35 protein-coding genes and 2 pseudogenes are annotated in these 48,676 nt (G+C 40.9%); 6 read left to right on the top strand and 31 right to left on the bottom strand.

The genetic code is table 11. The features are described from left to right. From K1I61_RS08335 to rpoB, 3 genes are all read right to left on the bottom strand, one after another. Positions 1–6,308, bottom strand: a 6,308-nt coding sequence (locus K1I61_RS08335; RefSeq protein ID WP_223335817.1) for a CshA/CshB family fibrillar adhesin-related protein, incomplete at its 3' end; no start/stop codon positions are given. A gap of 262 nt (positions 6,309–6,570) precedes the next feature. Beyond that, positions 6,571–10,221, bottom strand: coding sequence for a DNA-directed RNA polymerase subunit beta' (gene rpoC / locus K1I61_RS08340; RefSeq protein WP_223334795.1), 3,651 nt, complete (start codon positions 10,219–10,221; stop codon positions 6,571–6,573). 32 nt (positions 10,222–10,253) lie between these two features. Then, positions 10,254–13,856, bottom strand: coding sequence for a DNA-directed RNA polymerase subunit beta (gene rpoB, locus K1I61_RS08345; RefSeq protein ID WP_223334793.1), 3,603 nt, complete (start codon positions 13,854–13,856; stop codon positions 10,254–10,256). Positions 13,857–14,406: 550 nt separating this feature from the next. Here rpoB and K1I61_RS08350 point away from each other — a divergent pair. The 3 genes and pseudogenes from K1I61_RS08350 (at position 14,407) to K1I61_RS08360 (ending at position 15,875) form a co-directional block, all read left to right on the top strand. After that, positions 14,407–14,712: a rhodanese-like domain-containing protein gene (locus K1I61_RS08350; protein WP_223334791.1), complete on the top strand. Its 306-nt coding sequence runs from the start codon at positions 14,407–14,409 to the stop codon at positions 14,710–14,712. Positions 14,713–14,801: 89 nt separating this feature from the next. Next, positions 14,802–15,589, top strand: a pseudogene (locus K1I61_RS08355) (rhodanese-like domain-containing protein); the annotation flags it as partial. Beyond that, positions 15,579–15,875 carry a rhodanese-like domain-containing protein gene (locus tag K1I61_RS08360; protein ID WP_223334789.1) on the top strand — a complete coding sequence of 99 codons (297 nt, stop codon included), beginning with the start codon at positions 15,579–15,581 and terminating at the stop codon, positions 15,873–15,875. The pseudogene K1I61_RS08355 and the gene K1I61_RS08360, both read left to right, overlap by 11 nt. Before the next feature lie 91 nt (positions 15,876–15,966). Here the strand turns inward: K1I61_RS08360 and K1I61_RS08365 are convergent, their stop codons facing one another. The 17 genes from K1I61_RS08365 to K1I61_RS08445 all read right to left on the bottom strand — a co-directional run bounded on the left by K1I61_RS08365 (position 15,967) and on the right by K1I61_RS08445 (position 35,688). Beyond that, positions 15,967–16,224 carry a metal-sensitive transcriptional regulator gene (locus K1I61_RS08365; protein WP_223334787.1) on the bottom strand — a complete coding sequence of 86 codons (258 nt, stop codon included), beginning with the start codon at positions 16,222–16,224 and terminating at the stop codon, positions 15,967–15,969. Between the two features lie 203 nt (positions 16,225–16,427). Next, positions 16,428–17,930 carry a zinc ABC transporter substrate-binding protein AdcA gene (locus K1I61_RS08370; protein WP_223334785.1) on the bottom strand — a complete coding sequence of 501 codons (1,503 nt, stop codon included), beginning with the start codon at positions 17,928–17,930 and terminating at the stop codon, positions 16,428–16,430. A gap of 9 nt (positions 17,931–17,939) precedes the next feature. Next, positions 17,940–18,746, bottom strand: a complete 807-nt coding sequence (locus K1I61_RS08375) for a metal ABC transporter permease (RefSeq protein ID WP_006152441.1) — start codon at positions 18,744–18,746, stop codon at positions 17,940–17,942. Next, the gene (locus K1I61_RS08380) at positions 18,739–19,443 is read right to left on the bottom strand and encodes a metal ABC transporter ATP-binding protein (protein WP_006147770.1); all 705 of its coding nucleotides are present in this window, start codon (positions 19,441–19,443) and stop codon (positions 18,739–18,741) included. The genes K1I61_RS08375 and K1I61_RS08380 overlap by 8 nt, the downstream gene beginning before the upstream one ends. Further along, positions 19,443–19,883 carry a zinc-dependent transcriptional regulator AdcR gene (gene adcR, locus K1I61_RS08385; protein ID WP_024053589.1) on the bottom strand — a complete coding sequence of 147 codons (441 nt, stop codon included), beginning with the start codon at positions 19,881–19,883 and terminating at the stop codon, positions 19,443–19,445. The genes K1I61_RS08380 and adcR overlap by 1 nt, the downstream gene beginning before the upstream one ends. A 138-nt stretch (positions 19,884–20,021) precedes the next feature. Next, positions 20,022–22,094, bottom strand: coding sequence for a cell surface ecto-5'-nucleotidase Nt5e (nt5e, locus tag K1I61_RS08390; protein WP_223334783.1), 2,073 nt, complete (start codon positions 22,092–22,094; stop codon positions 20,022–20,024). Between the two features lie 142 nt (positions 22,095–22,236). Beyond that, positions 22,237–23,505, bottom strand: coding sequence for a D-alanyl-lipoteichoic acid biosynthesis protein DltD (dltD, locus tag K1I61_RS08395; RefSeq protein WP_223334781.1), 1,269 nt, complete (start codon positions 23,503–23,505; stop codon positions 22,237–22,239). Next, on the bottom strand, positions 23,498–23,737 hold the full coding sequence (gene dltC, locus K1I61_RS08400) for a D-alanine--poly(phosphoribitol) ligase subunit DltC (protein ID WP_036757952.1): 240 nt from the start codon (positions 23,735–23,737) through the stop codon (positions 23,498–23,500). Before dltC ends, dltD (K1I61_RS08395) begins: the two co-directional genes overlap by 8 nt. A gap of 31 nt (positions 23,738–23,768) precedes the next feature. Beyond that, entirely contained in the window at positions 23,769–25,013 is a 1,245-nt protein-coding gene (dltB, locus tag K1I61_RS08405) for a D-alanyl-lipoteichoic acid biosynthesis protein DltB (RefSeq protein WP_223334779.1), read from the bottom strand. Next, positions 25,010–26,560: a D-alanine--poly(phosphoribitol) ligase subunit DltA gene (gene dltA / locus K1I61_RS08410; protein ID WP_223334777.1), complete on the bottom strand. Its 1,551-nt coding sequence runs from the start codon at positions 26,558–26,560 to the stop codon at positions 25,010–25,012. Before dltA ends, dltB (K1I61_RS08405) begins: the two co-directional genes overlap by 4 nt. A gap of 20 nt (positions 26,561–26,580) precedes the next feature. Then, positions 26,581–26,712, bottom strand: a complete 132-nt coding sequence (locus tag K1I61_RS08415) for a teichoic acid D-Ala incorporation-associated protein DltX (protein WP_004254020.1) — start codon at positions 26,710–26,712, stop codon at positions 26,581–26,583. A 451-nt stretch (positions 26,713–27,163) separates the two neighbouring features. Then, positions 27,164–28,336 carry a D-alanyl-lipoteichoic acid biosynthesis protein DltD gene (dltD, locus tag K1I61_RS08420; RefSeq protein ID WP_223334775.1) on the bottom strand — a complete coding sequence of 391 codons (1,173 nt, stop codon included), beginning with the start codon at positions 28,334–28,336 and terminating at the stop codon, positions 27,164–27,166. Between the two features lie 37 nt (positions 28,337–28,373). Continuing rightward, positions 28,374–29,528 carry a D-alanyl-lipoteichoic acid biosynthesis protein DltB gene (dltB, locus tag K1I61_RS08425; RefSeq protein ID WP_223334773.1) on the bottom strand — a complete coding sequence of 385 codons (1,155 nt, stop codon included), beginning with the start codon at positions 29,526–29,528 and terminating at the stop codon, positions 28,374–28,376. Between the two features lie 402 nt (positions 29,529–29,930). Further along, positions 29,931–30,635 (bottom strand): MIP/aquaporin family protein, encoded by a 705-nt coding sequence (locus K1I61_RS08430; protein WP_223334771.1) that lies wholly within the window; start codon positions 30,633–30,635, stop codon positions 29,931–29,933. Between the two features lie 70 nt (positions 30,636–30,705). After that, positions 30,706–32,532 carry a type 1 glycerol-3-phosphate oxidase gene (gene glpO, locus K1I61_RS08435; protein ID WP_223334769.1) on the bottom strand — a complete coding sequence of 609 codons (1,827 nt, stop codon included), beginning with the start codon at positions 32,530–32,532 and terminating at the stop codon, positions 30,706–30,708. A 63-nt stretch (positions 32,533–32,595) separates the two neighbouring features. Continuing rightward, a complete protein-coding gene (gene glpK / locus K1I61_RS08440) occupies positions 32,596–34,104 on the bottom strand; it encodes a glycerol kinase GlpK (RefSeq protein WP_223334767.1) in 1,509 nt (502 codons plus the stop codon). A 156-nt stretch (positions 34,105–34,260) separates the two neighbouring features. Next, complete coding sequence (locus K1I61_RS08445) at positions 34,261–35,688, bottom strand: AcpB/EbpR/MafR family transcriptional regulator (RefSeq protein ID WP_223334765.1); 1,428 nt, start codon at positions 35,686–35,688, stop codon at positions 34,261–34,263. 164 nt (positions 35,689–35,852) lie between these two features. On the opposite strand from K1I61_RS08445, the gene hslO reads away from it, so the two are divergent. After that, positions 35,853–36,725 (top strand): Hsp33 family molecular chaperone HslO, encoded by an 873-nt coding sequence (gene hslO, locus K1I61_RS08450; protein WP_223334763.1) that lies wholly within the window; start codon positions 35,853–35,855, stop codon positions 36,723–36,725. Then, positions 36,712–37,692: a tRNA dihydrouridine synthase DusB gene (dusB, locus tag K1I61_RS08455; RefSeq protein WP_223334761.1), complete on the top strand. Its 981-nt coding sequence runs from the start codon at positions 36,712–36,714 to the stop codon at positions 37,690–37,692. Before hslO ends, dusB begins: the two co-directional genes overlap by 14 nt. A gap of 79 nt (positions 37,693–37,771) precedes the next feature. Here the strand turns inward: dusB and K1I61_RS08460 are convergent, their stop codons facing one another. After that, a complete protein-coding gene (locus K1I61_RS08460) occupies positions 37,772–38,467 on the bottom strand; it encodes a hypothetical protein (RefSeq protein WP_223334760.1) in 696 nt (231 codons plus the stop codon). 276 nt (positions 38,468–38,743) lie between these two features. On the opposite strand from K1I61_RS08460, the gene K1I61_RS08465 reads away from it, so the two are divergent. Next, entirely contained in the window at positions 38,744–38,974 is a 231-nt protein-coding gene (locus K1I61_RS08465) for a hypothetical protein (protein ID WP_223334758.1), read from the top strand. A gap of 199 nt (positions 38,975–39,173) precedes the next feature. Here K1I61_RS08465 and K1I61_RS08470 read toward each other — a convergent pair whose 3' ends face one another. The 10 genes and pseudogenes from K1I61_RS08470 to K1I61_RS08515 form a co-directional block, all read right to left on the bottom strand. Continuing rightward, a complete protein-coding gene (locus K1I61_RS08470; protein WP_223334756.1) occupies positions 39,174–39,947 on the bottom strand; it encodes an NUDIX domain-containing protein in 774 nt (257 codons plus the stop codon). Position 39,948: 1 nt separating this feature from the next. Then, the gene (gene pnuC, locus K1I61_RS08475; RefSeq protein ID WP_223334755.1) at positions 39,949–40,725 is read right to left on the bottom strand and encodes a nicotinamide riboside transporter PnuC; all 777 of its coding nucleotides are present in this window, start codon (positions 40,723–40,725) and stop codon (positions 39,949–39,951) included. Between the two features lie 9 nt (positions 40,726–40,734). Continuing rightward, positions 40,735–41,793, bottom strand: a complete 1,059-nt coding sequence (locus tag K1I61_RS08480; RefSeq protein WP_223334753.1) for an AAA family ATPase — start codon at positions 41,791–41,793, stop codon at positions 40,735–40,737. 249 nt (positions 41,794–42,042) lie between these two features. Then, entirely contained in the window at positions 42,043–44,475 is a 2,433-nt protein-coding gene (locus tag K1I61_RS08485) for an ATP-dependent Clp protease ATP-binding subunit (RefSeq protein WP_223334751.1), read from the bottom strand. Between the two features lie 6 nt (positions 44,476–44,481). Next, a complete protein-coding gene (locus tag K1I61_RS08490; RefSeq protein WP_006147752.1) occupies positions 44,482–44,940 on the bottom strand; it encodes a CtsR family transcriptional regulator in 459 nt (152 codons plus the stop codon). 672 nt (positions 44,941–45,612) lie between these two features. Continuing rightward, complete coding sequence (locus K1I61_RS08495) at positions 45,613–46,341, bottom strand: hypothetical protein (protein WP_223334749.1); 729 nt, start codon at positions 46,339–46,341, stop codon at positions 45,613–45,615. A gap of 105 nt (positions 46,342–46,446) precedes the next feature. After that, positions 46,447–47,592, bottom strand: coding sequence for a phage major capsid protein (locus K1I61_RS08500; RefSeq protein ID WP_223334747.1), 1,146 nt, complete (start codon positions 47,590–47,592; stop codon positions 46,447–46,449). Positions 47,593–47,691: 99 nt separating this feature from the next. Beyond that, the gene (locus K1I61_RS08505; RefSeq protein WP_001003898.1) at positions 47,692–47,838 is read right to left on the bottom strand and encodes a DUF2292 domain-containing protein; all 147 of its coding nucleotides are present in this window, start codon (positions 47,836–47,838) and stop codon (positions 47,692–47,694) included. Between the two features lie 76 nt (positions 47,839–47,914). Next, the gene (locus K1I61_RS08510) at positions 47,915–48,379 is read right to left on the bottom strand and encodes a hypothetical protein (RefSeq protein WP_223334745.1); all 465 of its coding nucleotides are present in this window, start codon (positions 48,377–48,379) and stop codon (positions 47,915–47,917) included. Beyond that, positions 48,380–48,676 (bottom strand): annotated as a pseudogene (locus K1I61_RS08515) (ATP-binding protein); the annotation flags it as partial.

Below are 48,676 nucleotides of genomic sequence, written 5' to 3' on the forward strand. Positions count from 1 at the left end.
GTCTTCACTTTTTCGTAGACATGTTCTGTGTCGCCGTTTGGAAGTTTCTTAGTCTCTACGAAGCGGTATCCTGGAATGTCTTTCTTAGGATTTTCGCCGTCTTCTGTTGGATATCCTGGAATTGCTTTACCATCTTTGTCTACAAACGTAGTAACTGGTGTTACTGTTGGTGTGTATGTTGCAGAAGCTTTTGTTCCGTTCATATCTTCACGAACAACTGTAACTGATGGAGCTGTTCCTGTAAATTCAGGTTCTGGTTTGAAGGTTACTGTTCCGTCTGGTGCTACTGTGTATGTACCAACACCCGGAATAGTCTTAGTTGTTGAACCATCGTCAAATGTAGCTGGAACATCATTATTCATTGGAACACGGCTATCACCTTCCTTGAATGTTGGTTTACCAGACTGTTCTTTACCTTTTGGTCCAATAGTTGTAGCTGGTTCACCTGTTGGTGTTACTGGTGTAACAGTTGGTGTGTACTTAGCTGTTACTGGTGTACCATTCTTATCTACACGTTTAACAGTCACGCCTGTTCCTGTTCCTGTAAATGATTTTTCTGGTACGAATGTAACTGTTCCGTCTGGTGCTACTGTGTATGTTCCTTCACCTGGGATTACCTTAGTTGTTGAACCATCTTCAAATGTTGCTGGAACATCATCATCCATTGGTACACTTGGATCACCTTCTGTAAACTTAGGTTTGCCTGTTTGTGTTTGACCTTGAATATCTTTAGATGTTACTGGTTCTGCTGTTGGTGTGATAGGTGTAACAGTTGGTGTGTACTTAGCTGTTACTGGTGTACCGTTCTTATCTACACGTTTAACAGTCACGCCTGTTCCTGTTCCTGTGAATGATTTTTCTGGTACGAAGGTTACAGTTCCATCTGGTGCTACTGTGTATGTTCCTTCACCTGGGATAGTCTTAGTTGTTGAACCATCTTCGAATGTTGCTGGAACATCGTCGTCCATTGGTACACTTGGATTACCTTCTGTAAACTTAGGTTTACCTGTTTGTGTTTGACCTTGTTTGTCAGTTGAAGTAACATCTTCAGCTGTTGGAACTACTGGAGTAATCTTAGGTGTGTAAGTTGTTTCTACAGCAGTACCGTTAGCATCTTTAGCTTGAACCTTAACTGGAACAACATCACCTGAGTATGACTTGTCAGTTGGTGTGAATGTTACAACACCTGTTTCTTTATCAACTGTGAAAGTACCGATTTCTTTACCTTCTGGTGACTTAGCAACTACTGATGGAGCTGGTTTACCATTTTCGTCAAGAAGAGTAATGGTATCCTTGTCGATTGGTGCAACTGGGTCACCTTCTGTGAATGTAACAGTACCAGTTTGAACAATACCTTGAGGTGCAACTGATTCAGCTGGAGTTGCAGTTGGTGTTACTGGTGTTACTGTTGGTGTGTACTTAGCTGTTACTGGTGTACCGTTCTTATCTACACGTTTAACAGTCACGCCTGTTCCTGTTCCTGTGAATGATTTTTCTGGTACGAATGTTACAGTGCCATCTGGTGCTACTGTGTATGTTCCTTCACCTGGGATAGTCTTAGTTGTTGAACCATCTTCAAATGTTGCTGGAACAGCATCATCCATTGGTACGTTTGAGTTACCTGGTGTGAATGTTGGTTTACCAGATTGTGTTTGACCTTGCTTATCAGTTGAAGTAGCATCTTCAGCTGTTGGTGTTACTGGTGTTACTGTTGGTGTGTATGTTGAAGAAGCTTTCGTTCCGTTCATATCTTCACGAACAACTGTAACTGATGGAGCTTTACCAACAAATGATTTTTCAGGAACAAATGTTACTGTTCCGTCTGGTGCTACTGTGTAAGTACCAACACCTTCAACTGTCTTAGTTGTTGAACCATCGTCAAATGTCGCTGGAACAGCATCATTCATTGGCACACGGCTGTCACCTGCAGTGAATTCAGGTTTACCTGTTTGAGTCGCACCTTGAATGTCTGTTGTTTCTACTGGTGTTGCTGTTGGTTTAACAGGTGTTACTGTTGGTGTGTATGTTGCAGAAGCTTTTGTTCCGTTCTTATCTTCACGCACAACTGTTACCGCTGGCGCAGTTCCAACAAATGATTTTTCTGGTACGAATGTTACTGTTCCATCTGGAGCTACTGTGTAAGTACCAACACCTTCAACTGTCTTAGTTGTTGAACCATCTTCAAATGTCGCTGGAACAGCATCATTCATTGGCACACGGCTGTCACCTGCAGTGAATTCAGGTTTACCTGTTTGAGTCGCACCTTGAATGTCTGTTGTTTCTACTGGTGTTGCTGTTGGTTTAACAGGTGTTACTGTTGGTGTGTATGTTGCAGAAGCTTTTGTTCCGTTCTTATCTTCACGCACAACTGTAACTGATGGAGCTTTACCAACAAATGATTTTTCAGGAACAAATGTTACTGTTCCGTCTGGTGCTACTGTGTAAGTACCAACACCTTCAACTGTCTTAGTTGTTGAACCATCGTCAAATGTTGCTGGAACATCTTCGTTGATTGGAACAGTTTTTTCTACTCCATCAACTGTAACAGTTCCACCCTTGAATTCAGGTTTACCTTTTTGAGTTGCACCTTGGATGTCTGTTGTTTCAGCTGGTGTTGCAGTTGGTGTTACCGGAACAATCTCAGGTGTGTAAGTTGTATCAACTTTAATACCATTTGAGCTTTCAGCTTGAACCTTAACAGGAGTTACTTTACCTGTGTAAGATTTATCAGTTGGTGTGAATGTTACAGTACCAGTTGCTGGGTCGATTGTGAATGTACCGATTGGTGTTGTTCCATCTTCAGCATAAGCCGTTGTAGTTGTAACTTCATTACCATCTTTATCCAAAAGTGTGTAGCTGTTATCTTTAATAGTGATTTCTTTATCTTCACCGTTAACAGAAACAGTTGTACCTGCAAATTTTGGTGTACCTGTTTGAGTCGCACCTTGGATATCTTTAGATGTAGCTGGTTTAGCTGTTGGAGCAGCTGATTTTACAGTTGGCGTGTAGCTTGCTTCAGCAGTGATTGTTGAAGTTTCACCTTTTCCGTTTGTAATAGTTGCAGTTGCTTGAACCTTAACGCCTTTAGCTGGTCCGACAAAGTCTTTTTCAGGAGTAAATGTAACAGCTCCTGTAGAAGGATCGATTGTGTAAGTTCCTTCGCCAGGCACGGTGACAGTTTTTTCATCAGTAGGTTGACCTGTTGCTGGGTCTACCAATTTCTTACTTGTGATTTTCGCAGTCTTGTCATTGCTCAACTCAAATGTAGGAGTTTGAGTTTGTGGAACGTTTTGGATGTCCTCAGAAACTTTGTCTGTTGGTGTGATTGTAATTGGAGTTACAGTTGGTGTGTACTTAGCCGTAGCAGTCTTAATGTACTCTTCTTGAATCTTACCATCTTTATTGCGTCCAACTGGCGCTGACAATGTAACTTCCACACCTTTGGCTGTACCAGTAAAGCTTGGTTCTGGAGTGAAGGTTACTTCACCAGTTGTAGGATTGATAGTGTAAGTTCCTTCTCCTGCTACTGTTACAGATGTCGCATCAATAGTACGACCAGTTGCTGGGTCTACCAACTTAGCAGGATATTCTGCACTTGGGGTGATGGAAATCTTGTCACCTTTTGCGTTAGACGCAGTTGTATTAAAGGTAGGTGTTTCTTTTTGAGTCGCTCCTTGCACATCAGTCGATGTCTTGTCAACCCCTTCGATTTCAATCGGAGTAACTGTTGGGATATAAAGACCATCCATGGTATTCAACTGACCATCAATGTTTGGTTCTTTGTCTGGGAATTTTGTTGACCAACCCGTATCGTAACCATTGTTATCTACACGACGGATAGAGATACCATCTGCAGTTCCTAGGAAGTTATCTTCTGGGATAAACTCAACGTCTACGTCTTTACCGTTGGCAGTGATCTTGTATTTACCTTGACCTGGAACTACGTAGTAACCTTCTGCATCAAGAGTTGCACGGTTACCATCTTTATCAACGATGTATGGTTCTACAGTTTCGTCGATAACTGCCTTAGAATCACGTTCATACTTGTGTTCACCACGAGCTGTAAAGGTTACTGTTGCTGTTTGTTTCGTACCTTGAGGGCCAGTTGTTTCCTTGAATTCCCCTTTTGGCGGGTGGGTGATTTGAGTCTTGAAGTCTTCTACTTCCCCTGAGAAGGCCATGCCAGTTGGGCTTTCGATCTCGTTCGCTTTCTTAGCGATACGAACACGAGCACCTAACTCTTTAACGCTTGGGTCGACGTAAGTCTTGCTGTTTGCAAAGGTCAACTCAACAGTGCCATCTTGTGTGATTGTAGCGAGATTTGAGCGTTCATCTTCATCGAATTTACCATTTTGGTTAAAGTCTACCCAACCATAGATATGTGCTTCTGAAGCTCCATCCGTATGAGCTTGAACTGACATCTTGTAGTTGCCTGGTTTGGTACGGTCCATTTTGATCATCTCATTAGTTGTACCTTTGAGTTCATCTGGAAGCAATTGGTTAATTCCTTCATCGGCCGTAGTTGTCTTATCATCACCGAACCAGTCTTGAGTAGTGTTTTCATCCATATCTGGGCTAACGCTACCAAGATACGGTTGATTTACTTTAGCTCCAGTAACACCGTCAACAGTTGCAATGGTATGGACTGCCTTACCATATGACTCAGGAGCATCCCCTTCATCAAGTGGGAAGAATCCTAGCATTGCTGACTGTTTACCACCTGAAGCGATATAAAGCCCCACTTCAGATGCTCCACGTGTCATCACGAGTGGAACTGTGTTATTACCTGCAGAAATATTTGGTCCAAAGATACCAGTTCCTAGACCACCTGTAACTTGGTCAGGATTTCCAAAGTACTTCCATGCTACTGGTTTCTTTTCTGGTCCAACTTCAGTAGAATCACGAAGTTGTCTTAGGTTAATGTTATTATATTTAGGTGTAGGTCCCAAAAGGTTTTCTGCATCTTGTGGTTGATAAGGTACAGAGGTGGCTGGTCTGTTAAACTTCTTCCATTCCCCAATGTGCTGCCAACCTTGTCCGTTGGTAGTGAACATAACAAATTCACCAGGGTTAGCAGACTCTCCATCAGCCATAACAACAGCTGGCTTAACTTTCTTACCACGGAAGGTTGCAGAGATTTCAAATTGAACCCCAATATTCCCACCATTATATGCAGAACCCATGGTCGTCTTCTTGTTTTTGGTATCAACCTTTTCTAGTTTGATTTCACTCCAACTAGTTTGGGCATCAGCGATAACGTCGGCTTCTTTTCCTTCATTATAATATTGCTTAGCAATTGGTGAAGTAACTTTACTTACATAGCCATTTTTAGCATTTGGGTCATAAGTTGCTTTTTCGGCTTCTGTAGCCCCTTGCTCTTCCATCCGTTTTTTATAGATTTCAGTTGCTTGGAATGGTTTCAAAGATTTAACTTTTACAGTGACTACATAGCCAGGCATGATTTCCTTGGTATAAGTAGCCCCAACTTGAAGTGCTAAGCTCTCTGTTAGGTCATTTGGTTTAAATTCATTTTTAGCGACCTGGATTGTTTTTGCTCCTGTCCAGTTGGCTACATCTCCAAAGTCCAACCAAGTAATCTGACTAGTCATAGATTTGGGATCAATATCTGTTGTAAAGCCTGGTTTTTCAACTTTTGGAGTTGAAGTTGCGTCCTCAACGTCATCCGCGATCAAGCTTGGATCATTTGCGTCACCAAGAGCACGACGAGAACGGCGTTTAGGAGCGTTTTCAGACGCTGGAGCTTCTTGACCTGCTGCAATTTTTTCTTCTGCGGTTGCAGGTTTTGTAGGTACTTCTTTTTCCTTAAGTTTATCATTTACAATCGTTACAAGTGATTGGTAAGATGCGTCAAGTTCAGCTTGGCTTGTAGCAGAAGTAAGTGCATTTTTAGCATTGGCAAGACCTACCTTAAGAATTTCAACGCTCTCGTCTGTCTTGTTGCTGTATTTACCATTTGCCACGTTTGCTTCAATTTCAGCAACGTAAGCTGCCAATTTTTCGCTATTTAGCTCAGGTTTTACTTCAGTAGAAACTGCAGGTGCTGCTTCTGCTTTATAAGTTACTTCTTTAGCAGGTGCTGCTTCTGTAGTTACAGGAGCTTCAGCTTTGTCTACTTCTGTTGTAGCTGCAACTCCGTCAACTTTTTTGTCCTCTACAGCTTCATCCGCACTAACGTTTGCAGCTGTTCCGAGCATTACCAACGTTCCGAGTAAGACCGAGCAAACTCCTACATGAAGCTTACGGATCGAGAATCGACTAATTCGGTCGTTAAACAGATCATTTTTCATGATTTACCTCCATTACCCTTTCGGGAGTGTATATATTGTTATATTTTTATGCGTTGTTTTTAACAATTCTCTAAACAAGCAACGTCTTATTTTAGCACTATTATACTTATTTTTAAAGCTTTTTGCTCACTATTTTGAAAATTAAAAGTAATGTTTTTTTTATTTCAATTTACTATCATTTTTCTAGAAAACATGCATAGAATTTTCAGTATTTATACGTACAAAAAGAGGGATGACCCTCTTTTTGTGCAGACTTATGTACTTATTCTCCAACTTCAACCGTTTCCGTAGAAGTATCTACTGGAGCTTCTTCTTGTGAATCTGCTAGGAGTGACTCTTCGTTGATTGCTTGTGGCTCAAGGTTACGGTAGCGAGCCATACCAGTACCAGCTGGGATGATCTTACCGATGATAACATTTTCCTTGAGACCAAGGAGATGGTCTTTCTTACCACGGATAGCCGCATCTGTAAGGACACGCGTTGTTTCCTGGAAGGAAGCAGCTGACAAGAAACTATTTGTTTCAAGTGAGGCTTTGGTAATTCCCATAAGAACTGGGCGACCAGTCGCTGGGACTCCACCTGCGATAAGAACATCTTTGTTGGCATCTGTAAAGTCGTTGATATCCATGAGAGTACCCATGAGAAGGTCTGTATCTCCTGGATCCATGACGCGGACTTTACGGATCATTTGACGAACCATTACCTCGATGTGTTTGTCTCCAATTTCCACCCCTTGGCTACGGTAAACTTTTTGTACTTCACCGAGGAGGTAGGTTTCAACTGACAAGACATCACGTACAGCAAGGAGACGTTTTGGTTGGATAGAACCTTCTGTCAATGCTGCACCACGAGAGACTTGGTCCCCAACTTCAACACGCATACGGGCTGTGAATGGTACCACGTATTCGCCTTCACCAGTTTCACCTTTAACGAAGACTTTCTTAGTACGAGTTGAAGCATCTTCTTCGATTGCTGTAACTTCCCCTTTGACTTCTGTGATGACCGCTTCCCCTTTAGGATTGCGGGCTTCAAAGATTTCTTGGACACGAGGAAGACCCTGAGTGATATCGGTATTTGAGGCAACCCCACCCGTGTGGAAGGTACGCATTGTAAGCTGTGTACCAGGTTCCCCGATAGATTGGGCAGCGATTGTACCAACTGCTTCACCAACTTCAACCGCATCACCAGTCGCCAAGTTGATACCATAACAGTGACGGCAGACACCATGACGAGTGTTACATGTAAATACAGAGCGGATAGTCACTTCTTCAACACCAGCATTGACGATTTCACGGGCCTTGTCTTCTGTGATCAATTCATTTGGACCAATGATAACTGCACCAGTTTCTGGGTGTTTAACAGTTTTCTTAGTGTAACGACCATTGAGACGTTCTTCAAGAGACTCAATCATCTCTTTACCTTCAGTAATAGAACGGATCAAGAGACCACGGTCAGTTCCACAGTCATCCTCACGAATGATAACGTCTTGGGCAACGTCAACCAAACGACGAGTCAAGTAACCTGAGTCGGCTGTCTTAAGGGCCGTATCGGTCATACCTTTACGGGCACCGTGAGTTGAGAAGAACATTTCGAGTACTGACAAACCTTCGCGGAAGTTTGAAAGGATTGGCAATTCCATGATACGTCCGTTCGGAGCAGCCATCAGACCACGCATACCGGCAAGCTGTGAGAAGTTTGAGATGTTACCACGGGCTCCAGAGTCCATCATCATAACGATAGGGTTCTTAGGATCTTGGTTGGCAACCAAACGTTTCTCCAATTTTTCACGAGCTGCACGCCATTCAGCTGTAACAGCATTGTAGCGTTCGTCATCTGTGATCATACCACGACGGAATTGTTTTGTGATTTGTTCTACACGTTTGTGTGATTCTTCGATGATTTCAGCCTTGTCTTCAACGACTGGAATATCAGCGATACCCACTGTCAAACCTGCAAGAGTTGAGTGGTGGTAGCCGAGGTTCTTCATACGGTCAAGTAGGGCAGATGTTTCTGTCGTACGGAAACGTTTGAAGATTTCAGCGATGATATTTCCAAGGTTTTTCTTCTTGAATGGTGGGTTGATTTCAAGTCCTTCAATAGCTTCCTTGATATTTCCACCTAGTGGCAAGAAGTACTTAGCCGGAACACCTTCTGTTAAGTTAGCATTTGTTGGCTCTTGCAAGTAAGGTAGTCCTTCTGGCATGATATCGTTGAAGAGGATTTTACCTACAGTTGTAAGCAAGATTTTGTGTTTTTGCTCTTCTGTCCATGGTTTGTTAAGGCTATCTGTTGCGATACCAACACGTGAGTGGAGGTGAACATAACCATTACGGTAAGCCATGACAGCTTCGTCACGGTCCTTGAAGACCATACCTTCGCCTTCACGGCCAGCTTCTTCCATGGTCAAGTAGTAGTTACCCAAAACCATGTCCTGAGATGGTGTAACAACTGGTTTACCATCTTTAGGGTTCAAGATGTGCTCAGCAGCAAGCATCAAGATACGAGCTTCTGCTTGGGCTTCTTCTGAGAGCGGTACGTGGATGGCCATTTGGTCACCGTCAAAGTCGGCATTGTAGGCTTCGCAGACAAGCGGGTGCAAGCGAAGGGCTTTACCGTCAATCAAGACTGGTTCAAAGGCTTGGATACCCAAACGGTGAAGGGTAGGTGCGCGGTTCAAAAGTACTGGGTGTTCTTTGATAACTTCTTCGAGGATATCCCAGATACGTTCATCTCCACGTTCTACCAAGCGTTTAGCCGCTTTAACGTTTTGAACGATATCGCGCGCAACGATTTCACGCATAACAAATGGTTTAAAGAGCTCGATTGCCATTTCACGTGGCACACCACATTGGTACATCTTAAGAGTTGGACCAACGGCGATAACAGAACGTCCTGAGAAGTCAACACGTTTACCGAGCAAGTTTTGACGGAAGCGTCCTTGTTTCCCTTTGAGCATGTGGCTCAATGATTTAAGCGGACGGCTACCTGGTCCTGTAATTGGACGACCACGACGGCCATTGTCAATCAAAGCGTCAACCGCTTCTTGAAGCATACGCTTCTCATTTTGAACGATGATACCTGGCGCGTTCAACTCAAGCAAACGAGCCAAACGATTGTTACGGTTGATAACACGACGGTAAAGGTCGTTCAAGTCAGATGAGGCAAAACGGCCACCATCCAACTGCAACATTGGGCGAAGATCTGGTGGGATAACTGGAAGGATGTTAAGAACCATCCATTCAGGCTTGTTTCCAGACTTGTGGAAAGCATCCAAAACATCCAAACGACGGATAGCTTTCACACGTTTTTGTCCAGTAGCTGTTTTCAACTCTTCTTTGAGTTCAGCAATTTCTTTTTCAAGATCTACTTGTTTCAAGAGGTCTTGGATAGCTTCGGCACCCATTTTGGCAACGAATGATCCATAACCATACTCACGCAAGCGCTCACGGTATTCGCGCTCTGTCATGATAGACTTGTGCTCAAGTGGTGTATCTTTTGGATCGATCACCACGTAAGCCGCAAAGTAGATAACTTCCTCGAGGGCACGAGGACTCATATCAAGGGTCAAGCCCATACGGCTTGGAATCCCCTTGAAATACCAGATATGAGATACAGGAGCTTTCAACTCGATGTGTCCCATACGTTCACGACGAACTTTTGTACGCGTTACTTCAACACCACAACGGTCACAAACAATCCCTCTGTAACGAATGCGTTTGTATTTACCACAAGCACACTCCCAGTCTTTTGTAGGACCAAAGATCACTTCATCAAAGAGTCCTTCACGTTCTGGCTTCAACGTACGGTAATTGATTGTTTCAGGTTTTTTGACTTCTCCATAAGACCATGAACGGACTTTGCTTGGAGAAGCTAGTGTGATTTGCATACTTTTAAAACGATTTACATCAACCACTATTTCTTCCCTTTCTATTATAAGTGAACTGCTTATTCTTGTTCAGCAGCTTCTTCTGTTGCTTCCGCTTTTGCATTTTCTTCAGCTTCAAAGGCTGCTTTTGCCTCTTGAGCTGCTCTTTCGCGGGCTTTTTCAAGGTCATCTACGTGGATGACATCTTCGTCCATTCCTTCATCAAGGTCACGAAGTTCCACTTCTTGATCATCTTCGTCAAGAACACGCATGTCAAGACCAAGAGATTGCAATTCTTTTACAAGAACTCGGAATGATTCTGGAACACCTGGTTTTGGAATTGGTTTTCCTTTAGTAATAGCTTCATAAGCTTTCAAACGTCCATTGATGTCGTCAGACTTGTAAGTCAAGATTTCTTGAAGGACATTTGATGCACCATAGGCTTCAAGCGCCCAAACCTCCATCTCACCGAAACGTTGTCCACCAAACTGAGCTTTACCTCCGAGTGGTTGTTGTGTAACGGTTGAGTATGGTCCGACTGAACGAGCGTGCAATTTATCATCAACCATGTGGTGGAGTTTGATCATGTACATGACACCAACTGACACACGGTTATCAAATGGTTCACCAGTACGGCCATCATATAGGATAGTCTTAGCATCGCTATCCATACCTGCTTCTTTGACAGTGTCCCAAAGATCTTCAGAACTTGCTCCATCAAAGACTGGTGTTGCGATGTGGATGCCAAGAGTACGAGCCGCCATACCAAGGTGGAGTTCCATAACCTGACCGATATTCATACGTGATGGTACCCCAAGTGGGTTCAACATGATATCGACTGGAGTTCCGTCTGGAAGGTAAGGCATGTCTTCTACAGGAACGATACGAGAGACAACCCCTTTGTTTCCGTGACGTCCGGCCATCTTATCTCCGACCTTGATCTTACGTTTTTGTGCGATGTATACGCGAACCAGCATGTTGACACCAGATTGCAATTCATCACCGTTTGCACGTGTAAAGATTTTAACATCACGAACGACACCATCGGCACCGTGTGGTACACGAAGGGAAGTATCACGAACTTCGCGAGATTTATCACCGAAGATAGCGTGCAAGAGACGTTCTTCAGCAGAAAGGTCTTTTTCACCCTTAGGTGTGACTTTCCCTACAAGGATATCCCCTTCTTTAACCTCAGCACCGATACGGATAATACCCATTTCGTCGAGGTCTTTAAGGGCATCTTCACCAACATTTGGAATTTCACGAGTGATTTCTTCAGGCCCAAGCTTTGTATCGCGTGTTTCTGATTCGTATTCTTCGAGGTGAACAGATGTGTAAACATCGTCTTTCACCAAGCGTTCGCTCATGATAACGGCATCCTCAAAGTTGTAACCTTCCCATGTCATGTAGGCAACGATTGGGTTTTGTCCAAGCGCCATTTCACCTTTTTCCATAGAAGGTCCATCTGCGATAAAGTCACCTTTTTCGATGACATCGCCAACTCGAACAAGGGTACGTTGGTTATAAGCAGTACCTGAGTTTGAACGACGGAATTTTTGGATGTGGTAAACATCAAGGGAACCATCTTCACGACGAACTTCTACTTTGTCCGCATCCGCATAGGTAACCTTACCACCATGTTGTGCAATAACTGCAGCTCCTGAATCATGGGCTGCTTGGTATTCCATACCAGTACCAACGAAAGGCGCTTTAGGATCGATCAACGGAACAGCCTGACGTTGCATGTTGGCTCCCATGAGGGCACGGTTGGAGTCATCGTTTTCCAAGAAAGGAATACATGCTGTCGCAACGGCAACTACCTGTTTAGGAGAAACGTCCATATAATCAACGCTTGATGCTGGATATTCTTGGTTAACCCCTTGGTGACGTCCCATGACAACTTTTTCAGCAAAAGTTCCATCTGCGTTCAATTTAGAGTTAGCCTGAGCTACTGTGTATTCATCTTCTTCATCGGCAGTCAACCAAACAATTTCGTTGGTAACTTTACCAGTTGCACGGTCAACTTTACGGTATGGTGTTTGAATGAAACCATACTTGTTGAGGTGCCCGTATGAAGACAAGTTGTTGATCAAACCGATGTTTGGTCCTTCAGGTGTTTCGATTGGACACATACGACCATAGTGAGTGTAGTGCACGTCACGCACTTCATATCCAGCGCGGTCACGTGTCAAACCACCAGGCCCTAAGGCAGACAAACGACGTTTGTGAGACAACTCAGAAAGTGGGTTGTGTTGGTCCATGAACTGTGACAATTGTGAAGAACCAAAGAATTCTTTGATCGCTGCAGTCACTGGACGGATGTTAATGATTTGTTGAGGTGTCAATACTTCGTTATCTTGAACAGACATACGTTCACGAACATTACGTTCCATACGTGAAAGTCCAAGACGTACTTGGTTGGCAAGCAATTCACCAACAGCACGAATACGACGGTTTCCGAGGTGGTCGATATCATCGATACGACCGATACCTTCAGCCAAGTTAAGGAAGTAGCTCATTTCAGCAAGGATATCTGCCGGAGTGATAGTGCGAACTTTATCATCTGGATTTGCATTTCCGATGATTGTTACAACACGGTCTGGATCAGTTGGTGCCACAACCTTGAATTTTTGAAGAACAACTGGTTCTGTCAAAACAGCTGAGTCATTTGGAGTGTAGACAATCTTGTTCAAATCGCCATCCAAGTGATTTTCGATACTTTCGATGACATCGCGAGTCATAACAGTACCCTTTTCAACTAAGATTTCACCAGTTTCTGGGTCTACCAATGGTTCAGCAATTGTTTGGTTGAGCAAACGAGTTTTAATATTTAATTTCTTGTTAATCTTGTAACGTCCAACGGCTGCCAAGTCATAACGACGTGGGTCGAAGAAACGAGCCACAAGTAAGGTACGTGAACTCTCAGCAGTTTTTGGTTCACCTGGGCGAAGACGCTCATAAATTTCTTTCAAAGCTTCGTCTGTACGAGAGTCCATTGGGTTTTTATGGATATCTTTTTCAACAGTGTTGCGAACCAACTCGCTGTCACCAAAGATATCAAAGATTTCGTCATCACCTGAGAAACCAAGCGCACGAACCAAGGTCGTAAATGGAATTTTACGAGTACGGTCGATACGAGTGTAGGCGATGTCTTTTGAGTCACTTTCCAGTTCCAACCAAGCTCCACGGTTAGGGATAACAGTTGAACCGTAGCCCACTTTACCGTTTTTGTCTACTTTATCATTAAAGTAAACACCTGGAGAACGCACCAACTGTGATACGATAATACGTTCACCACCGTTGATGATAAAAGTACCCATCTCAGTCATGATTGGGAAATCACCAAAGAAGACTTCTTGAGTTTTGATTTCGCCAGTTTCTTTGTTAATCAAGCGGAAAGTTACAAAGATTGGTGCTGAATAACTAGCATCATGAATGCGAGCTTCTTCAAGCGTGTATTTAGGTTCTTTGATTTCGTAGCCAACAAATTCCAACTCCATTGTTTCTGTGAAGTTTGAAATTGGCAATACATCTTCAAACACTTCCTTCAGACCATGGTCTAGGAAATCTTTAAATGAATCAGTTTGAATTTCAATCAAATTTGGTAAGTCAAGAACTTCTTTGATTCTTGAAAAACTACGACGGGTACGATGTTTCCCGTATTGAACGTCATGTCCTGCCAAGATGATTCTCCTTTGTAAATAAAATTCCAAGCTTAGTCGCCTAAGCTAATAATTATCGTTTAATGGTTCTAAAACCCCTATCAACTTATCCCCCTTGACTAATTTTTCAGAATCTTTAAATCTCTGTTACAGATGCAAAAAATACCGAAAAAAAGCACAAAAAGAGCAGTTAAATCTGACTTTTTTCAGGAGATTTAACTGCTGTGAGCCTTGTCCGGACAATATTTCAGACAAAACCTACGACAAATGATTACTCATATTATACCCGATTTTCTCTAATTTTTCAAGTCCTTTGAAGGATTTTTCTTGCTTTAGTATAGTTGTGGCTTGTTTTCAGAGGTTCGTTCTTGAATAATTAGAATCACTCGTATGATATATCCTGCCAACCAACTAAAAAAAGCTTCTCTCTTGTTTGTAGGGTATCATCTAACATACTGGAAAAGCACAAAAATTTTTCTAAATAAGAAAGAATGCTGATCAATTCAACTTGCTTGACAAAAGCGTTGCTTAGTGGTTTAATATACCCCATAAGGGTATATCGGAGGTGCCTATGTTTTACTTATTTACAAAAATTGATAGTATTTCTACCAGCGAATTAGAAGCTAAACTCAAGGAACCGATTCAGCTATTGGACGTTCGGACGCCTACGGAATTCCGTAAAGGTCATATCAAAAATGCAAAGAATATTCCTCTAACCGAAATCGGATCTTACACCCCTGCGACAAAAGAAACTCTCTATGTCATCTGTCATTCTGGTGTCCGAAGTAAGATGGCTGCTAAAAAGCTCAAGAAAAAAGGCTATGATGTTATCAACGTCCGAGGCGGCATGATCGCTTGGACAGGCGAAACTATATAGAACTAAAAGGGAGGAACTCAATGAAGATTATCATTGTTGGATGAGTTGCAGGTGGTATGTCAGTGGCGACTCATCTCAGACGTCTCATGAAAGATGCTATCATCTCACTAGCTTCTCCTGTAAACCGTCAAGGACGGCAAGTGGCAGACGTAATTGCTGGAATGGAGCGCAAAAACAAGGGTAGTATCGGTACTGCTATCGTTCGTGCTTTTGGTATTCCGCTGCTTCGACAGGTCTTAGCGAGCGCACTCTTAGTGACAATCAACCCCCATACAAGGCAATTCATGTCAGCGGGAAAGACCACGCTGGTTATTATCCAGGTGCTACTGATATGACCTTAAAGCTCCTCTTTGACCCAACCAGTGGCAAAATCTATGGCGCCCAAGGAGTTGGGAAGAAAGGTGATGACAAGAGAATCGATATCCTAGCAACTGCTATCAAGGCAAATCTCACCGTCCTTGACTTGCCAGAGTTAGAGTTCACCTATGCACCACCATTTGGTTCTGCCAAAGATCCAGTAAATATGCTGGGATACGCAGCCTTAAACCTTATCGAAGGTCTGAGCGACAATATACAGTGGTACCAGCTAGAAGATGAAATAGCTACTGGCAAGAGATTCCTGGATGTACGGACCAGTAGCGAATACCAAAGTGGTCGACTTAAGATTGACACCATCCACATCCCCCTAAACGAACTACGGGAACGCTTGGATGAACTAGACAAGAACCAAGCCTACATCGTTAGCTGTCACAGTGGTTTGCGCAGCTATATCACAGAGCGTATCCTCAAGCAAGCAGGATTTACCGTCCAAAACCTTGACGGCGCTTATTCACTATACAAAATGGCTAACCCAGAAGGAGTAGAATATGGTAACTAATATCAGCATGGCTGACTTTTATGAAAAATATCAAAATGAACATCTAGATCTTATCGATGTCCGTGAAGTACATGAATTCCAAGCAGGACATGCACCAGCTGCCAAAAATCTTCCGTTAAGTACCTTGGAGCAAGGCTACAAAGAACTCAAACCTGACCATGAATACCATGTCATCTGTCAAGGTGGAGTGCGTTCTGCCTCTGCCTGTCAATTTCTCAGCGCCCAAGGTCTCACCGTTACCAATGTAGAAGGCGGCATGAATGCCTGGCCCGGTGATGTAGAATAAATCAAATACAAAAAGAGCAGTTGGTTTACTCTAAAGAAAACCAACTGCTCTTTTACTATTCTATCAACTTTTCAAGTAAGCCTTTATTCTGTTACTTCCGTTTAATCAAGTATTTAACTGCCTTTTCCAATCTTTCCTTCTGCGCTTGAGGGTCGCCTAAAGGGTCGTTAATACAAGCTGTTAAATTCTCCGTTATCATCAATTCAATAATACGATCAACACTGGATCGCACTGCTGTTAATTGAGTAATGATATCGACACAATCACGCTCTTCCTCCATCATTTTTTGAATACCTCGCAATTGACCCTCTGAGCGTTTGAGACGTGTAATGTACTTTGATTTTGTCATATCTTTATCCTTAAACGATTTTTCTACATTATATCTCTAATACAGACCTTTGTCAAAAAGAGCACTTATCTTAAAGATAAAACCTCCTAGTTCTCCACTCTGACTCTCGTAACAATACCGTCTTTATCTGACAATGTCAATCCAGATGCTCAACGTTGATAAAACAAGAAAAATCCTCCCCATGTAGGAAGGATTGTTTGGATTTAATGAGCCAACATTTCTTGAGCAATCTCTTGACCTGATAAGCCATCTGGATAGTAGGTTGGCCAGTTGTCCATCTCTTCAAAGAGGGCTTCTTGGCTAGCGCCTCCAAAGAAGATATGGAAATGTTCTGCCTTGACCGGAGCGATATTGTGGTCGCTAAACTGAACATACTTAAATTGTCCAGCATCCACATCAGTCGCTTCAAAGAGGAAGCGTACTCCACGATTGCCTTTCTTATAAGTCAAGATTTTCTTGCCGACATACTTGTAAGTATATTTTTTACTTTGGCCACCTTGGATGAATTCCATAGTGTTATCCGTGATGTTAATCTTAGATACATCAGTTTGATAACCTTTTTGATAGTAAGCTTTGTATTCATCCTTGGTCATTTTGCCAGTCAATTTAGCCTTGTAGTCAAAGACTTGGTCTAGAGTACCATTTTCAAGGAAAGGATAGACAGACTGCCAGTTACCAGCATAATCACTCAGGGTACGGTCCTTAACATCGGCATCCTCAAAGTAGCCATTATGAACGGTTTTAGTTTCCTCTGCCTTTTCTGGTTCAATTTCTGCCCCTGCCTGGTCAGTTGTTTGCTTGAGAGCTTTGAGATTTTTCTCCATGACAGAGATATAATTCTCTCCCGCCTTCATGTCCTCTTCGGTCAAGCTTTCAAGAGGATTCAGAACATCTAACTTCACTCCTGTTTCTTTTGAGAGAGTATTAGCCAGGGCTTGCGAGGCATTTTCTTCAAAGTAGATATAAGAGATTTTATTTTTCTTGATGTACTCGGTCAATTCTGCCAAACGGCTTGCTGATGGCTCCGCATCTGGCGAAAGTCCAGAGATAGAGACTTGATTGAGTCCGTAGTCCAAGGCTAGATAACGGAAGGCTGCGTGTTGAGTCACAAAACTCTTTTGTTTTGCATTAGAAAGCCCTTCAGTATAGGCCTTGTCCAAGGCTTGTAGTTTTTCGATATAGGCTGCTGCATTTTTTTCAAAAGTCGTCTTCTTATCTGGATAGTCAGCTGAAAGACTATCACGGATATGTTCTACAAGTTTGATTGCACGCGCAGGAGACAACCATACATGAGGGTCATACTCGTGATGATGACCTTCTTCACCATGGTCACGGTCCTCCTCTTCTTCACTTCCTGGAAGAAGCAACATATCTCCAGTAGCTTTAATGGTTTTTACTTTTTTTGCATCTAGAGATTCTAAAAGTTTAGGAACCCAAGTTTCCATATTTTCATTCTCATAAACAAAGGCATCAGCATCTTGGATTTTAGCGACTGCCTTAGGTGATGGTTCATATTCATGTGGCTCTGTTCCAGCCCCGATTAAAAGTTCGACATTGGCTGTATCCCCTGCTACTTGCTTGGTAAATTCATAGACAGGGTAGAAAGTTGTAACGATATTTAATTTCCCGTCTGCTTGTTTTTGATTGGAACAAGCAACTAAGAATAAGGTCACAAGACTTGCCAAAAGTAGACTTAGTTTTTTCATTTACTTCTCCTATTTGATAAAACGTTTGAGTAAGCTGACTCCTAAGAAGACAACTACAAAGATAAGAGTGATACTTGCACTTGGTGGTGTCTCTGCATAATAGGAAATATAAAGCCCCGCAACCATGCCTAGAAAACCAATAACACTAGCAAGTATCATCACTGAACTAAAGTTTTTACCTAGACGCAAAGCAATACTTGCTGGTAAAACCATGATAGTCGATACCAAAAGTGCTCCCGCAGCTGGGATCATGAGGGCAATAGCCACACCCGTTACCATGTTAAAGAGAATAGACATAGTACGCACTGGAAGACCATCAACAAAAGCTGTATCCTCGTCAAAAGTTAGAATATACATGGGTCTTAAAAAGAGGAAGGTCAGGATTAAAACAACTGCTGCAATAACAAAGAGCCCAATGACCTGCTCTTGACTAATAGTCACAATAGAACCAAAAAGGTATTGGTCCAGACTCATAGAGCTAGAGCTCTTACCCTTACTCATGACAATAAGTGAAACTGCAAGTCCTGTAGACATGAGAATGGCTGTCCCAATCTCCATAAAGCTTTTATAAACCGTACGTAGGTATTCAAGGAAGACCGCCGCAATCAAGACAATCACAATGGTTGAAATGGTCGGAGAAATTCCTAAAACCAAGCCAAAGGCAACCCCCGAAAGCGAGACGTGACTCAGAGTATCACTCATAAGACTCTGACGACGCAAGATAAGGAAGGTCCCCAGAACTGGTGAAAAGAGACTCATGGCAATAACAGCCAAAAAGGCTCGCTGCATAAAATCATAAGACAATAGATTAAGCATGCTCCACCTCCTGGTCACTTTCATGGACATTGAAGCAACGCCATGGGGAATCTTGGTCTCGGACCAGGTGAATATTACGATCTGCGTAGTCCTTAACTTCTTCAGGATCGTGGGTAATCATCAAAACAGCCTTGCCATGATGGTGGGCACTGTGGTGCATGAGTTCGTAAAACTCATCCTTGGTTCCCGCATCCATCCCTGTCGTTGGCTCATCCAAGATAAAGATATCTGGATCTGAAGCAAACATACGTGCGATAACAGCCCTTTGCTTTTGCCCACCAGAAAGGGAACCAATTCTTTTGTCCCGATGTTCCCACATACCAACAGAGTTTAAACTAGCCTTGATATGTTCCTCATCATGGGCATTCAAACGACGGAACCAACCTTTTCTTGGATAACGACCTGATTTAACAAATTCATAAACAGTGCTCGGAAAGCCTGCATTAAAGCTTGCAATCTGTTGAGGAAGGTAGGCGATTCTTAGTTTTGTCCCACGAGTGTTGGTCTTTGAAATGGTAACTTTGCCAAATCTTGGTTGTAGAATACCAAGACTGGCCTTGATAAGAGTCGTCTTGGCGGCTCCATTTTCTCCAGTAAGGGTGACAAATTCCCCACTATCAACACTGTAATTAATATGCTCAAGCACAGGTTCCTTGTCATAATAGAAGGACAAATCCTCTACTGTGATGTATCTCATTACTTGATTTCTCCTACTAAAGCAGTTAAAAACCGCTGAATAATTTGTTGCTCTTCATCTGAGAATTGACTGGCAACTTGTTCATAAGTCGAGAGGGTGTGCTCATGATGATGGTGATGCTCCTCAGCAATCGGTCGAGCTAGATCTGTCAATTGATAGAAAATCACTCGAGCATCCTTTGGATCCTTAGACGTTTCCAGCATCCCCTCTTTAATCAAGGATTTAATGGCCTTAGTGACGGCTGCTTGACTGACATTGAGACGGCGCGCCAACTCAGAGTTGGTTAGCGACTCCTCTGATAAGAGCATAAGAATATGCTCCTGGGTATTGGTCAAAGCCACATTACTGGTACAATGACCAATCAAAATTTCATGCTGATTTTCAGCTTTCAGGATTACTTCATTTAAAAAATGATCAATGTCTGTTGCTAATTGTCTCATGAACTTCTCCTTTCCTAGTTATCTTTTTCCGAAAACAATATAGATCACCACAGATTCTTTACTGGTTAATTATATCATAAACCAAAAAAGAATCAAGAAAAAAGATGAAAACACTTGAGATGTTTTCATCCTTTAGAATTATTTTTCTTGTCTACGGCTAGTCCAGAGGGCTGTCGCTCCAAGAATCACACCAAGTAGCATCATGAAAATAGATTGCTCACTACCTGTATTTGGAAGTAGTTTCTCTGAGACTACTGTTTTCTTAGCAAACTTATCTGCAACCTTATAATCAACTTTTACAGTAGAAGGTTGAGTCGGTTTTGTTGCTTGATCTTCTACTGGTTTAGCTGGATCTTGCTCTTTACCTTCTTCAGGAAGTTTAAATGTTTTTGAGTCCACAGAAATCGTGCGTGAATTTGGATTTACCTTTTCATACTGAGTCAAATCAGCTGTTTTGAGATAGTCTTCAAAGGCAGCATCCATTGAAGGACCTTCTTCTCTAGCACCACCAAGCATGGTATAACCGTCACCACCTGCTGCAAGGAAGTCGTTGGTTGCTAGGTAGTAGATTTTCGCCAAATCTAGTTTTTCATAAAGACCAGTTGCACGATTCTTCACTTGAATAGCCAAGACGCGTTTACCTGCGACTAGGTTTGTATCGTAGTAGACCTTGGCTCCTGAAATCTGTAAGAATCCACCGCTTGGTTCGAGCAATGGTTGACCATTTTCGTCTAAGACAGTTTTTCCTGCTTTATCCACCTGCAAAATAGAGCCGAGTGATTTTTCAAACATATCCAGAACTTGCTGACCAGTTACTTGAATTTGAGAGATGGTGTTTCCAAATGGCAAAACTGCAATGACATTTCCTTTTGTAATTGGTTTATCTTTGGAAATCGTTTCACGCAAGCCACCACCATTTGTCACAGCGATATCTGTTGGATGACTAAATCCTGTTTGACCATACTGGTAGAGAGAATCTGCGACGACATTTCCAAGGTTTGTCTCGCGGACACGGACATTTTCACGGTCACCGTTTAGTTCAACAGGACTGTTAGACACAACCTCAACTGCATTTTCTGCATCATACTTTGCCTTAATATCTTTAACTAAACTAGCAACTTTTGGATTTGCTTCTAATTTTTTGGCTTCAGCAGCAGTAATCTGAGTTGGATTGCCCAAAAGCTGACGAGATTTATAAGTAATTTTACCAACATTATGGAGATAACTTCCAGTTTGGTTGTAAGTCACATTATCTCCGTAAGTAGTTGATTCTACTGTATGAGAGTGACCATCAATGACTGTTACACGTTTCCCCTTCAAAAGAGGGTTCTTAGACAGGGCTTCTGCTAGTGTTGAGCCACGCCAAGCTACTGGCGTTGTTGTATCAACTCCCAAATGGGCTAAGACTACATAATGCTTATAATCCTTACCTTCCGCCTTAGCCTTGGCTTGAACTTCTTCAACGACCTTATTAACCTCTTCGATTGGCTCAGTAAAGGTTACTCCTTTAACATTTTTAGGGTGAGTTTTCGTTGCTGTTTCCGGCGTTGTCACACCTATCACTACAAACTCATCGCCTTCAACATCCTTATTCTTGTCAACAATAGTAGAAGCTTGGAAGAGACGAGCTCCATCTACATAAGTATTTGAACTTAACAAGGGGAATTTCAAAATTTCTTTGTATTTTTTTGCTTCTTCAAGTCCGAAATCAAACTCGTGATTTCCTACAGCCATGGCATCATAATCCATCTCGTTAAGAATCTTAGCACGTGCCTCACCTTTTGATGAGTTTGAGATAGGAAGACCCTGGAAAGCATCACCAGCATCCACTACCAAGGTGGTCTGGTTGGTTTTTGCACGCTCTTGTTCAATGACTGTAGCCAACTTAGCGTCTCCAATGACTCCCTTTTCCTCTACAATACGACCATGGACATCATTGGTGTGTAAGATAACAGTGTCCTTTTCTTCGCTTTTAGGAGATTCAGCAGGAGCTGACGGAGCTTCTGCAGGTGTAATCGCTTCTGAAGTAGCCGAAGTTTCCGGTACCGCAGGGCTCTCAACAGGAGTTGGAGTCGCCGACGGAGCTGGAGTTGCTGCGACAGCTGAACTTTCTGCAGGAGTTGTTGCTTCTTCAGCGTATACTTGTCCTGCTAAGAAGGCTGGAGCTAATAAAGCTGTAGATAGGATGGGTAATAAGAACTGTTTCTTCATTTTGAAACCCCTTTCTTTTCTTTTTCTCTTTTATATTATACGCTATTTCTAAAAATTTTGAAACTTTTGACCTATTTGCATCTTAAATATTCGCCATTTAAACAAAAAAGCTTGGATTAAAATCCCAAACTTTTAGCTCATTTTATTGAAAATCTTTGATGTTACCATCGTAATCCGCCCAATCTTGGCTAAAGAAGCGGTCATTCATTTGGTAACTAGGTGCTGTTGTTGGATTACTTAAAAAAGGATTTACAACCTTGTCAAACGCCAACCAGCCTAACCAACCGATATGAATCGTATCCTTGACAAAGTATGGATCTCCTCCGTTTTTTGAAAAGTCAGCAATATTGGTAAAACCTTGACTCTCCAACTGGTAACGAATTTTTTCAACTGTGTGTTGATACATCTCCTCACTTAGCCCGGTATAATCCATCCATTTTTTATTGACAGGTTGAAAGACAAAGAGTACATTGACCTTAGATTTGGCAAATTGATCGAGCACTAACTGCAAATCATTGTACTCAGGTGATTTGAGAAAGTTAAAATTCTTTTGAGACCCTTCCCATTTTTTCCAATCTTTCTTTAACTTAGTATTGTAAAAATGATTATCTACTCCCAAATCATTATTGGTTGTATTTTCTTCACCCTCTTTTCGAGCGATATTTTCCAATTCTTCATAAGAAAATTGATCTGGGAGGCTACTCAAATATTTTTCAATATGATCTCTATACTTTAATCGACCCCGAATCGAGAATCGACCAAAAAGGGCCGCTTGTCTTTCATTGAATTCTGCAGAAGCTGTAATTATTGAATGATCAAAGTCTGACAACTGTTCATTCTTAGCCAGTTTTTCAACAATCCCCTTCATCGGTACGTTTGGATTCTGCTTCAAGAGTCTACTAGCCGCATACTGAGTGGCCACATCCCCAGATTGATTTTCCAAGAAGGCAGTTAACTGATCATTGTTAAAATAAGTTTGAAAAGTAACTGGATCTTGATCTTCCTTTGTAAACCACTGTGGAGAGATCACAAACACCGCTTGTTTGTTTTCAAGCTCAGATGTGATTTGTTGCATCCCAAAATACTGACTAAGAGAAGCGGCTCCTGCCTGCCCCATAAAATACGGACGGTAGGAGCGATTATACTTTTCAGCTAACACTCCTGGATGCATGCTGTCAAAACGAATCCATTCACTTGACCCAAAGAAAGGGATAAAACGCATATCAGGATCCGTGAGAGCTCTCACTTTTTGACTTCTCTCTTTGAAACTTTCTGCACTTACTGAGGCTGCAGAGTATTTTTCCTCCATTAGATTATGACTCTTACTACTAGGATAGAAAAAAATGAGTAGAAGAACCAATAAACCTGCAATAAGAATCGGCCCGAAGATTAACCACAGGCGTTTAAGCATTCTTTAACTCCGCAATCCCTGCCACGATTTTATTGGCTGTATTCCAATCATCACGGCCAAATTCTGTAACCGGGACACGTATATCAAAGCGGTTTTCGATTTCTACAATCAATTCAACCGTCCCCATACTGTCCAAGACACCTGCATCGAAAAGATCTTCATCCATCATGTCAGAAACATCTTCCATAAATAATTCATCGATAATTTCAATAACTTCTGATTTGATATCCATTTTTAAATTTCCTTCTATTTTTTAATTCCATTTATTTTTTAAACCATAAATCATTCAAAAATCCAGAAAAGATTAAGAATGAAACCATTACGACATGGAAGGTTATCACCATGCCAAGCAACTGAGCCCAACGATTTTCAAGCAAGGGAGGTCGCCCTGCTTTTTTCCGTTCTTTATTGAGCGTTTTTTTCTTTCTGACCCAGGCATCATTCATCACTAAGCCTATCCCATGAAAGAGTCCGTAAGCGATATAAAACCATGTTATCCCATGCCAGAACCCCATAAGGAGCATGTTCAGGACATAGGCAACACTTGAAGTCACATTTCGATTCTTAAAAAGCTTTTTTCTCGTCATCACCATGACCATGCGCATAAAGACAAAGTCACGAAACCAGAAGGATAAACTCATGTGCCAACGATTCCAAAACTCTTTCAAATCTCTTGACAAGAAAGGTTTGTTGAAGTTAATCGGACTACGAATTCCCATCAGATTTGAAATAGCTATAGCAAACATAGAGTAACCTGCAAAGTCAAAGAAGAGCTCCAAACCAAATGTGTACATGATGGCCACTACATAATAGTTAAAGACGCCACCTGTTTGTAAAGCTAAATTCTTTAGCGGTGGTAATAAAATCTCGCCTAAAATATGAGCTAGGATAAATTTATACAGAAATCCCCACATGATATACCGAACGGACTCAGCTAGCATATCCATCAATTCATCGCGTTCTGGAATCGTCTTATAATTTTCATTAAAACGTTTGAAACGATCAATGGGACCACTTGAAAATGTCGGCATAAAGAGAAGAAAACGCAAATACTCCCACATTTTCAAATCCTTAATGACTCCATCTCTTAGTTCGATGATGATTCCTACCGAACGAAAGGTTAAATAGGAGATTCCTACAAATCCTAGTAGAGACTGTGTGCCATTAATAGCTGGTTGCACCTTGACAAAGATGATGGGAAGCAATGATAATAGACTTACTAGATAGAAAGTCCATTTACCGTCTCGACCTTTTCGATACTGCTTGTAAAAAAGAACCAGTACAATTTGCCAAATCAGATAAAGCCCCAAGGCAGCTAATTGATTGGTCTTGCCTCCCGTCAGCATAGTGACTATAAAGAACAGACTAACCAATATTTCATACCAGCCAAAACGTTTTTTGAAAAAAAGACCGATAAAGATTGGCAAGGTAACAGTAATCACGTACAAAAAGTACTGAGGATTCCCATACGGCTCAATATGAGGGAGCTGTTTCAGGAAATCCATCATCTATTGTTTACCTCACTAATCAACCCTTTGATGTCGATTTTCCCATTTGGAGTTAGCGGCAAGCTGTCACGGTAGAGGAATTTCGAAGGCATCATATAAGACATCATAATATCTTCCAAGTCTTCCTTGATCGCTTTGGTAATATCAATCTCGCGCTCAAATTGTTCTTTAACCCCATCTTTTAAGATAACATAGGCCAAGAGATTTTGAACCTTGTGATCTTTATTATAGCGCGGTACCGCAACAGCCGAGTCAATGTACTGAGATTTGTTCAAGTTTTGAGAAACATCTTCTAGCTCAATACGGTAACCGTTAAACTTGATTTGGAAATCCATCCGTCCACCGTAGAGAAGAAGGCCTTCATCCGTCATAGTTCCGACATCTCCCGTATGGTAGGCTGGCAGACCTTCAAATTCGAAGAAAGCTTCTGCTGTTTTCTCAGGATTATTCATATAACCTTTTGAAACAGCCGGCCCAGACACGATGATTTCTCCTTGCTCTCCATTTGGCAATTTGTTTCCTGCCTCATCAATGATGAAGGTTGGAGAATCTTCTTTGGTGTAACCAATTGGTAGACGTTTCAAAGTAGCTAACATCTCATCTGTTACGGCTACAGCCGAAAGAGCTACAGTCGCTTCAGTTGGGCCATAAGCATTGATGATGCGCGCATTTGGGAAACGTTCGCGTAATTTCTGAGCAGTTTTAACAGTCAACTCTTCCCCATCAAAGTAGAAATGGGTAATGCCTGGCATCTTTTCAGCATTGAAATCTTCAGATAACATGGCCATATCTGCAAAAGATGGTGTTGAAGTCCAGATAGCAATCGGAAGAGAAAAAATAGTTGCAAAGAGTTGTTTGAAGTCTTGAGTAATGGCTGATGGGAGAGCAAAAAGCGTTCCTCCAAGAGCCAAGGTTGGTGCCCAGTACATAACAGACAAGTCAAAGGAATAGGGCGGTTGCGCCAACATTTGCGGACGTTCTGGCGTTGCAAACTCCTTATCTGTAATCATCCAGTTGGTAAAGCTGAGCAAATTATCATGCGAAATTTGCACCCCTTTTGGTTTCCCAGTTGTCCCTGATGTAAAGATGATGTAGTAGTTATCATCCCCTTTGACCGGATGTTGCAAATCATAGGCATGCTGAGCCGTATAAGCTTCACGCACTTGCTCCAAGGACATGATTGGAGCAGCTGGGTTTTCAATTGGAAACTCATTGATGGCGATGATTAAGCTTGGCTCTGCTACTTCAACAATCGCAGACACGCGCTCCAAGGCAGAGTGGCTATCAATTGGGATATAGGCATGGCCAGATTTGGTCAAGGCCACAAAGGTTGCTAACATTTCATATTCTTGACCACCAAAGACCACAACAGGTGACTTTTCAGGAAGTCCCATTTGGTCAATATGGGCTGCTAAGCTATCTGAATCAGCCTTCAATTGGCCATAGGTATGCTCTTCTCCAAGGACATTGTAGACCGGAAAATTAGGCTGCTTTTGAGCATAATGCTCAATGGTTTCAATCATATCTACTATTGGTTTATTTGACACAATAGGGTTTCTCCTTTAAGTTAAAATTCATTATAGATAAAGCTACCTTGAACCTGACCGAGATAACTAAAAAAGTAAAGCAGGCCCAAGAAAATGATAAAATACAAGGCTGTCCGACCAAGAAAGAGATAGAGTTCATTTCTCTGTTTCATCAAGAAAAACCTTTCATTCCTGTAATTTTCAACTAAAATAAAATCAATTTCTTACTAACTTATTTTTCTGCTATTATACCACTTTATAAACTATTTTTTCAATTGTTTTCCGTCCATTTCCACTACATTTAAACATCATTAAATTGTTTCATATAATACCTTCTACTGATAGCTTTAATGCTTTCCAGTATAGATTATATTGGGAGCTACAACAAAGTAGGCTCTATACTACCTATAGAGGACTTCCCCACTATAAATATTATAGAGCCTTATCTTATGTCTCACTTTATCAGTAGAATTCCCTTTATCTAGAGATTTTTATAATATGTAATCTTAAAATTCACTATAGATGAAATCTTGAATGTTCGAAAAATCAGTCACAAAACAGTAGATTACGATGCTTAAAATAACTGTGTAGAAAAACAAGGTCCACAATAGTAAACGATGTGTGTCAGTTAGTTTCATTTGCAAATTTGTAAAGTTCTTTTTCAACTTCCATCCATCCTTTCACCCCAACGTGCATCACGTCGAATAAAAAGTAATCTTCATACTCTTTATTTCCATAGTTTAACACCGTAGCACCGTGGTTTTTGGCAATATTTTCTATTTTTTTGTAAGTTTCTTCACGCATTTCTCGCGAAACACCTGTGTAATCATTCCATTTACCATTTACAGGAAAGATAATGACTTCAACTTCAATTCCCAATTCCTTAGCAACTGTCAAGAAGAGTTCCATATCTGAATACTCTGGTGACTCTATGTAGCTCAAGTCTTTGTTAGAATCTTTCAACGAAGCATAGCGGTCTCTCAAGTAGGTATTGTAGTAGTTATTATCCACAGCATAATCATTGTTATCTGTTTTCTTTTTAACTTCTTCTACAAACTTCTTCGTCATCTCCTCCCAATCATAATCCGGCGTTTTATCTCCTAGTGCAGGATAGTCTGATTTGGCATGATTTTCATAGAATTTTCGTTTAAGCTTAAAGGAATAAACGGCATTGTCAAGCTCCAACAGTTTTTTATCAATGATTGTCCCTTTTCCTTCTATAAAATAGCTTTTATACTTTTTATAGATATCATTTTGTTGTTTGTTTCCTTTGGTAATCTCAATAATGCGATTAATCAGTTTTTCTTTCGTTTCCTTACTGATTTTCTCGTTATCTAGCATGTGAAAAATATGTTCCTGAGAGGCCTTGTTTAAGAAGGCGTCTTGATGAGTCCCATCCTTTTCAAACCATTGAACAGACTCTACGATGGCCACTTTTCGCTTGCTCATAGCCCCCTCAATCGAGCTCAAGGTTGTAGCTTGAATGATATTTTGAGAGTAACTGGTTCCTATCTGCATAATATTAAAATCATTGTAGTTAAAAATTTTATTGGGATGGTAATCTTCATTTATCGTCGCAACTAACTCTGAGGAACCCATTAGAACTAGTGTATTGGGAGTGATATTATTTGTTAGAATATCTCTACTTTTATACTTTTCATAAGAAGTGCTGTAGCGAATACTATTGTCCTTGACTTTATAATAGTCGTCAATCTTCTTGACATATGTCACATTTAAAAGAGCAAGAGTCGCAATTACGAGCACAAGCGATAGTATAAATGCTTTTAACTTAATCATCTTGTTTTGTCCAATCTCCTTGTTTCAGCAGATCTCTTTATCTACTTAGAATTGCCATAATTATCTTATAAGGTTCACCTGAAAAGATAAAGAAGCCAACCATAACTAAATTCATGGTCACAAACCAACTTATTAGCTTGTACCAAGTTTTATTTTTATGCTTCTTATAAAAATTGCTTTTCTTTTGATAAATTTCAAATCCAGACATCAAGATTCCATGGTAAAAACCATAAGCAATGTAGCTGACACTAATTCCATGCCAAAATCCCATAACCAACATATTGACCATATAGGCATAGGCTGCATTGTGTAATCTATTCTTAAACCATTTCTTTCTGATAACCTGCATCAAAACTCTTGAAAATACGAAATCTCTCAACCATGTTGACAAGGTGATGTGCCATCTAGTCCAGAAATCCTTGATATCAATACTCAAGAAAGGCTTATTGAAATTCATCGGTGTCTGGATACCCAAAACATTACTGCTTCCAACAGCCATCAAACTATACCCCGCAAAGTCAAAGAACAGATAGAGAGTATACAGGTACATATATTTGATTGAGTAGACAACTGTACCAGTATTGCTTAGAACAAGTAGTACCTGGTAAACATAGGTTGATAAAACAACCTTGTAGAGAAGGCCTAAAACGATGCGATAAATACCATCACCTGCTAACTCTAGGTAGTCTTTTCTAGGCATGACTTCATTGATCTCTTTTAGAAATCTTCTGCTACGATCGATTGGCCCAGAACTAACTGTAGGGAAAAAGAGTAGAAACTGCAGATAATCTTTTACACTGATTTTTTCTTTGATTAAACCATCCGATATTTCTAGCATGATCTGAATGGTCTTAAAGGACATGTAGGAAATCCCAATAAAAGCCAACAAATGTAGCTGGGTTATTGCAAAGACTTTATTGACCACTAAAGGTAAAATGGATAACATAACTAGAGGTTTTAACCGTTTTGAATCCATTCTTTGTGCTATGAAAACTAGGACATATTGGTAGATGATGAAAGCCAATAGATAAACAACCATGGATTTACTCTTACCATAGATAGCTCCTGCAAATAAAATTGACAGACTTAAAATATAATAATCCTTACGCTTGCCAAAATAGTTTAAAACAAAGCCAATCAGTAAAACCACAAATAATAGAAGGAAAAACTCATTCCCCTCAAAATAATTCATACCAGATGGACTCCTTTTCTCTTTTTCTCATCTCCTGATTTGTCATTTTAGGATTAGTCCCTATCATATTATCAAGGATAATTAACTTTATTCATTATATCATAATTTAAAAACTATATACCTCTATCATCCAATTTCCTAAAATAACAAAAACAAATGATCCTTACCACTAAATCCCAATAACGAGACAAAATTATTTAAACAACAAATATAATTCAAGACCTAAAAGATTGATGAATGAACTAGTGAAGTACTCTGTTTTTTAGCTGAAATAATAATTAACACCAGTATATAAACTTAAAAAAATCAAAACGACCAAAATGAAGTGAGGCAGCGCTCCTTATTTTGGTCATTTTTGGTAAGTTATGTTTATTGAGATATAAATATTTTGGTTTTATTATCTTAGAAAAGTGAAAATACGAGAACTGCTAGGGCTGCACCGATAACAGGTCCCACAACTGGAATCCAAGCATAAGACCAGTCTCCATCGCCTTTGTTTGGAATTGGCAAGATACTGTGCATGATACGAGGTCCAAGGTCACGCGCAGGGTTCAAGGCACAACCTGTTGTCCCACCTAGTGATAGAACAATACCGGCAATCAAAGTCCCCACTGCAAAGGTGCCGATACCTGCCTGAAAATCATAAAGCCCCAAAGCAAAGATTGTCAATACCAAAACAAAGGTGCCAAGGATTTCACTGATTAAGTTAGAAACTGTATCCTTGATGGCCGGTCCAGTACTGAAGGTTGCCAGGATATTGCCTGCATTTTCTTCTGCCTCATAATGCGGTTTGAATTGCAACCAAACCAAAATCTGACCCAGCATAGCCCCTGCGAACTGAGCTAGGATGTATGGGAAAACGGAAGCCCAAGAGAGCGTTCCTTTTAAGGCCATCGCAAACGTTACAGCTGGATTTAGGTGGGCTGGGCTGAGCGTGCCAGATACAAAAGCCGCAACGGCTACAGCAATTCCCCAACCCATAGTAATCACAATCCAACCTGCATTGTTGCTCTTGGTTTTAGGAAGAACCACACCTGCAACAACACCATTTCCTAGAAGAATCAGGATTAAAGTCCCCAAAAATTCTCCAAATAATTCTTTCATCATATCGTTGTCTCCATTTTAAAGAAGGAGAGGGAAGGCAAGGAAGGCTTGTCTCCCTCTCTTCTAGTTTTTCTTAATTTTTCAATTCCGCTAGATCGTTGTTAGCAAGGGCTGCTTCAACATCCGCACGGTAAGCTGCTTTTTCTTCATCAGACCAGTCATAGAATCGTCCCATTTCATCCAGAACTGGCTCCACAATGCTATCCAAACTATCACGCATAAAGAGCATGTGGTTGGTACGGCGAAGGAGAAAGTCAACTGGGCTCAGAGCCAACTCATTGCGCATTGCATAGTGAAGGGACAAGGTATCTGCCAAGCTGAGTCCGGGCGCTTGTTCCAAGCTGTGAGCAAGAGCAAAGACTTTCGGTGCATTTGAACCGTAGAGATTTGCTAGGTAATGAGCTTCCTTGCTATCCAAGCCACGTGACACTCCAAGTTGAGCAAAGGCTTCAATTTCTGAGTCCACATTTGCTGGGTTCAATTCTCCACCTGAAACAGGATAAGTCTTCGAGTTGATGAGTTTAAAGCTGCGGTCAAATTCTGCTTTGAGAATGTCAACCACGCGCTCCATAGCCCCTTCAGCCATCTTACGGTAGTCTGTGATTTTACCACCAGCAAGGGTCAACAGGCCATTGTCATCACGGTCCAAGCTCGAACCACGTGAAACTGCAGATGGGTCCAAATGTTTCTCAGATGTGCTACTTTCAAGCTTGCTGACAGCAGACTCAACATCTTCACGCGATTTTTCTTTCGATAGATAAGCCTCGACAGTCGCAATCAAGTTATTGAAGCTTTCATCGCTAATGGTTCCGTTATTTCCACCATTGTAGTCAGAAGCGCTATTGCCTGCGATCAATGGACGAAGACCAGCCCAGCTGCTTTCAATATCAGCAACGGTAATGTTTGCTTCTGGGAAGCGGTTGTTGACAATGCCAAGTAGATAATCTACATCTTCCTGCGTCACTTTTGGATGTTCCAAATCACCTGTGTAGTCTGTATCGGTTGTACCAAAGTAAGTCTTGTTTTCACGTGGGAGAACAAAGACCATACGACCATCTCCCAAACCTGTGTCAAAGTAAACTGGCTGTGAAACCTTGATCTTGCTTGAGTCCACCACCAAGTGAACTCCCTTGGTTGGACGCATTTGTGAGAATTGCGTTCCCTTATTAGACAGATTGCGTACCTTGTCGCTCCAAGGACCTGTCGTGTTGATAACCAGACGAGCCTTGATATCAAAGACTTGGTCTGTCAACAAATCACGAGCCACGACACCTGCAATCTTACCACTTTCGTCAAAGAGGAAGCCTTCTGCCTTCACGTGGTTGGCAATGAGGGCACCATCTTGGTTGGCACGTTTGATGTTTTCGATCACGAGACGCGCATCGTTGTTACGGAAGTCAAGATAAACTCCACCTCCTACCAAACCTTCTTTCTTCAAGTTTGGCTGGCGTTCCAAGACTTCTTCTTTGCTCAAAACCTTGTTTGCAGCAGGCGTATTGTTAACCCCTGCCAATAGGTCGTACAAGTCCATGGCTACTTTGAGACGGAAAAGGTTAAATGTTGCTCCATCCTCGTCGTAAACTGGCAAGAGCATTGGATCTGGTTTTGGAATATGTGGAGCGACTTGTTGAACCACCGCACGCTCAGAAACTGTATCTGATACCACTTCCACGTCGAATTGTTTGAGATAACGCAGACCTCCGTGGACCAATTTTGTTGAACGGCTAGATGTTCCTTCTGCGAAGTCCTGCATTTCAATCAAACCAGTGTCAAGACCACTGGCTGCTGCCTGCAAAGCTACACCAGCTCCTGTAATCCCTCCACCAATAATCAAGAGATCCAAGGTGCGTTCCTGCATTTTTTTAATTGACAATTCACGTGTTTTCTTTGAAAATTCCATATTTACACACTTTCTAACTGAGTTGTTTCATTCTTAAACTGATAATTGCATCAAGAAACAGTATTAGTCATCGATTTCCGCAAAGACTTGAGTTGCTTTCACAGCTTTCTTCCAGCCCTTATAGAGTTGTTCCTTATGAGATTCGTTCATCGATGGTTCGAAAAGTTCTCCTGTCTCGTTCAAGAGTTTCAACTCATCCAAGTCCTTCCAGTAGCCCACTGACAATCCTGCCAGGAAGGCTGCCCCTAGGGCAGTTGTTTCCAAGTTTTTAGCGCGTGCGATATCAATTCCCAAGATGTCAGCTTGGAACTGCATGAGGAAGTTGTTCATGGCTGCACCACCATCTACCTTCAAGACTTGGATAGCTGTCTGAGCATCCACTTGCATGGTGTCAATGATGTCACGTACTTGATAAGCGATAGATTGCAAAGTCGCCTTGATAAAGTCTTCTTTAGTTGTTCCACGAGTCAAGCCAAAGACAGATCCTCGAGCGTTTTGGTTCCAGTATGGTGCCCCTAGACCTGTAAAGGCAGGTACGACATAGACTTCGTCATTATTGTGAGAATTAAGAGCATATTTTTCAGACTCTGGTGAGTTTTCCACCATGCGAAGACCGTCACGAAGCCATTGAATGGCACTTCCTGCGATGAAGATAGAACCTTCCAAAGCATAGTAAACCTTGCCGTTAATACCATAACCAATCGTTGTCAAAAGGTTGTTTTCAGACAACTGCATTTCTTCACCAGTGTTCATGATGATGAAGGAACCAGTTCCGTAGGTATTTTTAACCATACCAGGATCAAAAGCCAACTGACCAAAGAGGGCTGCTTGTTGGTCACCCGCCATACCAGAGATTGGCACTTCTCCACCGTAGAAATGGAATGGAGCTGTCTTGCCATAGATTTCAGAGTTAGAACGAACTTCTGGAAGCATAGCCTTAGGAATATTGAGGATTTCCAAAATCTCATCATCCCACTTAAGATCCTTGATGTTATAGAGCATGGTACGAGCTGCGTTTGAGTAGTCGGTCACGTGAGCTGCTCCGTCAGTCAATTTCCAAACCAGCCAAGTATCAATGGTACCAAAGAGCAATTCACCCTTTTCAGCTCGCTCTTGAGCGCCTTCTACATGGTCCAAAATCCAACGAACCTTAGTCGCTGAGAAGTAAGCATCGATGATCAAACCAGTCTTTTCATGGAATTTTTCCACATAACCTTGGCTTTTCAGTTGTTCAGCCAGAGGAGCAGTCTGGCGTGATTGCCAAACGATAGCATTGTAGATAGGGAGCCCTGTTTTCTTATCCCAGACGACAGTTGTTTCACGTTGGTTGGTAATCCCGATTGCCTCGATTTGACTTGGTTTCACACCACTTTCGATGAAAGCACCCGCAATAACTGACTGAACAGAGTTCCAAATTTCATTGGCATTGTGCTCTACCCAACCTGCTTGAGGGAAAATCTGAGTGAACTCTTTTTGACTAGAGCTGACCTTTTCTCCTTTTTTGTTAAAAATGATGGCACGAGAACTGGTAGTTCCTTGGTCAATAGCCATAATGTATTTTTCTAGTGACATGTGCTGTCCTCCTGATAAAATCTTGAGGGGGTTCCTCTTTACAGTAACTAGTATACAAAATAAAGCGCTTTCCTGTCTATCAATTTTTTTAAAATTTTAAAAAAAAGTGAGGAGATTGTGCGAATTTCACAAAAAAGACCTGAAAATTCAGGTCTTTTAGGCAAATAGCATCTGACGAATCGTAGCTAAATCTTCGATGTCCAAATCATTTTTCAAATAGTAGATAGGTGTTTGTTCTTTCTTATGAATGGGGTTATTGGTAACCAGCAAGTCATAATGACGAGTACGGTCATAGGCTTCGATGGTAATGAAGCGGTTGTACTCCAAATATCGTTTTAAAAGGGCCGACATTCTCGAAAAGACAAGGAAGCCTGCTGTTAGATCTAGCCCTATTCTCAGATGTTTGCCTGTATTTTCTGCCATATACTCCAACAACTGAAGCCATTCCCAAAGGATTTTTTTATCCAGATCCGTCCCCTGATGAAAGGCTGGCAAGGAGGCGAAAATTTTCTGAGCAATATCTCGAAAGTCATGCTCCATCAGCAAATAAGGGTGGCGATGCTCTATCTGATACTTGTATCGATCTTGCAAGATATAGCCCTTGTAGAGATAAACTTGACCACAAAGCTGACTGAGTTCATAGGTGACATGGTCCTCTGTGTAGTCCCCCAGCAACTCCTCCTTCTTCATTTCCTGGATCATTTGTGTCAGCAAATCGGCTAATTGCCCTCCAAAACCAAGAATATACTCCATAGTATGAAGAGGAAGAATACGATGAGAAAGGAGAAATGAAAAGAATATCATCATCTCCCCATCTTCAGTTCCTAGAGGAATGTGCTGCCCACCAAAAAAAGAAGAAGCCTTGCCAAGTAAACGAAGGTAGAAAATATTGTCAAAATACCCTCGCATTTTTTCTTCTATAACATGAAATTGACAGGCGTTAACCCGAAGGCGCTGTTGACTGATATGAGTCCAGAGAACCAAGTCTAATTTCTGACCCGAAGACAAGCTGGCACCGCAGATTTCTTCTAGAGTAGCAATATCCTGCTTTCTCTCAGCTTTCTGCATGTGACCTTCCCACTCCTGACTGGACCAGACCTTGCGGAAAAGGCAGAAATAAAAGTAACGAATCTGATGCTCTGGACCTCGCCAACGACCATTTTGGATGGATAAGTCAAACTCTGACAAAATATGATTCAAGCTAGACAAATGGCGACCAAGCGTGGCCTCGCTAATCATTAATTCTTGAGCCAATTGATGGGCTAGGAACTGTTGGTGATAGAGAAGGTAAACCAAAATTTGGTATTTAATGGCATTGTCTAGAAATAAGCTCCGAATCTCTCTCCCCTTTGTGGCAGTACCGACAGACAGACGCAGGCTTTCATCATCCAAGTGGATGGTCAGCTCTAACCCTCTTTCTAAAGCATTTTCGTTAATTAGAGAGATATACTTGGTTAAGGTCGCCTTTGAAAAACCTGTTTCTTCCATGGCTTCCTTGACTGTTGTCTGCGAATCTTGTAATAAAAAGGAAAGGACTAAAAATTGACCAGATTCGGCTTTTTCCATCAAATCACCTAAATACATTTGTTACCCCTTTCATTTTCTCCTACAAGCATAGCATAAATCTTTCAAATGCTGAAATAATCTGTTTCTCATTTTATTTTAAAGCTGATTTCCTCGTCATTATTCCTCAGAAACAGCAAACACACGGCTCCCTCTTTGGGCATTTTTATGCTAAAATAGTAGCTATGGATAAAATTATTAAAACAATATCAGAAAGCGGAGCCTTTCGTGCTTTTGTCCTTGACAGCACGGAAACCGTCCGCACTGCTCAAGAAAAACATCAAACCCAAGCTAGTTCAACCGTAGCGCTTGGTCGTACCCTTATCGCCAGCCAAATTCTCGCTGCCAACGAAAAAGGAAATACCAAGCTAACCGTCAAGGTTCTTGGAACTAGCTCCCTCGGTGCCATTATCACAGTTGCAGATACCAAGGGTAACGTCAAAGGCTACGTTCAAAACCCTGGAGTTGACATTAAAAAGACTGCAACAGGAGAAGTCCTCGTTGGACCTTTTGTCGGAAACGGTCAATTTCTAGTGATTACAGACTATGGCACTGGAAATCCCTATAATTCCATGACGCCTCTTATCTCTGGAGAAATCGGTGAAGACCTAGCTTTCTATCTTACAGAAAGTCAACAAACGCCTTCAGCAGTTGGCCTCAATGTTCTTTTAGACAAAGACGACAAGGTCGAAGTTGCAGGTGGTTTCTTGCTCCAAGTATTGCCAGGGGCCAAGGAAGAAGAGATTGCTCGCTTTGAAAAACGCATCCAAGAAATGCCTGCTATCTCTACACTTCTGGAAAGCGATGACCATATTGAAGCCCTTCTCAAAGCAATCTATGGTGACGAGCCCTACAAACGTCTGTCCGAAGAAGAAATTCGTTTCCAATGTGACTGTAGCAAAGAACGCTTTATGGATGCTCTTGCCAGCCTTCCAAGTTCAGACCTTGAGGAAATGAAAGAGGAAGACCATGGGGCAGAAATCACTTGTCAATTCTGCCAAACAACTTATAACTTTGATGAAAACGACCTGGAGGAACTCATTCGTGACAAATCTTAATACACCTTTTATGATTGGGAACGTCGAGATCCCAAACCGGACGGTCCTCGCACCCATGGCTGGTGTGACCAACTCAGCCTTTCGTACTATCGCAAAAGAACTTGGTGCAGGCCTCGTTGTTATGGAAATGGTCTCTGACAAAGGTATCCAATACAACAACGAAAAAACCTTACACATGCTTCATATCGACGAGGGTGAAAACCCTGTTTCCATCCAACTTTTTGGTAGCGATGAAGATAGCTTAGCTCGCGCAGCAGAATTCATCCAAGAAAACACCAAGACCGATATCGTCGATATCAACATGGGCTGCCCAGTTAACAAAATCGTGAAAAATGAAGCTGGGGCTATGTGGCTCAAGAACCCAGATAAGATTTACTCTATCATCAACAAGGTCCAAGCTGTCCTTGATATCCCCCTCACTGTTAAAATGCGGACAGGTTGGTCGGACCCATCCCTAGCAGTTGAGAATGCCCTAGCCGCTGAAGCTGCTGGTGTTTCTGCCCTTGCTATGCACGGTCGTACACGTGAACAGATGTACACTGGCCATGCGGACCTTGAGACTCTTCATAAGGTTGCACAAGCTCTGACCAAGATTCCATTTATCGCTAACGGAGACATCCGTACGGTTCAAGAAGCCAAACAGCGTATCGAGGAAGTCGGTGCCGACGCCGTTATGATTGGGCGCGCAGCTATGGGAAATCCTTACCTCTTTAATCAGATCAATCACTACTTTGAAACTGGAGAAATCCTGCCTGATCTGACCTTCGAAGACAAGATGAAAATCGCCTACGAGCACTTGAAACGCTTGATTGACCTTAAGGGTGAGAATATCGCTGTCCGTGAATTCCGTGGACTAGCTCCTCACTACCTTCGAGGCACATCTGGTGCTGCTAAACTCCGTGGAGCCATTTCACAAGCCAGCACTCTGGCTGAGATTGAAGCCCTCTTGCAGTTAGATAAAGATTAGTAAACATAAGACAATAACCCGTAACTTCAACTGAGTTACGGGTTTGCATTTGTTTTGAGAAAAGTTTTACCGCCAGATTCTATGGTTGAATCAAGACAACACTAGAAACTGTACCATCTGCTCCTGTTGTAATTTGGATGATTTTTCCACCACCAATTTTGGCATTATATTTACCATCATCAAGAGTATAGGCATAGCCTTGGATAGAGTAGTTTGCTTTCTTACCATCAGCAGATTCTACTGTAAATTGACCTCCTGATGAGACAGTGATAGTCTCGCCATTGGCACCCTTCCAGCTTCCTGCTGCTGCTGAAAAATCACCATCGACCATGGTTAAAACACCTTTATAACGTTTATTATGTTCCGCCTGCTGGTCTTGTAATTTGCGGTCAGTCGTTGGGTCATAAGTTGACTGGCTTGCTTGATTAGATTGACTTTGTGAAGCTTGCTGATTAGAAGATGGTTGAGATGGAGTTTCCTGTTGCTGAGGAGCTTGGGGAGTTGGTGCAGCTTGGTTGGATTCTTGACCCTGAGTTGTAGGACTTGAAGCTTGTTCAGAGGAAGCTTTAGCTTTTTCTGAAGTAGTGGTGCTTGTTGAAGCTTGAGTTTTACTTTCTTTGTTTGAAGAACTTGCCTTTGAACTTGACGTAGTTTGTGTTGTTTTATTTGCATTGTCGTTTTTAGCTTCTTCTTTTTTATTACCACATGCTCCTAAAAGCAAAGTTGAAGCTAATACTACTACTGCTAGTAAACGAATTGAATGTTTTGTTTTCATGATGCGCCTCCCATGTAATCTTTTTGAAATGTTATGAAACACTTCTGTAATGTTATTGTAATATTTGTTTTAGGGTTTGTCAACTATTTATATATGGTTTTGGTTTTTATTTATATTTGTTCTTTTTTAATCCTCCTATCTCTATTATTCGTTAAAAATTTAAAAAACAGAAAATTTTTCCTAGTAAAAATACTATATTTTACAAGTGTAATCGCTTGCATTTTTTTCTTGAAGGGCTATAATAAAATTGAAATAGGATATTGGAGGTGTAGGCTTATGTTAAGCAAATATTATAAATATCTTCCTTGGTTGATTATTGGTGCTTTCTCTTCTTATGGGGTTGCTACTCATTACGCTCAAACAACATTTGATTTGTTCTACTTAACCACTATTTTCATGATTGTTTATGTGTCTCTAATGTACTTACACGAACATTATTTGAAATATAAATACAAAGATTTATTCATTCGAATCATGAGCAATTCTAATAAAGATAAACATCCTTAAACAAAAAGAGGTCGGGACAAAATCCCGACCTCACTTTTTTATGACTAATAAGTCTTTGAAACGATGGCTGAATTGACTTTTGATACAAACTTTATTTTCTCTATTCTCAAGCTCAACCAGTCATCGGACTTGTTGAAACTTTTCAGGACTGAAACTAGGAAACCAAGACTTGGGCTATCGATTTCTGCTACCAAGCTTTTTATTTCAATCGATAGGTTTTTCTTGGTTTCTTTTTAGGCACTCGTTTGAGTCCAACTTCTTCTACATACTCACCGTATTTTACGAGAAAGTTATTGCTGACGATTGGTCGTCCTGGGTTGATGAGATTGACTAATTCGGTTCCTTCATAGACAGTGAATTCCTCCTCTAGCAGATAGAGAAAGGTCGGATTCCAGTCAAGACGCCCTTGGATTCGTTTAATAGACTCTTGGATAATGGCATAATGGTCAAAGGCGAAGGCTTGCTCGTCCAGCTCCACTCCCTCTAGGAAGCACTTACCCGTCTGAAAATCAACATCGACAAAAACCACATCCTTGGCATCATCACCAGCTTGAACGAGATCAAGTACGCGGCTAGGTAGATACACCAAGTGGGCGATAGTAACCGTCCAGCCCCGCGGATCACGACCTGGAGTAGATACTGTCATCAACTGTTCGATTTTTTCCAAAGGAAGGTCAAGGTTAACCTCCTCTCTCACTTCACGCTGACAAGCATGGGCAGCATCTTCCCCTTTATCCATAAAACCACCGACCAAGGCCAAACAGTTCTGATAAGGATGGGACTTGCGACGAATTAGCAAGAGTTTGATTTTCCCTTCCACAAAGCAATAAGCTACCATATCCACCGTCACGCTCGGTCTTTCATACTGAGGAAGTTCCTGTTTGCAGTACCAGTCTAAAAATTCCTTCTCAGTCGCATGAATCTCAAAATATTCTCTCTCTGTCATTCCATCCGGGATTATCGTTTCAGTCATCTTATCCCTCCTTGACAGCCTTAGTCCATTGGTACCAACCGACTAGACTATTGAGGGTGTAGACCCAGTACATTCCTTGGATATGAATGTTTTCACCCCACCAGAGGTAGATACTAAAGACATTGGTTGCAATCCAGAAAATCCATTGCTCACGGTAAAGACGTGTCATCAAGAGCTGACCAACACCATTGGTCGCATCGGTAACACTGTCACGGAAAGGACGAGCACTGCTGATACTTTGGTAGGCCAATCCCATGCCAATCCAGATGATAGCAGTCAAGGCCAAGTACTTGAGCCAATCAATCAGACCGAGTTTCTTAGCTTCAAAATGAGACTCCTCTGGTCTTCCCTGCTCATTGATCCGATTAGACAACCAAGTATAGAGACCAATAGGCTGCATGACAAAGAAATAAACTGTTGTCAAAACTTCACCGTAGAAAGTCGCATTCATAGCTAGGACCAAATAGATTGCAGAGTTAATAGCTCCAAAAAGGTAGTTACTAGCTCGACCTTCAGCTACTAAGATTACGCAGACAATCCCTGTCCAAGAGGCCAAGAGACCAATCCAGTCATGACTTTCTGTGTTTTGTGTAAACTCCAGAATAAGAGGAACACTTGATAAAGCAATCAAATAGAGCCACTGGAAAAGACTACGGCCCACAAATAGGTCTTTCCAAATCAAACGCATAACTCCTGCAAAACCAATTTTACGAGCTTCTGCGTGAACATTTTTAAAGTTTTCAATAAATCGTGTGATTTTTTCAGTTATTTTTTTCATTTTCTTCTCCTAATCTGCTTGGTAAATGGCATCAATAGCTACTTTTGCTGCTTCATAATTTCCTAGATAGTCATCAGCTAGATAAACATGAGGGATATTGGCTAGATATTGCTCCCTCATCATATCCAAATGCTGAGAAAAACTGTGACGGATATGGTCTTCTGCCATGGTCATGTCGCGAAAACCATCATTGATATAAGAGCCAATAGGTTGCACAAAGAGGATTAAATCCCACTTTTCCTTGGCTACGATGGAAACAAAGAGATTATCAAAGGTCTCTACGGACAAGTCCTCCTGCTCTTCGCTTTCCATGTAGTAATCGTAGTAGCCCTTGGTTACTAGTGAGTTGGTATCTGCAATGACTAGGCCTCGATTGGCATTGCTATCGATTAACTTGGAAGTTTGATCATATTGGCCCAAAAGAAGGTAATAATAATCTTTGGGGGTAAGCTCATCATCTCGGACATTATTTTTTATCTGATACTCACGAGCATACTCCAGACTGACTGGCGCATCATAAAAGCGAGCTAAATCCTTGGCTAGAGTTGTTTTACCATTACTAGCACTTCCCATAATCAACACTTTTTTCGTAAACTGACGGCGGAAAGGTTGAGCGATATATTTCCAATATTTGCTTGGATTTTCACGAATCATGCTAGCCGAAATTCCAAATTTTCTTCCCTGTAGAACAGTCTCGAAACCACGTTCTAACAATTCTTGTTGGTATTCGGACTCTCCTACAAAAAAGATTAGTTCCTCACCAGTCTGGTCATAGAAAATGGCCTGCAACATCTGTTCCAACCACTCCTGCCAGCCCATTGGATAGCGAGGGATATTAGTTTCGTCAAGTTTACAAACAGAGGTCAACTCATCATCTCGAAATGCTTCACGAATATAGCGAAACCTCTTTTGTAGTGTAAGTCCAACCTGTTCACCACGATCTCCCTTATAACCTGAAACTACCACCCATACAGCATCGCATTGTCGTTTTGCTCTTTGGATTAAATCAATATGTCCCTGATGCAAGGGAGCAAAGGTTCCAAAAACCACTGCTATCCTTTTTTTCATGTCTTTTCAACCTTTTTATAATTTTTTATATTTTATATCATACTACTCCTTCTATTGTTTGTCAACACTTTTTTATTAATTTTTATAAAAATATTTTCTACATGATCGGATTTTTTTTTGATATACAAAACTTGATCAGTAGAAATTCGTTTTTGAATTCCTTAAACTAAATGCACAATTCAAATGTTTATTATAGTGACAACTTTCCAAAAAAAAGAGGCTGAAACAATCTGTTCCAACCTAACAATTTTAAACAATCTCAAATTTTAACTGACCAGCTTTGACACCAATCTTAAGGGTCTTGCCTGCTTCCAATTCTCCTTTGAGTAAGAGTTCTGCTAGTTTGTCTTCTACTTCTGTTTGCAGAGTTCTGCGCAGTGGACGTGCTCCCATCTCTGGATCATATCCCTTCTGAGCTAGAAGCTTAAGGGCAGATGCTTGGAGTTTCAAGTCAATTCCTTTTTCTGCCAGGCTTGCAATCAATGGTTTGACCATAATCTTAACTACTTCTTGCATATCTTGACTTGACAAGCTATGGAAGACCACTTTTTCATCAATACGGTTAATAAACTCTGGGCGGTAAGTTTTTTTCAACTCTTCAAATATCCGTTTTTCCATATTTTCCTGATCAAAACGAATATCCTTAGCTCCAAAACCGACTGTCTTGTCATCACGAAGAGCTGTCGCACCAAGGTTTGAAGTCATGATAATAATGGTATTTGAGAAATCAACCTTGCGACCCTTACTGTCTGTCAAGACACCATCATCCAAGACCTGCAAGAGCACATTAAAGATGTCTGGGTGGGCCTTCTCTACTTCATCAAAGAGCAGAACAGAGTATGGCTTATTACGGACTTTTTCAGTCAACTCTCCGCCCTCTTCGTAGCCTACATAACCTGGAGGTGCTCCATTGAGACGACTGGCTGCAAATTTCTCCATATATTCACTCATGTCAAAACGAATGAGGGCTGACTCGTCATCAAAAAGAACTTCTGCCAAGGCCTTGGCCAATTCGGTTTTACCAACACCTGTTGGTCCTAGGAACATAAAGGATCCAATTGGACGTTTGTTATTGCGAATCCCCGATTGATTTCTGCGAATGGCACGACTGATACTTGATACCGCTTGTTCCTGCCCGATAACACGTTTATGCAGTTCAGTTTCAAGATTGAGATACTTCTTGGCATCCGTTTGTGTCAATTTTTGAACTGGAATACCTGACAAGCGACTCAAGGTTGTCAAAATATCAGACTCTTTTACTAGATCTTTATAGACTGGAACTTCCTGTTCTTTTGAAATGAGCTGAGCTGCTTGTTTCCATTTGCCATCCATCAAAGCCTTATCTGCAGCTGTTAAACCTGACTCATCTTTTTTAGCGTGTTTCGATTTATTTTGGACAGTTGCTGCCGCTTCATCCAAAAGATCAATGGCTGAGTCTGGCAAGTGACGACTAGTCAAATAGCGATGTGCCATTTTGACAGCTGTTTCGACTGCATCATCTGTAATTTGGACATGGTGATGTTTCTCATAAGTTGCTTTCAAGCCCTGTAAGATAGCCATACTATCAGCTACACTCGGTTCCTCAATCATCACTTTTGCAAAGCGACGAGAAAGGGCTGCGTCTTTTTCGATGTGTTTTTGGTATTCTTCCTGAGTGGTTGCCCCAACGGTTCTCAGAGTTCCACGCGCTAGGGCAGGTTTCAGGATATTGGCCGCATCCAAGGTCGAATCAATACCACTTCCTGATCCCATAATGGTATGAAGCTCATCGATAAAGAGGATAACCTTACCGTCTTCCTCAATATCTTTGATGATATTGTTCATACGTTCTTCAAAGTCTCCACGGAAACGAGTTCCCGCAACCACATTCATCAAATCGAGTTCTAGGACACGCATCTTAGCCATCTCATCAGGTACATTTCCGTTGGCAATTCGCTGTGCAAGGCCAAGTGCCAGAGCTGTTTTACCAACACCTGCATCTCCAACTAAAACTGGATTGTTTTTTGTTTTTCGACTCAAGATTTGGATCATACGAGAGATTTCTTGGTCACGCCCGATGACTGGTTCCAACTTGCCTGAACGAGCTTGCTCTGTGAGGTCATGAGTGTAATCTTCCAAACCACCACTTGGAGTTTGAGGCATACCCATCATATTGGCCATAGAATTTTGCTTATCTGCTACTGATCTGTGGCGCTGACGCAGAGCCTTCAAATCTTCCTTTGTCCAACCAGCACGCGCTTCAAGACTACGACGAAGTCCCGCAATCTTGACTTGATCTTTCTGGTCCTCATAAGAAAATCCTGCTTTTTCCAAAATGCGAGTAGCTAGGGCATTGCCATCATGCAAGATAGCGTAGAGAAGATGCTCTGTTCCCAATGCTTTGGCATGTACCACCGAAGCAACATGTTCCGCCTCCAACATCAAGACGTTCAAACGATAGGAAAATGGGAGTTCCTTGTAATCTTCCTTGTGGTTATAGTTGGCTTCTGTTAATTCTACAGCCACTTCCTCTAAACGATCAATCTCATACGGGAATTCATTTAAAGTTGCTCCAGCAACACTGTAGCTATGATTGGCCATGGCAATCAGCAAATGCCAAGACTCTAGGTAATCTGCATCAAAGCGACTCGCTACCAGAAAGGCGCTATCGATGCATTCTCTCAATGCTTTTGAATATTTCATGTCGTTTTATTTTCCTTTTCTATCTACTTCATGCAACAACTGACGAAGCATATTGGCACGAATATAATTAGCTTCCTCACCTAGAATTCGGTCTGTCCCCATAGCTAATAATAGATTCATCTCTTGGCGGGTCATAAGTTCTTGTTCGACCAAGAGTCTTAAGACATCTTCAAAGATGACTTGGTTCACCTCATCACCCACTGAATACAACAAATCGCGGAGCATATCATGATGGTTAGAGAATTCAATTCGACCAATGCGAATATAGCCTCCACCACCACGTTTACTCTCAACTAGATATCCTCTACTCTCTGTAAAACGAGTCTTAATCACATAGTTGATCTGGCTAGGTACGACTTGAAAGGTATCCGCTAGCTGACTTCGTTGCAATTCTACGATACCAGATTGTTCTAAAATCGCCTTTATATAGGCTTCGATATGGTCCGATGTATTTTTAAATTTCATAGCTTGCTACCTCCTTCTTAAACTTTGACCATCTTTGACTATACTATCATTTACAGCTCTATAAGTCAAATTTTTAAGGCTCAACCATTGGAAATACTGACTTTTTTAAAAAACACTTTGGCATTAATTCGCCTTAGTTTTTCTTGAAAGTTCCTAAAAAAGTCCACAAAAAAGAGCCCTGAAAAGGGCGTAACATTGACGAGTTCAGCAGGCAAGAAACTAGCACGGTCAGACGTGCTTTTTTGTTTCTCTGTACCTGGTACAAGTATAACATAAAAATTTGCTCATTTTCTAATTTTAAGCAAGTTTTTCCCTCTTACCCCCCACTCCCTTAAAAAAAACGTTAGATATCTGGGCAGTTACCCCCTCCCCCCGGTTCCCATTTCTGAAAATTTTCATGATTTTTCATAACGGGGGGTGTTTTACAATTTTTTTCTAATTCCTAAACCCTGTTATTTTGACAAAACGGAACTAAAAACAGCTTTCTTGTATCTCTATAATCTCTTATGAATTCATTGTTTTACACATTCTATTGAATTCGCTTTGTGAGTTACTTCCTTACTCTATCAAGCGTTTTATAAGATACTGTTTTATGAGTTCACTGTTACCTTAAAACAAGGAATTCATAAAAGAATACAGAAAAAGATAGGCGCAAACCTATCTTCATTTTATTTATTGCCCAAAGAATTTAGAAATAATATTTTTCTTTTTCTCTGGTAGATCATTAAAGACTTCCCTTTGTTTAATAAGTTCTTGCTCTTTCCGATCTATAAAATCATCTACCACTCCAGAGATATACTCTGTAAATTCTTCAACACTATGTCCCTTGATTTTACCATCTTGTACTAACTCCTCTAAAAGCAAGTCACTCCATAAAACCATATCTGGAGAAAGATTATAGTGCTCCAATTCTTTAAGAATGGCCTGCTCATAGTATCGTTGTTGCCCTTTGTTAATGTAATAGTACTTGTCTTTAAACTTTCCTTCTAATAGCTTGATGCAATATTCTTCTGGCAGTTCACTTCTCAAAAAGCCTTCAGTGGTTACTGTAGAAGATTCCATAGTGTAAAAGCTCTGTAGTTCATTTAAAAATTCAAAGACAACAGAACGATAAAGTTTATTTTCAGCTTTTAATGTTTCTACCATATCAGCAACCAAGGGTAGAATTTTACTCTGAGAGAACTCCTTCCAGTCTTTAAAATATACTAATGACTTTTCCCTGATGGCTTTTTCTCGCTGCTTAAATTCATTTTCTAACTGATTTTCTTTTTGACGTGTTGTCAAAAACATATCGCTTAAAATCGAAGTGTAGTCTTGTTTATACTCTTCAATTTCGTTTAGTATTTCTTTTTTAACTCCCTCTTGCTTACTAAAGAATTCTGTAGCTTCTTGTTCATTCATTTTATGAAAAAGATTCTTCATGAGTTCATGAAATGGATTAACATAAACTAGATTATAGTCCTGATACAAAAGAAAGAGATTGATTACATCAGTGCTATTCATCGATTAACCTCCAATACCAGGCTCTTGATTTTTTGAGAAATCTAGCTCCCAGATTGCAGCTGACTTTTCATCATGAGACTTACCATAAGCAAATTGTTTAGCTACATAGAGGTCCATATCTTCAAGTGCTAGTGTATCCTGATAGCGTTGTAAGTTAATTCCTCCACCTACAACTGCATCATATCGCCCTTGAATGAAAGAAGTCGCCTTCCCTTTTTCTTGAGAGATTGAAGGAATGATTTGTAAATTTAGAGGTACCGCCTTGTTATAAGTTGCGCTATCTGTAAAGTTAATTAGTTTCTTCTCGATCTCCCAGATTTCTGAGGGATTCACAACAAGAACAATTTTATTGGTCGTATCGACAAAACTAACTCCATCAGCTTTTACAGAATGGAATTTAAAAATCTCTGATACCTGGTTTACGGTTTCTTTAGGATTTTCAAAAGTTAATTTTAAAGCTTGTTTTTCTTTTTTAGGATAAGTAATATTTGAACCTTGTGCCACTCCCGTCAATTGTCTTGTTAGTCCTAGAGGTTTATTATCACCATCGCCGTTTAAAAACGCTTCTTCCAATGCTACTGCAAAAGCTTCTGTTAATTGAGTTCTTACAAAATTTTCAATCCAAATCGGTCCAAGTTCTTTAAAATCTTTCGGGATCACGATGAAAGCCGTTAACTTATGCTGGATTTCTTGTTTACTTCCAAAACTAGCTTTTAATTGCCCTTTGATTTCTCCAAAAACCTTGCCCCAAACTGCTCCACCACTACGCTCTGATGTCAAAAAGTTTAGGCGGATTCCTAGGTTTTTTAGTCCAATTTTTTCAAGTAAGGGGTGTTCTGATTTTATATCTTCAAAAATTCTGTCAATCGTCTCCTCTGGGAGAAGTTTTTCCACCCCTTTAGGGATATTCTTTTCAAACTCATTAAAGAATACCATTTCATTGCCCTTTAAAGTATTAGGCTGTGATGTAAAGCCATCTCCTAAATATGATGCGGTTTTAGCTTCTTCGATCATATGTTCCTGCATTTTGTCTAACATATCACCATAAAGTTCTGTTTGCTGATCTTGTGGAGCATTAGTTTTTACTGCATTCATAAATGCTTCTCTAGCTTGCATGTATTCGTTTTTTGTTTGTCCTTTAAGTCTCATAGTCATATTTTTTATTTCCTTTCATTTTTAAGCAAAAAAGAGGCAGAACAAAAAACGTATTTACGTCTTATGTCCTACCTCTTGTTTTCAAGTCAGTATTTAAAATTTTTGTTGTGTTTTGGTTTCTACCATGGTCACAACACCATCTGCAATTATCAACCGAATGTCACCATATTCTGGTAACTTTACACTCTTAATTATACCACGGTTTAGGAAATAAATCCAACCTTTATGTAGTTCATTCATTAGATTTCTCCCTTAATCACAAAATAATAAAATAGTTTCATTCTCACATCAGCTCCTCTCATTTAAAAAAATATTATCAACCGTTGTAATACCCTAATAATCGTGCTAAGTTGTCTAATATTAAATTTCTCCGTTTCAAAATTTGATCCTGCTTACTGTATAAGTACCCCGTTTCTCCACCGTTCATAATCTCAAAAATATCAGACCACTCTTTTTTTGAGTGTCCCCATCGTAGTTCAAAAATCTTTCGATCATCTGGTACTAGATTGTCTAATAACTTGTCAATACACTTTTTAAATTCTTCTAACCTTAACACAATGGGATCACTAGCAAACTCTACTGCTATATTTTCAGAGTGGTTTATATAAGTACCGCTTTTACTCTTAATATCTTCAAATCTACTCGCATTCATTCCCCGTGAGGTGTATGTTTGTAATAAGTGTTTTTTTCTTTTACTAATCAACATGTCAATTTTTAAATACTTTTCCTGAAGTTCAAAATCCAAATAATCACGTCTAGCAGAGTCTAAATTTTTCTTCATTCATTGAAACTCTCCCCTCACTGTATTTATAGTGTATCTCTTGTCTTTGATTGTGAAAGCTTTGAAAGTATTCCCTTCTAAACCTTTCAAAATTCTACTTGAGTTTCTAGCATTATAAACAGTTCGCAGTTCACTACTATCTAGGTTAGTGTTGAAAATCGTAGTTTCTCGATTATCGATAATATCAAACAAGAAATCTTGTTCCCAATCGCTCTTAGGGGTTACCGTCCCATTTTTTGCCCCCAGGTCATCAATGATTAGAAAATCTACATCAACTAACTTTTTAACCGCCTCATA

This window comes from Streptococcus infantis, assembly GCF_019929665.1.
In the GTDB taxonomy this organism is placed as follows: domain Bacteria; phylum Bacillota; class Bacilli; order Lactobacillales; family Streptococcaceae; genus Streptococcus; species Streptococcus infantis_H.

Bases quoted from the DNA above. Each gene is read 5' to 3' on its own strand.
- K1I61_RS08350 (WP_223334791.1), top strand. From the start codon at position 14,407: ATGTTTTACTTATTTACAAAAATTGATAGTATTTCTACCAGCGAATTA.
- K1I61_RS08370 (WP_223334785.1), bottom strand. From the start codon at position 17,930: ATGAAAAAACTAAGTCTACTTTTGGCAAGTCTTGTGACCTTATTCTTA.
- dltD (WP_223334781.1), bottom strand. From the start codon at position 23,505: ATGCTTAAACGCCTGTGGTTAATCTTCGGGCCGATTCTTATTGCAGGT.
- dltD (WP_223334775.1), bottom strand. From the start codon at position 28,336: ATGATTAAGTTAAAAGCATTTATACTATCGCTTGTGCTCGTAATTGCG.
- K1I61_RS08505 (WP_001003898.1), bottom strand. From the start codon at position 47,838: ATGAATGAACTACATAAAGGTTGGATTTATTTCCTAAACCGTGGTATA.
- K1I61_RS08445 (WP_223334765.1), bottom strand. From the start codon at position 35,688: ATGTATTTAGGTGATTTGATGGAAAAAGCCGAATCTGGTCAATTTTTA.
- K1I61_RS08500 (WP_223334747.1), bottom strand. From the start codon at position 47,592: ATGAGACTTAAAGGACAAACAAAAAACGAATACATGCAAGCTAGAGAA.
- dltB (WP_223334779.1), bottom strand. From the start codon at position 25,013: ATGATGGATTTCCTGAAACAGCTCCCTCATATTGAGCCGTATGGGAAT.
- K1I61_RS08415 (WP_004254020.1), bottom strand. From the start codon at position 26,712: ATGAAACAGAGAAATGAACTCTATCTCTTTCTTGGTCGGACAGCCTTG.
- pnuC (WP_223334755.1), bottom strand. From the start codon at position 40,725: ATGAAAAAAATAACTGAAAAAATCACACGATTTATTGAAAACTTTAAA.
- dltB (WP_223334773.1), bottom strand. From the start codon at position 29,528: ATGAATTATTTTGAGGGGAATGAGTTTTTCCTTCTATTATTTGTGGTT.
- glpK (WP_223334767.1), bottom strand. From the start codon at position 34,104: ATGTCACTAGAAAAATACATTATGGCTATTGACCAAGGAACTACCAGT.
- K1I61_RS08360 (WP_223334789.1), top strand. From the start codon at position 15,579: ATGGTAACTAATATCAGCATGGCTGACTTTTATGAAAAATATCAAAAT.
- K1I61_RS08495 (WP_223334749.1), bottom strand. From the start codon at position 46,341: ATGAATGAACAAGAAGCTACAGAATTCTTTAGTAAGCAAGAGGGAGTT.
- K1I61_RS08465 (WP_223334758.1), top strand. From the start codon at position 38,744: ATGTTAAGCAAATATTATAAATATCTTCCTTGGTTGATTATTGGTGCT.
- K1I61_RS08430 (WP_223334771.1), bottom strand. From the start codon at position 30,635: ATGATGAAAGAATTATTTGGAGAATTTTTGGGGACTTTAATCCTGATT.
- K1I61_RS08365 (WP_223334787.1), bottom strand. From the start codon at position 16,224: ATGACAAAATCAAAGTACATTACACGTCTCAAACGCTCAGAGGGTCAA.
- K1I61_RS08380 (WP_006147770.1), bottom strand. From the start codon at position 19,443: ATGAGATACATCACAGTAGAGGATTTGTCCTTCTATTATGACAAGGAA.
- hslO (WP_223334763.1), top strand. From the start codon at position 35,853: ATGGATAAAATTATTAAAACAATATCAGAAAGCGGAGCCTTTCGTGCT.
- adcR (WP_024053589.1), bottom strand. From the start codon at position 19,883: ATGAGACAATTAGCAACAGACATTGATCATTTTTTAAATGAAGTAATC.
- glpO (WP_223334769.1), bottom strand. From the start codon at position 32,532: ATGGAATTTTCAAAGAAAACACGTGAATTGTCAATTAAAAAAATGCAG.
- K1I61_RS08470 (WP_223334756.1), bottom strand. From the start codon at position 39,947: ATGACTGAAACGATAATCCCGGATGGAATGACAGAGAGAGAATATTTT.
- K1I61_RS08460 (WP_223334760.1), bottom strand. From the start codon at position 38,467: ATGAAAACAAAACATTCAATTCGTTTACTAGCAGTAGTAGTATTAGCT.
- K1I61_RS08490 (WP_006147752.1), bottom strand. From the start codon at position 44,940: ATGAAATTTAAAAATACATCGGACCATATCGAAGCCTATATAAAGGCG.
- K1I61_RS08375 (WP_006152441.1), bottom strand. From the start codon at position 18,746: ATGCTTAATCTATTGTCTTATGATTTTATGCAGCGAGCCTTTTTGGCT.
- K1I61_RS08510 (WP_223334745.1), bottom strand. From the start codon at position 48,379: ATGAAGAAAAATTTAGACTCTGCTAGACGTGATTATTTGGATTTTGAA.
- nt5e (WP_223334783.1), bottom strand. From the start codon at position 22,094: ATGAAGAAACAGTTCTTATTACCCATCCTATCTACAGCTTTATTAGCT.
- dltC (WP_036757952.1), bottom strand. From the start codon at position 23,737: ATGGATATCAAATCAGAAGTTATTGAAATTATCGATGAATTATTTATG.
- K1I61_RS08485 (WP_223334751.1), bottom strand. From the start codon at position 44,475: ATGAAATATTCAAAAGCATTGAGAGAATGCATCGATAGCGCCTTTCTG.
- K1I61_RS08480 (WP_223334753.1), bottom strand. From the start codon at position 41,793: ATGAAAAAAAGGATAGCAGTGGTTTTTGGAACCTTTGCTCCCTTGCAT.